Origin of the sequence: Solirubrobacter soli DSM 22325 (genome assembly GCF_000423665.1) — a bacterium.
GTDB lineage: Bacteria > Actinomycetota > Thermoleophilia > Solirubrobacterales > Solirubrobacteraceae > Solirubrobacter > Solirubrobacter soli.
In genome coordinates, this window is sequence record NZ_KE384071.1 from 1 (window position 1) to 57,671 (window position 57,671).

Genomic DNA, 57,671 nt, shown 5'->3' on the forward strand with positions numbered 1-57,671 from the left:
CCGCTGCGGCACATCCGCAGCGCCTCGCGCCACCCACGCTGCTCACGGCCCAGAGGGCCGCATCGCGAGCGCGGCCGGCCCGAGCCACTGGCGGCTGCACCACATCGGTCGGACCGACCATTCGTCAACAGACTCCTAGCCGCCCAGCAGTGAGAGGAGCCCGCCCGCGCTGCGCGGGTCGACGCCGTGCTCGCGCTCGAACTCCTTCGCCCGCTTCTTGTCGAACAGCGCCAGCGCGAACTCCTCCCGGGAGGCGCCGAGTTGGCACGCGCCCTGGTCGAGCAGGCGCAGCGCCTCGGACTGGATCGCGCCCGAGAGGCCGCCGGTGTCGGGGACGTCGCGCTGCTGGCACGGGTCCTGGAGGGCGACCGGCGCGGGCGCGACGCTGTCGTGCTCGACGGCGTAGAAGACGAACGTCGCCGCGGCGAGCGCGGTGGCGAGCGCGATCGCCGGCTTGCGGTAGGCGGAGAGCAGCAGGACGGCGGCGAGCAGCGCGAGCGCGGCGGCGATCAGGTAGGCCGAGCGGAACGCGTCCTGCACCGCGACGACCACGACGTCGTCCAGCCGACCCGCGAGCCGGTCGTAGACCGCGGCGTTGTCCGCGAACTCCGCCCGCTTGGCCTTCACGGAGCGCGTCAGCCCCTCGCGCGGGTTGTCGACGTCGACGTCGGCGAGCAGCGCGGGCGCGAGCTGGAGCTTCTGCAGCGGGTCGATCTGCGCGTCCAGGACGAGCGCCGTGCCCTGCAGGATCGCGTTCTCGGTCGCGCTCGTCAGCTGTGCCGTGGCGACCGGCGCGAGGATCGCGAGCACGAGCACGATCCCCACGTGGCGGGCGACGAGGTTGCGCGCGGCCTCGGCGATGTCGCGCTCGTCGCTGAACGCCGGCAGTGAGAGCCCCATCCCCGCTCCGGCGAGGATCTGCGGGACGATCGTCCACCCGATCGTCGGCGCGGGCAGGAACGCCAGCGCCGCCGCCCCGCCGGCGATCAGCAGCGCACCCGCCAGCGCCTTCGGCCGCGGGTCGCCGGGGATCGCGGCGCCGCCGAGCGCGGCGACCGGCAGCACGGTGACCCCGAGCGCGGCCTCGATCGGCGACATCGCGAACCCGGCCACGAGCTCGATGACGAGGAGGAACAGGACCGCGGTGAACGCCGCGGCGGTGAAGGCGAGGGCGGCGAGCCACACGGGCGACGTGGGCGGGTGAGGCGGGAGGACCTCGCTGTGGAGGGCCGCGGGCAGGTGCGGACCGGCGTGGCCGCCGTGACGAGGCGGCGCGGGCGCGGGCGAGCCGGCGTCGGCGTCGGCGTCGTCGCCGTCGCCGTCGCGCAGCGGCGCGGGCGGGCGCGGCGCGTCGACGTCGTCGCCGTGCGGCGCGGGCGGGCGCGGCGCGTCGGCGTCGTCGCCGTGCGGCGCGGGCGGGAGCGACGCGTCGACGTCGTCGCCGTGCGGCGCGGGCGCGGGCGACGCGGCGATGTCGCCGCGGAGCGGCGCGGGCGGCGCCTCGCCGCGGGCCCACAGGCCGCCGGCCCCCGGTGCGTCCGGCGCCCGCGGGGGCGCCGCCGGGGGCGACCAGGCGGGCGACTCGGGCCCGGGTGCACGCGAAGGCGCACCGTTGCTCGACGTCGCGGCGGCGGCCGACGCCACGCGCGGCTCTCTCCGCACGCACATCACCGCCGCGGCCAGCGCGATCGGCGCCTGGATGATGAAGATCGAGCGCCAGTCGAAGGCCTCCGTGAGGGCGCCGCCGATCGCGGGGCCGGCGGCGGTGCCGATCAGGGCCGCGCCGATCCAGAGGCGGCGGCCGCTCGGGGAGCGTCCCGCGTCCAACACGTCGAAGGCTGAGATCAGCGCGGCCGCGCCGCCGATGGCCTGCAGGGCGCGGAAGATGAGCAGGACCTCGAGCGAGTGCGCGACGCCGCAGCCCAGCGAGGCGAGCGCGAACAACGCGAAGCCCCACGGGCCGGTGCGGATCCGCGAGGCCGGCCAGATCGACACGGCGAGGACCAGGGCATAGACGCCGATGACGGCGGCGACGCCCGTGATCGTCGTGTCCATCTCGGTGAGGATCGGGGGCAGCGCCAGCGCGACGATCGACGCGTCGGCCAGTGCCAGACCCGCCGCCACGGCGACGAGCGCGCGTCGAAGGGCCTCCATAGGCCTTCGAGCTTACGCGCGGCGCTCGAAGAGCAGTACTGAGAGCTCGGCGGCGGCGGTGCCGCCGTTGTCGTCGGCCTCGAGGCTGAGCTCGCGGGCGCGGTCGATCGCCGCGCGCAGCATGCCGGAGATCTCCTCCATACCGGCGGCGTCGAGCCGGAGCGGTGCACGAAGGACGAGGCTCGAAGGATGGTCGAACCCGCCGCTGTCGGCGGCGGTCGTCACATCGGTGAAGATCTGCTGCAGGTTCTGCCCGAGGATCCCGCGGCGGGCGGAGCGCGGGAGCTTCGCCCAGTCGCCCTCGCTGAACCAGACCGTCGTGACCGCGCGGTAGAAGTGCTCGAGCGCGCCGCGCCGCGGTTCCGTGCGAACCAGCTCGATCGCGCCGAGATCGCTCAGCAGGCGGATGTGGTAGCTGACCCGCCCGAGCGGCAGGCCGAGCTCGCGCGCCAGCTGATTGGGTGAAGCGACCCGCCCGTCCAACATCCCGAGCAATCGGTGACGAAGTGGGTGAGAGATGGCTCGGAGGAGCGCCTCGTCCAGTTCGCCAGCGTCTTGCGCCGATTGGGTATCGGGCTCAGCCATGGCGTCGGTCCTTCACGCAATGTACGCCGTTTGTGACCGGATGTCATCCTGCTGTCAATCTAAAGGGACGGTAAGAGCTTGTTGTCGCTATGACGCGTACCGAACTCATTGGTTCGCGAGTTCGAGAATGGCGTCGGCGGACACCGTCTCGACGACCTTCGTGGCGGCTGAGAGGTCGATTCCCGGCACCCGCTGCACGCCCAAGGTGGGCATGCCGGCGGCCCGGCCGGCGGCGACCCCGGGCGGCGAGTCCTCGACCACCACGCACGCCTCCGGCGGCAGCGCGAGCCGCTCGGCGGCGAGCAGGAACATGTCCGGCGCCGGCTTGCCGTGCTCGACCTCGTCGCCCGCGATCGTGACCGCGAACGTCAGCCCGGCGTGCGCCAGCGTGCGGTCCAGACGCTCGCGCACGGACGAGGAGGCAACCGCGATCGGCACCCCGAGCGACCGCAACTCGACGACCGCCTCGAGCGCGTCGGCGAACACCTCGAGCCGCTCGTCGATCAGCGCGAACAGGACTCGGTTGAGCTCCGGCAGCAGCTCCTCCGGCGCGGGCAGCGCCGCGCGGGCCGCGAAGTAGGCGTGCGTGCGCAGGTACGGGAAACCGACGACCGCCTCGAGGTCCGCGTCCGGGATCTCGTAGCCGTACGGCCGCGCGACCTGGCGCCACGTCTCCCCCGACAGCGGCTCGGAGTCGACGAGCGTCCCGTCGCAGTCGAAGATGACGCCCGTCGGTTGCAGGGGCGGCAAGGTATCAGCGCGCCGTCAGAACGCTCTCTTCGGGTATGACCCTCTCCACCGATGACCGTCGCCTGGCGTGGGAATGCGCCCGCGACGACGCCCATCTCGCCTTCCGCGTCTGGTGCGAGGCGCCCGTCGGCGCCAAGCGCGACGCTTATACGGCCTACCGCGCCGCGGCCGATCGCGAGGACGTCGCGATCGCCGCGCTCATGGGCGGTTAGCCGCGAGCCACTCGTACAGCGGCGAGTCGGCGTCCTCGAGGTACGCCGGCTCGATGCGCTCGCCCGCCGCGACGAGCAGCTCGGCCACTCCGATCGACCCCGACCCGTGCACGGCCGCCCACAGGCCGTCCGGCTTCGCGCCCGCGGCGAGCAGGAAGCGCACCCGCTCGACATCGCCCAGCCACGCGGCGATCGAGATCAGTGACGCCAGCGGGGAGCCGCCGATCACGCCTTTGAAGTCCGGGCCGTAGAGCTCGACCACGAGGCCGAGCGTGTCGGCGCGGGCGAGCGCCTCGAGCTGGTCCCAGTCGTGCTCGCGCGGGATCACCGGCGGCCGTTCCCCCCGAGCGATGGCGGCGATCGCGAGGTCGTCGAAGTCGACGTCGGTGCGCGCGCCGAGCGCCTCCAGCGCGGCGGCGACCTCGTCGAACCCGCGCAGGACCGCGTGCTGGTAGGCGGTGCGCAGCCGCTCCGGCCTGCGCCAGATCTCGCCGCCGAGGTGCTCGAGGTCGGCGCCGTGCGCCGCCAGGACGCGGATCGCCTCCGGCCCGCGCCCGCGGCGCACCGCGTGCGGGAGCAACTCGCGGGGATCGGCGCCGGCTTCGAGGAGCAGCCGGACGTGCTCGGGGCGGTCGTCGTCCAGCGCGTGGGCGAGCATGATCGGCTCGGCCGTCGCGCCGTGCTCGAGCAGTGCGCGCAGACAGTCGGCGCTCTCGGCCTCGGTGGCGTGGTAGACCGACTCGCCGTCGTCGGGGTTCGCGCCGGCGTCCAGCAGCAGGCGCGTGAGCTCCGGATCGTGGGCGCGGCCGGCGGCGCCGTACAACGCCGACATCTCGCCGTACTCGTTGGTGAAGGTCGCGTTGGGGTCGGCGCCGCGCGCGAGGAGCTCTCGTGCCGGCGCAACGTTCGCGAACACCGAGTGGGTCACGTAGAGCAGCGGCGCCCACCCCAGTGGCCCGCCCGGCGCGTTCGCGTCGCCCTCGAACCCGTCGCCGTGGACCAGCCGCGCCCACTGGTCGTCCGTCTCGCGCCACAGTGCCTCCGCCCGCGCGCGCCGGCCGTTCGTCGCCGCCCGCACGAAGTCGTCCATCCGCGCCATGCTGCCACGGTTGACGACCGGTGGCTGAGCGGTGTTTGATCTCGATGACATTCGATGATCGCTAAGGAACTCCTGGACGACGCGATGCAACGCGCGCTCAAGGAGCCAGAGCTGGAAGCCGCGCTCAAGTTGCTCAAGGACCGCGAGCGCGTGTTGGAGAACCTCAAGCGCAACGCGCGTAAGCATGCGGACGACATCGAGCGCTCCGCGTTCACCGCGCTCGAGGCGTTGCGCGTGTGCCAGCGCGACTTCACCGCGATGCTCGAGACGATCGCCCGCTCGCGTGCGGCGTCCGGCGACGTCGAGGCGGAGCGTGTGGTGAAGCTGAGCCGCGACTACGCCGCCCTCGTCATCCGGATCACCAAGCTCGAACAGGAGGAGAAGGGGCGCGCGCGCAAGACGCTCGACGATCTCCGCAAGCGTCAGGCGGAGCTCGCCGAGCAGCTCGAGTCCGCACAGGCGGCGGTGTTCGAGGGCCTGCAGTCAGGCGAGGACGCCGACCGCCTGCTCGCCGCCGAGAAGGCACGCGTGGACGCCTCCCGCGAGCTGGCCGTCCGGGCGCTGCTCGAGCAGGGGATCCTGCCGCTGTGGCGGAGCGAGCTCAACACGCTGCTCGAGTCCGAGGACGCGCTCTCGTCGGGCGAGAAGCGGCGCTACCGCACCAGCCTCGAGGGCGCCCGGCCGGACGGGCTGTCGACGCTGCCTGACCGCGAGCGGGAGATCGTCACCGAGGCGAACGGCCGGCTGCAACGCGTGTTCGAGCAACTGCCCGGCGGCAGCATCGGGATCTCGGGGCCGCGCGGCGTCGGCAAGACGACGCTGCTGCGCGCGGTCTGCAAGGCCGACGCGCCGCGTGGCGCCGCGGACCACCTGGCGGTCATGGTGTACGCCCCGGTCAAGTACGCCTCGCTCGATTTCGTGCTGCATCTCCTAGAGACCACGTGCCGCGCGTCGCTTCCCCCGGACAGCTACGTCGATCCGCTCGAGGAGGGCGTCGACGCGCGGCTGCGCCGGGCCGAGCGTTCGGTCAAGCTGGCGACCCGCATCGCGATCGGCGTCGGCGTCCTCGCCGGCGTGATCGGCCTCCTGCTGACGATCAAGGCGCTGCGGGCGGACGGCTCGCCGGAGGCGACGCGGCAGCTGCTGGCGGCCGCCTCCGTCCTGGGCGCCGCGCTCGTCATCCTCGCGATCGCGCAGCAGCGGGGACGGGCCTTCGCGGCGGGCGCGGCCGTCTCCTCGGGAGCCGCGACGGCGGCCGTGGTCGCGACGATCGTCAGCGACTGGACGCCGGTGACCTGGGGGATCGTCGCCGCCGGCGCGCTCGCGGGCTGGCCGCTCCTCGCCATCCTTCCGACGTGGGTCGCCGCCCGGTCGATCCGGCGCCCGTGGCACGCCTCGATCGTGGTGCTCGCGGGCGGTGCCGTCTTCGTCGCGATCGTCGCGGGAACCGGACGCAACCTCGACCCGCCGTCGGGGCTCGGGGCGATGATCGTGCTGGGCGCGGCCTTGATCGGCCCGCTCGCGGCCCGGCTGGTGCGCAAGGCGTTCGTGCTCGACCCGACCGAGCTGACCAGGCGCGCCACGCTGAAGCGGGTCGACGACATCGCGTCGAGCGCCGACCGCCTGGCGAAGGGCCTCGTCGCGACCGGGACGGTCGTCGCGGTCTCGGGGCTCGCGGTGGTCGGTCTCGGGATGCTCAACACGCCGCCGAGCACCGCGCTCAGCGCGGCGTTGACGCTCGCGTTGAGCGGTGGCGCGCTCGCGGCGCTGCTGTCCGACATCTCGCCGCTCGCCAGCTCCGCCCTGGACCAGCGGCCGGTGACGCTCCCGCCGAGCGTCTCGGCGGTCGAGGCCGTGGCCGAGACGGGCTGGACGTCGAAGCTCGAACCCGAGCAGCTGGAGCGCCTCGAGGCGCTCGCGCGGGCCAATCTCCAGCGGATCAAGTACCAGCGCGCGTTCAACGCGGGGTGGTCCACCAAGGTGGGCTTCACGGGCAACACGATCAAGCTCCCCTTCAGCGCGGAGGCCTCCACCACCGGCGGTCGCTCGTCGACGGAGCAGGCGATGACGCTGCCGGAGGTCGTGGGCCTGCTGCGCGAGTTCCTGCAGATCGCCTCGACGACCGCCGGGAGCATGGTCGTCGCCATCGACGAGATGGACAAGATGGGCTCCGACGAGGATGCCGAGCGCTTCCTCAACGACGTCAAGGCGATCTTCGGCATCCCCCGGTGCTACTTCCTGATCTCCGTCTCAGAGGACGCGGTCGCGAGCTTCGAGCGCCGCGGCATGCCGTTCCGCGACGTGTTCGACAGCGCGTTGGACGACGTGCTGCGGGTCGATCACCTCGCGGTGGATGGAACGGAGCTGCTCCTCACCGCCCGCACGATCGACATGTCGGAGCCGTTCAAGGCGCTCTGCCACGCGCTCGCGGGCGGGCTCCCACGGGATGTGATCCGCGTCGCGCGACGGCTCTTCGACCTGCGCGATCAACGGCGCGTGGAAGGCCTGACCGCGCTGACCAGGGCGCTTGCCGCCGAGGAGCTGAAGGCCAAGCGCGACGGGACGGTGACCGCCGCCGCCCGCCTCGGTGCGCGCGCCGACGCGACGGCGATCCTCGGCTGGCTCGGCGACGCCAGCCCGGTGCCCGACGCCAAGGTCCTCGAGGACGCGCTGAAGACGCTGCCCACGTTCAATGCCGACGGCGACGAGGTGGCGCGGGCGCTCGAGCGACTCGTGCGCGAGCTGGCCGCGTACTGGTACCTGTGCGTCACGCTGACCGAGTTCTTCATCGACGAGCGGACGCCGTTCGAGTTCCTGATGGCCGAGTCGGAGGGCGGCCTCGGCTCGATCGCGCAGCTCGCTCGGGCGCGCCAGGCCTTCACGATCGACCCGGGGCTCGCCTGGCAGCGCGTGTCGGCCTTCCGCGAGGACTGGAACCTGCCGACGCTGAGCTTGAACCGCTAGCGCGGCCAGAATGCTGGGATGCGCGCGATCCAGATCACCAGCAAGGGCGGCCCCGAGGTCATGCGGCTCGAGGACGTCCCCGAGCCCGAGGGCGACCTCATCGTCAGCGTCGAGGCGATCGGCGTCAACTTCCGCGACGTGTATGAGCGCGAAGGGCGCGGCGCGATGTACGGGCGTGCGCCGCTGCCGCTGATCGTCGGCGCCGAGGGCGCGGGGACGGTCGTGCAGGGCGCGGGCGAGTTCGCCGAGGGCGACCGCGTCGCGTGGGCGGCGGCGGCCGGCTCCTACGCCGAGCGGGTGGCTGTGCCATTGAAGGAGGCCGTCAAGCTCCCGGACGGCGTGTCCTGCGAGCAGGCGGCCGCGGCGATCCTGCAGGGCATGACGGCGCACTATCTGAGCCAGTCGACGTACCCCGTGAACGCCGGCGACGTGTGCGTGGTGCACGCGGCCGCGGGCGGCGTCGGACTGCTGCTGACGCAGATGATCAAGGCGCGCGGCGGGACGGTGATCGCGACGGCCTCCACCGAGGAGAAGCGTTCGTTGGCGCGGGGCGCGGGCGCGGACGAGGTCATCCCGTACGAGGGCTTCGGCGCGTTCGTGAACGAGCGCGGCGGCGCCCACGTGATCTACGACGCGATCGGCGCGACCACGTTCGAGGAGGGCATGGGCGCGCTGCGCACCCGCGGGATGTTCGTCCTGTACGGGATGGCCAGCGGTCCGGCGCCGGCCGTCGACCCGCAGTCGCTGAACCCGAAGTCGCTGTTCTTGACCCGCCCCGGTCTGCCGGGCTACACGGCCACGCGCGAGGAACTGGTGTGGCGGGCGAGCGAGGTCTTCGGCTGGATCGCGGACGGCTCGCTGGACGTGCGGATCGGCGCCCGCTACCCGTTGGAGGAGGCGGTCCAGGCCCACGTGGACCTCGAGGGACGCACGACCACGGGGAAGTTGCTTCTCGTGCCGTAGTCATGTATCAGCGCGCGTGGTCCGCGCTCATGTGCAATGCATGACGACGTCACACCCACAGTTGGTCTGGGTCTCGCCCGAACGTCTGGTACGTTCGCGCGACATGTCTGAGGTGGCAGAGCTCGTACGGGCCGCCGCAGCGGGGGACCAAGCCGCCTGGAACGGGCTCGTGGACCGCTACAACGGGCTGGTCTGGTCCGTCGCGCGGTCGCACCGCCTGCCCATGGCGGACGCCTCCGATGTGGTGCAGACGACCTGGCTTCGCCTGGTCGAGCACCTGGGTCGCCTGCAGGATCCCGAGCGCGTCGGAGCGTGGCTGGCCACGACCGCGCGCCGAGAGTCCCTGCGCGCGCTCCGCCACTCCGCCCGGCAGGTTCCCACCGAGGAACTGCCGGAGACACCGTCGGACACGCATCTCGGGGCCGCGTTGCTGACGGCGGAACGCGATCAGGCGCTGTGGCAGGCGTTCGGCGGGCTCTCTGAGCGCTGCCAGACGCTGCTGCGCATCCTGGTCGCCGATCCGCCGCCGAGCTACGACGAGATCGCGTCCGCGCTGGACATGCCGATCGGCAGCATCGGCCCGACCCGCGCACGGTGCCTGGAGCGCCTGCGCGGGCTGGCCGAGGGTGAAGGCGTCACCGCCACCGACCGGAGGGAACTCGAATGACCGACAAGGACGCCATCACCGAAGCCGAGCTGCGCGCGATCTTCCAGCAGGTCGACCCCGTGCCGATGTTGCTCGACGACGCCGCCCGGAGCTCGTTCACCTGGCGCACGGTGGACGACGAGCTCGCCGAACTGATGCGCGACAGCGCGGAGGAGGAGGCGGGTGCACTTGTGCGCAGCGCGGGCACGCTCCGGCAGCTGAGTTTCGAGTCGCCGCGGCTGGGGATCGAGCTCGAGGTCGCCCACACCGGGCCGCGCGAGCGAAGGCTCGAGGGGCAGCTGCTGCCTCCTGCCTCGGCGACGGTCACGCTCGAGCGCCCCGGCGCGGACCCGGTGAGCGTCCAGACCGACGAGCTCGGGCGTTTCTCGCTCGACGGTCTGGAGGCGGGTGTGATCCGGCTGCACGTGGTCCTGCGCGGCGTGCAGATCGCGGTTCCCTGGACGACGATCTAGGGCTGGAGTTCGTCCACGAGGACGGCGAGCGGGAACTCCGGCTGCGGCGCGGGCGGTGAGGTCTGCAGCAGGTGCGCCTGCGCGTCGGCCGCGCTGGCGAACCCGTTGCGCGACATCGTCCGCGCGATCATCGCCGCGGTGATCGGGCTCGCGAACGATGTGCCGTCCCAGGCGGCCCAGCCGTCGAAGGTGATCCAGGGGTCGGCGGGGTCGGGCTTGGGCCCGGTCGCCTTCTTGGACTTGCCCTTGGTGAACGTCGACTGCAGGTTCACGCCGCGGGCGGTCGCGTCCACCCACCAGCCGTAGTTGCTGAAGTCGGCCTTCTGCCAGTGGGCGTCCTTCTCCTCGACCGCGCCCACGGCGACGACCTGCTTGAACGCGGCCGGCCAGAACGGGCGCGCCTTGGCCGCGTTGCCCGCGGCGGCGACGACCACGTTGCGCTGCTTGCGCATCATGTTCAGGGCGTTGGCGATCGCGAGCGGGCCGGCGTTGTCCATCGTGTAGCCGCCGAGCGAGAGATTGACGATGTCGACGTCCTGCGGGAGCTGCTCCATCGCGGCGGCGACGGTGGCGTCGTCGCCGACGCCGTGCGAGTCGAGCACCTTGACGATGTAGACCTCGGCGGCGGGCGCGACCTGCAGGATCAGACCGGCGATGAACGTGCCGTGGCCGGACTCGGCGTCGGCGTAGTCGTCGTGGTCGACGTCCCAGACGTCGGCCGAGTTGGGGGCGACCTGGACCGCCTGCAGCCACGGGTGGGTGAACAGGCCGGTGTCGAGCACCGCGATCCGCACGCCCTTGCCGTCACCGGCGCGGGTGGTTCGTTGCGGCAGGGCCTTCGGGGGCTTCGCGACGCGCACGGACGATCCCGGCCCGCCCTGGACGCGCGGCTCGCCGGTGAGCGTGATCGCGGTCTCGCCCACGAGGACGTGGTTGGGCGCGACCCGCACCGGGCCCTGCGGGCGCTTGGCCGTCAGGCGCCGGACGCGGACGATCGCCTCGATGACCTCCTTGGCCGCGGTCTCCGGGCTCTGCGGGGCCTTGGTGAACGTCGTGACGCCGAACGTGCGGCGCTCCTGGGGCTTCCATCCCGTCAGCGCCTTCGCGACGTCGGGCGCGTCGCCGGGGCCGACCAGGATCTGGCCGGGGCGCAGCAGGAACTCGTGCTCTTTGTCGCCGAAGACGGCGACCTGGCGGGGGTCCCAGCGCTCGGGCAGTTCGCTCATATCAACAACCCTCCCCGATCGACGGGGTGGCGGGCAAGGGTGGGTTGCGGGAGGCTTGCTCTTGGTGACGACGCTGCTGCAACACGCCGACGAAGCGATTCGGCTGGCCACCGCCGACGCCCGGGCGGCGCGGCGGCTGGCGTCTGAGGCGGCGGCGTCCGACGATCTGGAGACGCGATCGGTGGCCGAGCGCGCGCTGGGGTTGGCGGCGATCGAGCTGGGCGACGCGGACGCGGCGGTCGCGCACCTGCGGCGCTCGGTGGCGTTCGCGTCCGAAGGCGGGCTGGCGGCTCGGTGTGGCGAGGCGCGGATGTCCCTGTCGTGGGCGCTGACCTTGCAGGGGACGGTCGGCGAGGCGCTGGTCGAGGCCGACCGGGCCGTGCCCGACCTGGAGGGGACCGCGCGGGCGCGGATGCAGTCCCAGCGGGCGCTGATCCTGCAGCGGCTCGGGCGTCTGGATGACGCGTTGGCCGGCTACCGGCGGCCGCTGGCGACGTTCCGGCGGGTGGGCGACCGGCTGTGGGAGGCGCGGCTGCTGTGCAACCGCGGCGTGCTGCAGGTCTACCGGGGTGCGTTGAACGCGGCGGAGAGCGATCTCGTTCGCGCCGAGGAGTTGCACGAGGCCAACGGCCAGGCGCTCGCGGCGACACAGGTGCGGCACAACCTCGGGTGGGTGGCGGCGCGGCGCGGCGACGTGCCCGCCGCGTTGGAGTGGTACGACCGCGTCGAGGCCGAGTACCGCGCCCACGACGTCCCCTTGGCCTTGTTGTTCATGGACCGCTGCGAGGTGCTGCTCTCGGCCCGGCTGGCGACCGAGGCCCGCGCCAACGCGACCGCCGCCGTGGCAGAGCTGTCGGCGGCGGGCATGGGCTCCGATCTCGCCGAGGCCCGCCTGCTCGCCGCCCAGGCCGAGTTGCTCTGCGCGGACGTCGCCGCCGCCCACGCCCACGCCGACCAGGCCGACCACGCCTTCGCCCGCCAGCACCGCCCGGGTTGGGCGGCGTTGGCCCGCTCCGCGGCGGCGCAAGCCGCGTGGCTGGAGGCCGAGACGACGCGCGACGCGCGGGTGGCGCGGCTCGATGGCGCCCTCTCCGCGGCGCGGCGCGCCATCCGCGCCCTCGACGCCGTCGGGTGGGGAGCGGAGGCGCTCGACGCGCGGCTCATCGCCGGGCGCGCGGCGCTCGAGCTCGGGCGGCCGCGGATCGCGCGGGCGCAGCTCGAGCTCGCCGCGGCGCAGCGGGACCGCGGGCCGGTCCAGCAGCGGACGCGGGCGTGGCACGCGGCGGCGCTGCTGCGTCTCTCCCGCGAGGATCGGCGTGGGGCGAGCGCGGCGGTCGCGGCCGGACTGCGGGCGCTCGAGGCGCACCGGATGACGCTCGGCGCGACCGAGTTGCGCGCGCACGCGTCCGGGCACGGGGAGGAGCTCGCGACGCTCGGGCTGCGGCTCGCGGTCCAGTCCGGCGACGCCGCGCGGGTCCTCGCCGCGGCCGAGCGCCGAAAGGCGGCCGGGCTGCTGCGGCGCCCCGCGCGCCCACCGGACGACGAGGCGCTCGCGAAAGACCTCGCGGAGCTGCGCCGTGTGACCGCCGCGCTCGACGAGTCCTTGCGCGACGGTCGCCACGACGCCGCGCTGGCGCGGCGCCAGACCGCGCTCGAGAACTCCGTCCGCCGTCGCGCCCGCCAGGCCAAAGGCGACGAATCGTCAAACTTAAACGGGAGCAGGCCGTCTTTAGATTCGCTCGCGGATCGGGGGCTCGTCGAGTTCTTCGCGCTCGACGGCCGGCTGCACGCGATCACGGTCACGGACGGTCGCGCGCGGCTGCACACGCTCGGCGACGAGGCGGCGATCGGCAAGGAGGTCGCGTCGCTGCGGTTCACCCTGCGCAGCGTCGCCACGGCGCGGCCGGGCTCGCGGGCGGCGGACGCGATGGCCGAGATCCTCGCGACGGTCGCCCAGCGCCTCGACACCCTGCTGATCGCGCCGCTCGCGCTCGATGGAGCGCGGCGCGCTGCGGGCGGCGCCGCCGCCGGACGGGTGCCGGCGCGGCCACTCGTGCTCGTCCCGACGGGCGAGTTGCACGCGGTGCCGTGGGCGCTCCTCCCGAGCCTCGCCAACCGTGCCCTCGCGGTCGCGCCCTCGCTGAGGCTCTGGCAGCGCGCCGCCCAAGAGCCCGCGACGAGCGGGCGGCGGGTGCTCGCGGCCGGGCCGCGGCTCCCCGCCGCGACCCACGAGATCGAGACGCTCGCGCACAGGGACCCGAACGCGCTCGCGTTGATCGGCGCGGACGCGACCGTCGCCGGCGTCACCCACGCGCTCGACGGCGCGGACTCCGCGCACCTCGCCGCGCACGGGCACTTCCGCGACGACAACCCGCTGTTCTGCAGCCTCGAGCTCGCCGACGGCGCGCTCACCGTCTACGACCTCGAGCGGCTCACCAGAGCGCCGCGGCGGCTCGTGCTGTCCAGCTGCGAGTCCGGGCTCTCCACCGTGCACGCCGGCGACGAGCTGATGGGCTTCACCGCCGCGCTGTTCGCGCTCGGCACGGCGACCGTGATCGCCGCCGTCGTGCCCGTCCCGGACGAGGCGACCAAGGGCCTGATGCTCGCTCTCGATGACGCCCTGCGCGACGGCACCGCGCCCGCCGAGGCGCTCGTGCAGGCCCGCGCGAGCAGCGCAGATGAGCGCGCCGGGGCGGCGTTCGTCTGCTTCGGCGCGGGCTGACTACATTTGGTGCGGTGAAGACGAAGTCCGTGCGCTCGACGGTCGAGCTGATCTTGATCGTCGCGGCGGCGCTGTTCTTCGCGCTCACGCTGCAGGCCGTGGCGGTCAAGCCGTACCGGATCCCGAGCGAGTCGATGGTGCCGACGCTCAAGGTCGGCCAGCGGATCATCGTCGACCGCTTCAGCCACCGCCTCGGAAGTGACCCGAAGCTCGGCGACGTGACCGTCTTCTACCCGCCCGTCGGCGCCGACACGAGCGACTGCGGGAACATGGGCGAAGGCCCGTTCTACAGCGGCGGGCCGGAGACGCGGCACGCCTGCTCCAAGCCCACTGCCAAGCACTCCAAGACGACGTTCGTCAAGCGCATCGTCGGGCTCCCCGGCGACCGGATCGCGGTCCTCAACGGCCACGTGATCCGCAACGGCAAGCCGGCCTCCGAGCCGTTTGCGTCCTCCTGCAGCGCGGCCGAGTGCAACCTGAACACGATGACCGTCCCCAAGGGCATGTACTTCCTGATGGGCGACAACCGCGGGGACTCCGACGACAGCCGGTTCTGGGGTCCGGTCCCACGCGACTGGGTGATCGGCAAGGCGGTCGTGACGTACTGGCCGCCGCGCTCCATAGGCGGCGTTTAAGCCTCTTAGGGATCCCCCCGATGCGCTGCGCGCGCACGGCCCCGACCATCGGGGCATGCTGCTCACCGATCTCCCCTCCATCGATGTCGAGACGCTCCGCTCCCGCCTCTACGGCGACGTGTACGGACCCGGTGACACAGGATGGAACGAGGCGCGGCGGGCGTGGAACCTCGCGGTCGACCAGCGCCCCGCCGCGGTCGCCGAGCCGCTGACCGACTCAGACGTCGTCGAGGTCGTCAACTTCGCGCGCGAGGAAGGCCTGCGCGTCGCGCCGCAGGGCACCGGCCACGGCGCGGCCGCGATCGCGAGCCTCGAGAACACGATCCTGCTCTCCACCCGCCGCATGCGCGGCGTCCGCATCGACCCCAAGGCCCGCCGCGCCCGCGTCCGCGCGGGCGCCCTCTGGGAGGACGTCACCGCGCCCGCGAGCGTGTACGGCCTCGCCCCGCTGGCCGGGTCCTCGCCGGACGTCGGCGTCGTCGGCTACACGCTCGGCGGCGGGCTGAGCTGGCTCGGGCGCAAGTACGGGTTCGCGTGCGACAGCGTGCTCTCGATCGAGCTCGTCACCGCCGACGGGTTCCTGCGCAAGGTCAGCACGGACTCCGACCCCGAGCTGTTTCGCGCGCTCTGCGGCGGCGGCGGGAACTTCGGCGTCGTGACCGCGATCGAGTTCAAGCTCTATCCGGTCGAGCAGCTCACGGCGGGCGCGATGGCGTGGCCGTGGGAGCGTGCGATCGAGATCCTCACCGCCTGGCGGGAGTGGACCGCGCTCCTGCCCGACGAGGTCACCTCGCTCTGCCGGCTGCTGCAGGTCCCGAACCTGCCGACCGTCCCCCCGCCGCTGCGCGGCCGCCAGTTCGTGATGATCGAGGCCGCGATCCTCGGCGACGACGCGCTGCTCGCCCCGCTGCGCGCGCTCGAGCCCGAGATCGACCTGTTCGCGACGATGCCGCCGGCGGGCCTGATCGAGCTCCACAACGACCCGAAGGAGCCGGTCCCAGGGCTGACCGACCACCGCCTGCTGGCCGACGTCGACGACGCGACGATCGCCGCGATCGTGGGCGCCGTCGGCCCGGGCTCGGACTCGCCGCTCGTCTCCGTCGAGCTGCGCCACCTCGGCGGCGCGCTGCCGATCCCCGCCGCGTACTCGCTGTTCGCCGTCGGCGTCCCCACCGACGCGGGCACGGCGATGACGATCGACACCGCCCTCGCCCGCCTGATGGCCGCGACGCTCCAGTACGACGCGGGCCGTGCGCTGCTGAACTTCACCGACCGCCCGACCCAGTCGGGCCGCTTCTTCGACGGCTACACGCTGCACCAGTTGCGCGCCGTCCGCAACCGCGTGGACGCCGGCGAACTCATCGCCGCCAACCACGCCATCGACTGACCCCAAACCTGAAGGGTCAGTCCCCTCAACGATTCAAACGGCGCTGTAGAGCCAAAACGAATGTTGAGGGGACAGACCCCTAAGTTACGGGGTGGGGCGGGTCGCAACCTGGATGGACGAAGTGGCGGCGGGTTGGGGAGCCCGCCAGGCCACGACGAGCTGGCCGGTGACCGGGTCGAAGGCGGCGCTCGGGTTCGCGAGGAACGCGCCCGGTCCTGAGACCGTCTCGACCGGGCCGAACGCGGCCGCGCCTCCGGTGAGGGGTGCGGCGAGCACCTGGGTGTTCTGCGCGTCGACCGGTGCGATCATCGTCACCGCGGCGGTGCCGTTCGGCCCCACGACGAGGTTCTCGAGGCCGAGGTTGGAGAGATCGTCCGGCGAGGAGGCGATCGGCGCCAGGTCCTGTGGGGCGCCGCCGCCGATCGCCGCGCGGACCGCGTTGCGCCCGCTCCAGGCGACGATCGAACGCCCGTCCGACGTGTAGGCCGCCTCGATCACCGTGCCGCCGGGGATCGCGACGTCCGGGAACGCCTCGAGCTGCTCGGCCGGCAGGACGAACCCGCGCGACGCGGTGCGCGAGGTCGCCCACACGGTCGCCTTCTGACCGGTGTTGCCCTCGCTGACGAGCTGGTCGACCCACGCGACCGTCGCCCGCCGGTCGGCGCCGAGCGCGACCGCGATGTGCAGCGCGCCGGTGACCTTGGCCAGGTTCTGGATCGGGCCGAAGCGCTTGGAGGAGCCGTACCAGAACCGCGCCTGGATCTCGCCGTGCGCGTCCCAGGCCACGAGCACGTCGCCGGACGCGTTCATCGCGACCGCGACCGACCGGATGCTGACCTTCTTCGAGCCCGAGACGAGCTGGGTCGCCGACGGCGCGTGCGTGCCGAGCTGGCGGACCAGGTAGACGTGGCCGCCGCCGCCCTCGAAGGTGGCGAAGACGCCGGCCGTGCCGGCGTGCGGGACGGCCGCGGCGGCCACGCGCGCGCCGCCGGTGTCGGGCCCGCGCAGCGTCGTCGACCAGGTGGCGGTCGGCCCCGTGGCGATGCCGATCTTCACGCGCCGGCCCGACGGCCCGACGTACATGATCCGGTCGCCCGCCGCCCACGCGCTGAACGACGTGTCGAAGTCCGGCGCGCCCGCCCACGTCGCCACCGGCTGCGGAACGTCGCCGGCCCCGAGCGCGCTGCGCAGGACGGGCGCGCCCGGGATCGACCCCGCGCCGTTGAAGGCGATCGCGCCGCCGCGCGTGCGGGTGAAGAGGACCTGCGGGGAGCCGGCCTGCCCGGTCGAGCCGGGGACAGCCACAGGGTCCGACCACGGGGCGGCGGCGTGGGCGGACGCAACAGGAATCAGCGCCGCGACGAGCGCGGCAGAGGCCAAGAGCTTGGGGAGGAACATGTCCTTCACATTTAGAAGGCCCCGATGAGGCCCAGGGTCACCCAAGGTGGATCTCTCACAACACCTCCGGGCCATCGTGTTGACTTCTCGCGTCTTGTCCCGGGTCGTGCTCGCCATCGTCGTGTTCTTCGGTCTCGCCGCACCCGCGAGCGCCGGCACGATCTCGCCACCTCCGCCTGAACACCGCGCGGACCCGAGCCTGACGACCTACGTCGAGCGGCTCGGCCCGTTCACGATCGGCGCCTACGAGACGCTGCAGAAAGCGGTCCCCGCGCGCCCGCCCGACGTCAAGGGCGCGATCGTCGCGATGGACGCGCGGCTTGTGAACAAGGCCGGCGCCGTCATCCCGCAGCAGATCACGATGCTCCACCACCTCGTCTTCACCAACGGCGGGCCCGACAACCGCCGCGGCGACCCCGCATGCCCGCACAAGTCCACGCGCGAGCGCTTCTGGGGCACGAGCGAGGAGCTGCGCCCGATGACGCTCCCGCCAGGCTACGGCTACCCGACCGCGCCGAAGGACAAGTGGCGGGCGATCCTGATGGTGATGCACCACCGCTCGGGCGAGCAGCGGTTCTACGTCGAGTACCGCGTGACCGTCGACACCCGCCCGACGATCCCGGTCAAGCCGTACTGGCTCAGCATCATCCCCTGCTCGCCCGACCCGCAATGGACAGTGCCGGGAACGGGCGCAAAGACCGCCACCTACGCACGCACCTTCACGATCCCCAGGGCCGGCCGGATCGTCGCCGTCGGCGGGCACCTGCACGGCGGCGCGCAATCACTCAGCGTCAGCCAGCCGCGCTGCGGCGACCGCACCCTCGTGCGCAATCGCCCCGCCTACGCGCCCGCGGACGACCCGCTCTATAAGGTCCGCCCGCTCCTGCACGAGCCGGACCCGAAGAACATCAGCTGGTGGCAGTCCGCGACCGGCTGGCCGATCCGCAAGGGCGAGAAGCTCAAGGTCACCGCGGCCTACGACAACACCCGCCCGCACACGCGGGTGATGGGGATCGAGCACGTCTACGTCGCCCCGCCCGCCAAGGACCAGCCCACCGGCTGCGCCTCCGCGCCCGCCGACGCGGTCGTGCTCGGCGCCGAGTTCCCCAACCCGCGGATGACCCCGCCGAAGGTCACCCTCACGCTCGCCCGCCTCGACAAGAACGGCATCGCCCGCGCGACCACCACCGGCACCGGCACCCGCCGCTACGTCGCGGGCACCGTCGCGTCGGTCTTCGTCCGCGACTTCACCTACGGCCCGCAGCAGCTGACGATCCGCCGCGGCGCGACCGTCCGCTGGCATTTCGCCGACAAGACCAAGCACGACGTGACGCTCGCCGACGGCCCGCTCGGCTTCGCCTCACCCTGGCTGAGCCGAGGCGACCGCTACTACGCCCACACCTTCAAGCAACCCGGCACGTACCTGCTCCAGTGCTCCCTGCACGCGGCGTACATGTCGCAGGTCGTGAAGGTCACGCACGCACGACCGCGCCCCCCCGACGTGGATCCCCGCCGCCGCTGAACGCGCGTGTCGCGTGGTGGCGCTCGACGGCCTGGCAGCCGCCGAAGAAGAGGTTCGGCTCGCGGAACCAGGCGATCGTGCGGCCCTTCAAGGCGGCGTCGTCGATCCCGGGCTCCGCGTAGACGAGGTTGTCCTCGAAGTGCAGGCGGGGGGCGTCGACGGCGGCCTGCGCGTCCATCCCGTGGTCGATCGCGTTGACGATCACCTGGAGGACCGCGCTGCGGATGCGGTTGGACCCGGCGGACCCGAGCACGAGCTCCGGCGACCCGTCGTCGAGCACGACGGTCGGCGCCATCATCGACGGGAGGCGGCGGCCCGGTGGGTGGGTGAAGAAGCCCGCGGGCGAGAGGTCCTGCTCACCCATCATGTTGTTGACGTGGATGCCCGTGCCCGGGACGACGAGCCCTGAGCCCTCGCCGTTGGTCGACGTCACCGAGCACGCCCAGCCGTCGGCGTCCAGGACGCTCACGTGGGTGGTCGAGCCGAGCCGCGACGCCATGAACTCGTCGGCGAAGCCCGGCTGGTCGAGATGGTCGAGGAAGTCGGGTGTGCGTTCGGACTGCGCGGCCTCCATCGCCGCGACGATCGCGGCGGCGTCGGGCTGTCCGGGGGACCGCTCGAGCAGCGCGAGCGCGTAGGCGAGCAGCAGCCCGCCGGCGCTCGGCGGCGGGTTCGTGAGCACCTCGCGCCCGTGGTAGCGGACGCGCACGGGCTCGCGCGGGATCACCGCGTACGCGGCGAGGTCGGCGCGCGAGAGCGTTCCACCGCGCGAGACGACCCAGTCGGACACCGCCGCCCCGACGTCGCCGGTGTAGAACGGATCGGCGCCGTCGCGGGCGAGCCGCTCGATGCCGTCCGCCAGCTCCGGGTCGCGCACCACTTCGCCCTCGACCGGCACCCGCCCGTCGATGCAGTAGCGCCGCCGCGACTCCTCCGTCGCCACGACGATCGGGCTGAGCATGTCGAAGAGCAGCGCCTGCTGGCGGTTGACCTCGACGCCGTCACGGGCATACCCGATCGCCGGCGCGGCGAGGTCGGTCAGCGGAATCGTCCCGAAGCGCGCCGCGGCCTCGGCGACGCCGGCGGGCAGCCCGTAGACCCCGCAGGAGGACGCCCCGATGTGGAAGACCTGGACGGCGTCGCCGAAGTCGATCACGACGGCGTCCAGCGGCGCGCGCTCGCCCTCGCCGGGCGCCGCGACCATGAAGTCCAGCAGCACCGGCTCCCCGCCCGGCGGCGCGACCAGCATGTAGCCGCCCGCCCCGAGCCCCGTCAGCAGGGGCTCGGTCATGAACGACGTCATCAGCGCCGCCAGCGCGGCGTCGACCGCGTTGCCGCCGGCGCGGAGCACGTCCGCGCCGGCCTTGGCGGTCAGAGGGTGTCCGGCCGCGACGACGCCACGCTCGTGCCGCATGCCTAAGGTCGGATGATCGGGGTGGGGTGGAGGGGCTGCGCCTTACTTCAAAATCGTGGCATGAACTCGGGCACGTCCACGTCGGTCGCGCGAGCGCGCGTCCGTTCGGGTTCGCGGGTCCGGGTGACACGCGGCTCGCCGATCGGCTCACGCAGCGAAGAGCGCTCCGTGCGCACCGCCGGCGCGTCGCCGTAGCCGGTCGCGACGACCGTCACCCACACCTCGTCCTCGAGCTTCTCGTCGACCATGGCGCCGAAGATGATGTTGGCGTCCGGATGCGCGGTCTCCTGCACCTGGCGGGCGGCCTCGTTGACCTCCCACAGCGACAGGTCGCGACCGCCGGTGATCGACAGCAGGATCGACTTCGCGCCGTCCAGCGTCGTCTCCAGCAGCGGCGACGAGGTCGCCTGCACGGCCGCCTCGACGGCGCGCTTCTCGCCCGAGCCCATGCCGATCCCGAGCAGCGCGTTGCCGGCCTCGGACATGATCGTCCGCACGTCGGCGAAGTCGAGGTTGATCAGGCCCGGGAGCGTGATCAGGTCCGAGATGCCCTGGACGCCCTGGCGCAGCACGTCGTCGGCGACGCGGAACGCCTCGACCATCGACGTCTGCTTGTCGAGCACCGACAGCAGCTTGTTGTTCGGGACGACGATCAGGGTGTCGACCTCTTCGGCCAGCGCCTTGATGCCGGTCTCGGCCGCCTGCAGGCGACGCGTGCCCTCGAAGCCGAACGGCTTGGTGATGATGCCGACGGTCAGCGCGCCGAGCTCGCGGGCGACCCGCGCGACCACGGGCGCGGCGCCCGTGCCGGTCCCGCCGCCCTCGCCCGCGGTGATGAACACCATGTCCGAGCCCTTGAGCAGCGACTTGATCCGGTCGTAGTCCTCCATCGCCGCCGCGCGCCCGCGCTCGGGATCGGAGCCGGAGCCCAGCCCGCGCGTGATGTCCGCGCCGATCTGGAGCGTCACGTGCGCGTCACTGGCCTGCAACGACTGCGCGTCGGTGTTGAGCGCGATGAACTCGACGCCGCTCACGTCGGCCTCGATCATCCGGTTGACGGCGTTCACGCCGCCGCCGCCGACGCCGACGACCCGCAGCTGCGGCTGGCCGGGCGCGGGCTCGCGCACCGAGCCCCACTGATAGTCGTCCGCGGCGGGCGGTGGCACGTGGCGGACAGGCTCTTCGGGCGGGGCCATCATGTCTCCGGGGATCTCACTCGAGAAGGCGTGACGAAGCCGCTCCTGCGGCGTAGGGGTCGCCCGCTCGGGCACGACCGGATCCGGCGTGGGGGTGGGCTCCTCGGCCCGCGGCTGCGGCGTGGGCTCCTCGAGCCCTTCCGTCTCCGTCTTGCGGAACAGGTTGGCCAACGGGCCTTCCCGCATGCTCGCCCGCTTGCCGCTACCCATTCTGGAGCACCTCCTTCGCCAGCCGGCGATACGAGTCTGCCGCCTGCCCATTGGGGTCGTATTTGAGGACGGACATCCCCTTCACGGGCGCTTCCGCGAAACGGACGGTCTTCTTGATGCGGGCCCCGAACACGCGGTCCCCGAAGTTCTCCTCGAGGATCTCGATCGCTTCCTTGGCGTGCAGCGTCCTCGTATCCACCATCGTGGGGAGGATGCCCATGATGTCCACCGTCGGATTCAGGTTCTCGCGGATCATGGAAAGCGTGTTCTGGAGCTGCAGCAGGCCCCGCATCGACAGATACTCGCACTGCACGGGGACGATCACCTTGTCGGCCGCGGTCAATGCGTTCACCGTCAAGAGTCCCAGAGAGGGCGGCGTATCGATGCAGACGAAGTCGTAGAACTCCTCGACCGGCTTGATCGCCTTGTCCAGCGAGCGCTCGCGGCCGATCTTCACCGACATCGCGATCTCGGCCCCGGCGAGGTCGATCGACGCCACCGCGACGTCCACCTCGCAGTGGCGGATGACCTCCACGATCGGCAGGTCGTGCACGAGGACGTCGAACATCGACTGTTCGAGGACCTCCGGGTCGATGCCCTGCGACATGGTCAGGTTGCCCTGCGGATCCAGGTCGATGCACAACACCCGATGACCCTCTTCCGCGAACGCCGCCGCCAGATTCAGCGTCGTCGTCGTCTTCGCCACGCCACCCTTCTGATTGGCGAAGGCGATCACCTTGGCCACGGCATGCTCCATTCAACTGTCGCAGGGAACCCCATCAGGCTCCCTCGTTCGCCCCGCGCCGGAGGATTCCTCCCGGGCCGACGCGGGCACATGCACCTCGATGCGGTTGATTGCTGTGGGATTGCTCGCCGTTTCGTTCGCCGGGTGCGGTGCCGCGCACGCCACCTCCAGGCCGAAGCCGAGCCCCGCCGCGGCCGAGCGCGAGGTCCGCGACGCGATCCACGAGTACGACGACGCCAACCTCGCCGGAGACGCCACCCGCGTGTGCGCCGTGCTGGCGATGGCGTCGCGGATCGCGATCCGGCGCGTCAACCAGGAGGAGTGCGTCCCCCACATGCGGACCGCTCTGAAGGCGACGCCCGAACCGCTCCGCGCCCGTCGCACGCAGATCATCTGGATCGACGTGCGCGGCAACCGCGCGACGGTCGGACTGAAGCCCGACGATCACGTCAAGGACCCCTCGCCGCGCGTGCAGATGGTCCGCGAACCGACCGGCTGGAAACTCCTCTTCGACCTCTCGCACGTGTATCGGGACACCGCGTACTCGCGCTGCTACGTCAAGACGATCCAGAACGCGACGCGCAACCCGGGTTGGCGCGACCTCGCCGACCAGACGCTCAACGAGTACGCCGACCGCTACTGCGACCGCGTCGCACGCCTGCCCGACGACGCGACCCAGCGCGACTACGACAAGCTCGACTGGGACATCATCACCGAGCTCTACGACGAGGGGAAGCTGTCCTTCCGCGACGCCGAGAACCTGAAGGCGCAGCGTGCGTAGGGCGTTCGTCCTGGCGCTGGTCGTGCTGGCCGGGTGCGGCGGCACCGCCGGCCCGACGCCGCAGATCCGCCAGGCCGTCGGCGCCTACTACGACTCGATCCTGGCCAACGACGACGCGCACACCTGCGGGCTGTTCAGCGCCTACGCGCGGCTGCACGTCGTCAAGGAGCGCGGCGTCAACTGCCCGCAGGCGTTGGGTGAGCGGTTGTTCGCTCAAGGCGTCCCGAAACTCGTCCGCGACCGCTTCGTGCCGAGGATCGTCAGCGTCCGCGTGCACGGGATCTATGCCACGGTCAAGGTCCGGCCGTCCCCGCTGCTGAGCTTCTCCGGCGAGGTCAAGCTCGTGCGCGAGAAGGGGCGCTGGCGGATCGACTCCGACGAGCCGCGGGCGAAGACGTCCGCCGTCGGGGACTGCGTGTGGGGCTACTCGCGCCTGACGCTGGCGGACCCGGAGTGGAAGCCGTGGAGCGATCGCGCGAAGGCCGAGTACACGGAGCGTTTCTGCCGGGAGATCGTCAAGCGCGACCTGATGAAGGTCGACCACGGCATGCGGCTCGCCCGCGTCGAGCAGGCCGTCGTCAACTCGCTCTACGACGACGGCCTGATGACCCGCAACTAAGCGGGGACCACGACCACGGGCACCTTGGCCCGGGCGGCCACGCGGCCTTTGCGCCCGACGACCACGACCTGCGCGCCGATCTCGTCGACCCGGTTCAGGACGGCCTGCACCGCGTCCTCGTGATCGCCGTAGGTGTGCACGACCTCGCCGCCCGCCTGCACGCCCGCCTCCTGCAGCTGCGCGAGCCGCCGCGCGAGAACGGCGGCGGCCATCTCGCGCGACTCGCGGTCGACCGCCTGCTCGGAGAGGACGTCGGTCTCGTGCACGTGCATGACCTGCACGGCGGCGCCGCGCTCGCTCGCGAGCTTGGCCGCGGCGGCGGTCACGGCGATGCCGCGCGGGGAGCCGTCGACGGCGACCAGCACGGGCGCCACGAGCTGTGGCGCGACCGCGGCCTCGACCTCCTCGGTCTCGGCGAAGTACGCGCGGCCGGCGAGGAGCACGAGCAGCGCCGCGACGACCGCGACGGCCCCGACGAAGAACGGCGCGTCCGGCGCCACCCACTCCGCGAGTTTCCCCGCCAGCCACGGCGCGACCGCGCCCCCGGCGAAGCGGACGAACGAGTACGCGGAGGAGGCGATCGGGCGCTCGACGGGCGCGATCCGCATCACGGCCTCGGTCAGCACGGTGTTGACGACGCCGAGCACGGCGCCGGCGACGATCACCATCACCGCGAGCAGTGCCGGGACGCCCTCGCCGAAGCCCATCGTGGCGAGGATCACCGCGAGCGCGCCGTACATCGCGCCCAAAGTGGTCACGACGCCGTAGCGACGCTTCAGCCGCGGCGCGACGAACACCGACGTGAACGCGAGCAGCAGGCCCCAGCCGAAGAAGACCGCGCCGAGGGCGTGCGCGCCCATCTTCAGCGGGAACGGCGTGTAGGCCAGCAGCGTGAAGAAGCCGAAGTTGTAGAAGAGCGCGACGAGGCCGGTGATCAGCAGGCCGCGGTGCCGCAGCGCCTTCAGCGGCTCGGTCAGCCCGACCTTGCGCGCGGGCTTGGGGATCTCGTCGAGCAGGATCAGGATCGCGATGAAGGCGATCGCCATCAGCGCCGCGGTGCCGAAGAACGGGCCGCGCCAGGAGATGCCGCCGAGGAAGCCACCGAGCAGCGGGCCCGAGGCGATGCCGAGGCCGAGCGCGGCCTCGTAGAGGATGATCGCGCCGCCGACGCCGCCTGACGCGCTGCCCATGATCACCGCGAGCGCGGTGGCGATGAACAGCGCGTTGCCCAGGCCCCAGCCGGCGCGGAAGCCGACGATCTCGGGGATCGAGCCCGACGCACCCGCGAGCGCCGCGAACGCGATCACGAGGACGAGGCCGGCGAGCAGCGTCTTGCGCGGCCCGATGCGGCTGGAGACGAACCCGGTGACGAGCATCGAGACGCCCGTGATCGCGAAGTAGCTCGTGAACAGCAGCGACACCTGGCTCGGCGTGGCGTTCAGATCGCGCGCCAGCACCGGCAGGATCGGATCGACCAGGCCGATGCCCATGAACGCGATCACGCACGCGAAGGCGACGGCCCACACGGCCTTGGGTTGGTCCTTGAGGCTCATTCTCCAGTTCCCTCTTCCATCAACTTGTCGAGCACGGGCAGCGCGGCTGCGAGTACCTCTCGTTCGTCGTCGGTCAGCGTGCTCAGGCGCGCCTGCAGCAGTGCCTCGCGGGCGGCGCGCATCGCGTCGAGCCGCTCGAGGCCCTGCGGGGTGAGGTGCACGAGCACCGCCCGCGCGTCTTTGGGGTCCTGACGGCGCTCCACGAACCCGTCGCGCTCGAGCCGGCCGACGAGCGTGGTCACCGTCGGCTGGGCGACGGCCTCGCGCTCGGCGAGCTCGGTGATTCGGCGCGGGCCGGCGTCGCGCAGCGTCGCCAGGACGGACGCGGCGGTGCGGCTCAGTTCACGCTTGCCCCGCCGGCCGAGCGCATGCCAGAGCGCCGTCAGGCGGTGGTCCAACTCGTCCGCGAGGTTTTCCATAGCCACGCAATATAGCGTGGCTATGGAATTACCCGCGGCAGGCGGCGGGGATCTCCACGACGGTGCGGGGATCGGGGATCAGCTGCTCGCCCGGGAACTGCTCGGTGCGGCAGAAGGCGTAGGCGAAGGTCTTGTAGTCGACGACCGCGCGGAACGGGTAGCCGATCGAGCCCGCGACGTTGGTCTTGACCTTCGGGACCTTGCGGACGACCGTGTAGCAGTCGAACACGCCCGTCGAGCCCGATTCGGGCGTGCCGGCCGCGTGCGTGCAGGTCGTCGGGCCCTGGACCTTGGAGATCTCGCCGGTGGCGGCACGCTTCTGGGCGTCGGCGGTGATCGCGCTCTGGAGGCTCGTCACGAGTTGCGCGCGGGCGCTCGCGACCTCCGCCGGCGAGGCGTCACTGGCAGGCTTGAGCGAAGCGAACCTTCCGGTGCGTGGCTGCTGCAATTTGATCACGCGCTCGCGGTTGGCGGCGCGCAGACGGGCCTGCTCGGCGGCGCTCGCGCGGGCGCGCTCGGTCTTCCCGTTGTCGATGCGCGGGATCATCACCGCGAGGGCGATACCGACCACCAAAGCGCCTATGCCGGTCAAAATCGCGACCTTGCGCCATGGGACCGGAGGGACCTCGACGTCACGCGGCGCGGTCCAGATATGCAGCCAGACTCCGAGGATCTCGATGCCCGACGCTCTGCGCTGGTTTCCGGCAGTTCCGTCCATATGTGGCCGAGGATACATACGCCCGAACGGACCGCCCAATCGGCCTTGCGTCCACCGACATCCCGCCCGTATCCTCGGTTGCGTGAGTGATACCGAGCGCATCCACGAACACGAAAAACCGCGGGCGCCGGAGCACAAGCCGGAACCCGCCGAGGATCCCGCCGGCCCACTCAAGGACTTCGTCTCCAACGTCGGCAACCAGGCGTTCGGCGGCGCGATCGCGCGTTCGCAGGGCGCGGGGATCATGGCCAACGGCGAGGTCCACTCGAGCGTGCAGTCCAAGATCGACTCCACGCGCGGCGGCGGAGCCGGGCTCGACACGGGCGTGCAGCAGAAGCTGTCGCCCTCGCTCGGCGACCTCTCCGATGTCCGCGTGCACACCGACTCGACCGCGCACGACCTCAATCACGCGGTCTCCGCTCGCGCGTTCGCGACCGGCACCGACGTCTACTTCGCGCAGAACGAGTACAAGCCCAACACGTCGGACGGCGACAAGCTGATCGCGCACGAGCTCGCGCACGTCGTCCAGCAGCGCGGGGCGCCGACCAGCGGCCCGCTCACCGTCTCGAATCCTGGCGACGCCATGGAGAACGAGGCGGATGCCGTGGCTGAGAAGATCACGTAAGTGGCTGAGATCTCATTCGGTTTCATCGACCGTCGCGTGATGGCGGCGGTCGAGCGCGTCGCCGGCTCGGACCCCGATCCCGGCGACCCGTTCCGCGGGCTGTACATCTCCGACGAGGTCGCGCTGCGGCTGACGCAGGGCGACAGCGTGTCCGACGCCGACGCGCGCCTACAGGAGGTCGTGCAGGCACTCGGCCTGGACCTGCTCGAGGCCGCGGTGCTCGCGGTCTGCGCGGCGACCGAGCTCAACCCGCGCTACGGGCGCCTGTACGCGTACCTGCAGGACGACGTCACGCGCAAGCTCCCGAGCCCGCGGCTCGTCGGCCAGCTGCTGGAGGGCGAAGGCCTCTCCCCCGCGGACGTGATGGGCGCGTTCGACGCGGACGGGCGCCTGCGCCACCGCGGGGCGCTGAAACTGATGGGGGACGCGCAGACGCCGCTGGCCGAGCGTCCGATCAAGGTCGCCGACCGGCTCGCCGCGGTGCTGCTGGGCGGGCGGATGGACGAGTCGCCGGCGCCGACGCGGCTGCGGATGGTCAACCATCCCGCGCACGACCCCGGTCGCAACGAGGCGGTCGAGCTGATGGCGGCGCTGCTCGCTCGCCCGAGCACGCTGCCCGTGGTGCTCGCCGGACCCGACGCGGACACGCTGATCGTCAAGGCGTGCGGCAAGCAGCTCGTCGCCGTGCACGTCAAGGACATCTCCGACCGGGACGTGATGGCCGAGGCCGCGCTGGTCTCGGCGCTCGAGGACCGGCTGGTCGTCTTCGAGGGGCTCGAGGACGTCGAGCCCGCGGACCGCGGACGGCTGCTGCGCTCGATCGAGACGCGCCCCGAGCGCACGATCCTCGCCGCGCCGACGCGCACCGCGGCGCTCGCGCTCGGCGAGCGCACCGTGCTTCTGGTCGAGGCCACGTCGCCCTCGTTCGGCGAGCGCGCGCAGGCATGGGCGGACCTGACGGGCTCGCTGGAGTCCGAGGACGTGGCCGCGAAGTTCCGGCTGTCGATGACGCAGATCGTCGAGGCCTCCGAGGTCGCGCGGCTGTCGGCGACGGCCCGCGGCGTCGATCGCCCGGAGCGCGTGGACCTCGACGCCGGCGCGCGACAGGCGTCGTCTTCGCGCCTCGGCGAGCTCGCGGCGCGGCTCCCGCCCGGCTACAAGTGGGAGGACCTCGTGGTCCCGGAGCGCCAGAAGGAGCTGCTGCAGTCGATCAGCGCCTACCTGCGCCATCGCGACCGGGTCCTGAGCGACTGGGGCTACGAGAAGACCGTCGCGCGCACGCAGGGCCTGAAGGTCCTGTTCGCGGGCGAGTCCGGCACCGGCAAGACGATGGGCGCGCAGGTGATCGCCGCCGAGCTCGGCCTCGAGATCTTCCGCGTCGACCTCGCGACCACGGTGTCCAAGTACATCGGTGAGACCGAGAAGAACCTCGACCGGATCTTCGGGGCCGCCGAAGGCTCGAACGCGATCCTGTTCTTCGACGAGGCCGACGCCCTGTTCGGCAAGCGCTCCGAGGTCGGCGACTCGCACGACCGCTACGCGAACATCGAGGTCGCCTACCTCCTGCAGAAGATGGAGGGCTACCCGGGCGCCGTCATCCTCGCGACCAACTTCCGCCGCAACATCGACGACGCGTTCGTCCGCCGCCTGGACTTCGTGATCGACTTCCCGTTCCCGGAGCCCGAGGACCGGCGCCGGATCTGGGAGCGCGTGCTGCCCGACGAGGCGCCCAAGGCCGACGACATCGACCTCGACTTCCTCAGCGAGAAGTTCAAGCTCTCCGGCGGCGCGATCCGCAACTGCTCGCTCGCCGCCGCCTTCCAGGCCGCCGACGACGACGGCGCGATCTCGATGCGTCACCTCGTGCGCGCCGTCGCGCAGGAGTACGGCAAGCAGGGCCGCCTGACCCTCGAAGCGGACTTCGAGCGCTTCCACGACCTGATCAAGGTCGGCGCGTCCCGTAGATAAAGGGGTCAGGCCCCTTTAGGTTCGGGGGCGTCGCGGGGGCTCGCTCACCGTGGCGCGGGCGAGGGCGGGGCGGCGGGCGCGGCCGGCCAGCGTCCCGCCGGCGGCGATCAGCGCGATCGCGGCGGCTCCGCCGAGGATCTCCCACGGCAGCGGTGACGGCGGGTGGGCGTACGCGACGGCCGCGCTGTCGGCCTCGAAGGCGTGCTCGACCCGCCGCTGCTCCTGCACCTGCGCCGCCTGGAAGAACTGAGCCTGGGTCGCGGGTGCCGACTGGACCGCGAGGCCGGACGGCGGCGCGGGCGGGGCCGGAGGCGCGGGCGGCTTGGTGGCGGCCACGACGGGCGGGATGACGGCGGCGGCCGGCGGCGGGGTCAAGGGCGGAATCGGCGGCGAGGCCGGCGCGGGGGCGGGCGGGACGGGCGCGGGCGGGACCACGGGCGCGGGCGGCTGCGGCGCGTGGTGCACAGGTACGGGGACCGGCGGCTGCACGCTTGGCGGCAGGCCCGGCACCGGGATGAACGGCCGATTCGGCGCGGGCGTCTGCGGGGCCGCTTCCGCGGGCTTGTCGGGCCGGTTGTAGACGATGTCCGGGAAGCCGCACGTGCCGGGCGCGATCGGCGTGATCTTGATGTCGTCCGGAAGCCCGATCAATGACAGCGGCACGATCTGGATCGGCGCCGCGACCCGCTGTCCGGCGGCGGTGACGGTCACGTTGGTGCCGCCGAGCGTCAGCGGGCAGAACACGCCGCGCGGGTCGTCGATCACATGCCCGCTGGAGTCGAGCATGATCTCGGGGCGGCCACGCGATTCCCGCCCGCGCCGGGCGGCGACGAACCGGGCGACCTTCACGTCCGACGACGTGAACGCGATGTCGGTCGGCACGACGCTGCTGCAGGTGTCCGACCACCACACGCACTGGTCCGTGGGCAGCAGGACGCCGGTGTAGGCGCGCGTGGTCACGAGCTCTCCCGACTCCTCGTCGCGCTGGAGGAAGCGCATCTGCGCCGGGTCGGCGGCCGTGACCGAGAGCGGCTGGGCGAAGCCGACCGGATAGCTGCGCAGCGACTGGTCGAGCGCGAGCGACTCGACGAGCGGCTCCGACATCGCCCGCACCGGCGCGACGCCGGTCTGCGGGTCGAACCCGCCGATGACGACGTCGATGAACAGCAGGGCAGCGTTGGTCTGGCGCGTGAACTCCGCCTCGTCGAAGTCGTCCTCGAACTCCACCGAGGAGCGCGACGCGGTGTACCCGAGCGTCGAGGACTGGAAGACCGCGAGCGGCGCCGCGGCGCCCGGCGGCGTGACGTCCGTCCGGCTGAGGACGCCGCCGAAGTGCTGGTCGTGCGGGTCGTCGATGCCGGCGGTCGCGACGTACGCCGACGCGTGGCCGGCGAGCAGCGCGAGCTCGTCGTCGGCGTCCTCCGCGCGTGGCATCCGCTGCGCGCCGTCGAGCGAGGCGCTGCCGACGACGACCACCGGGATGCCGCTGCCCTGTGCGTCGGCCATCACCTCGCGCACCCACTGCGCCTGCGGACCGTCGGCGCCGCCGGCGAGGCGGCCCGCCGCGTTGTCGATCGCCACGACCCGGACGACGCCGGCCGCGGCACGCACGTCGAAGGCGAAGACGCGCCGGCCACCGGGCGCCGCGTCCGGCGGCTGGGTGATGCCGGAGACGTCGATCGTGTCCGGCGCTGGCGCGGTGCCCTGGGGCGCCGCGGCGTCGGCGAACGCGGCGGCGAACCCCGTGGTGCCGTCGCCCGGGCCGGGCAGCACGAACGTCGGCACGCCGGCGCCGCCGGCCAGCTCGCGGTAGCGGCGGGCGCCCGCCTCGTCCAGCGGCTCGCCGCCCCGCGAGGCGCGGCCGCCGCCGATGAGCAGCGCGGCCGGGCCGTTGCCCGCGCCGGCCATCGCCTTCACGCGCGCGACCGCCGTGCCGAGGTGGACGTCCGGCGTCAGCCCCTGGCCCGCGCCGCCCGTGCAGCGGTCCAGGCAGGTGGGGTGACCGCCGACGGCGAGGCGTACGACGTCGCCGGGCACGGTGCCGGTCTCGGCCGCCTCGGGCGCCGGCCCGGCCGGGGGCGCGGGGGCGCCGTGGTCGAGCCGGCGAACGGACGAGAGGCCGACCACGGGATCGGGCTCGCGCGGGTCGGTCACGGTGCCCGAGATGCCGCCCAGCGCGAAGCCCGTGCCGTCGGCGTCGAGCACGAACGCGCGGGTGTTCGGCGTGGTCTCGGGCAGGTCGCGGCCGCCTGACGTCTGGTAGCTGGAGCCGTCGAGGTCGAGCCAGCCGTCGGCGGTCTCGCGCAGCACGACCGCGCCGATGGGCGAGGCGTCGAGCGGCACGAGCACGCGGCTCGGCCCGTCCGGCCCGTCCGGCCCATCCCCGTCGCCGGTGCCGCCGCCGGCCGTCGGCTCCGTGAGCGGCTCGGGCAGCGGCAGCACGGTGTCGTTGGCGGAGACGATCGTGCGCACGTGGTCGCCCTCGCGGAACGCGGCGATCGCGACCGGGTACAGGTCCAGCGGCGCGCTCGTCGCCCGCCACGCGGCCGTGGGCGCGTCGCGCTCGAAGCGCCCGTCGACGACGGTTCCGCCGCCCGGCTCGGTCGCGACGCGGGTGACGGCGACCGGCTGGCCTGCCGACTCGGCCGCCGTGCGGAGGGCTTCGTCGCGCGTCCACGCGCGGTCGGTGCCGCCCTGGTAGAGCCCGTCGGTGGTCGCCACCAGCGGCGTCCGCCCGTCGTAGGCGACGCTCGTGATGTCCGTGTGCTCGGGCGCGCTGCTCGGCAGCTTCTCCACGTGCCAGTCGCGCCCGTCGCCGCGCATGATCAGCCCGTCGCGGCCGACCGCCGTGCATTCGAGCGGGTCGCTGACGGTGCAGGCGATCGCCAGGAACGTGGCCTCGACGGGGGTGCCTTCGTAGGTCACGACCGAGCCGCGCGTGTCCGTTCCCCCGGTCGTGAAGTCGAACGGGACGGGATCGCGCAGCGCCGTGACCAGGGCCCCGGCGCTGCCGATGCCGATGATCAGGTTCGGGCGCGGCCAGACGATCGCGCGCAGCTGGGCGAGGCGACCGTTCGCCACCACGGGCGAGAGGCCGGTGTCCGGGTAGGACCAGCCGCGATCGGGCGCGTACAGGACGGCGGCGCCCTGGCGCGAGATCGCCAGCACGCGGCCGTCGCCGTTCGGCGCCGGGGCGGCGGAGATGAGCGCGTCGCTGAGCGTCGGCGCCGGGGAGTCGACCGCCGGGCGCTGGGCCGAGGTCGCGGCCCCGACGGCCTGCGTGCCGCCCGTGAAGCCGATGCTGCCGTCCGCCGTGAACGCGATCGCCTGCGTCGTCGACGTGCCGTCGTCGCCGATGCCGCCGCGGAACACGAAGCGGTCGCCTACGAGCTGGGCGTAGCCGCCCTGACGGACCGCGTCGCGGGCGCGCGCGTCCGCGGGAACGCCGGCGTCCACCGGCGCGCTGATCTCGCGCACGCCGAACGGCGCGGAGGCGGTCGCCGGGCCGGCGATCGAGCGATAGCCGCGCCCGCCGCGGGCGAACGTGAAGCCGAGCCGGTGGGTGCAGAGCTCGGGGACGTCGCACCAGCGGCCGTCGAGCTTCTCGGCGGGCTCCGGGGTCGCGGTGGGCGTCGCGGTCTCGGTGGCGGTCGCCGTCGCCGTCGCGGTCTCGGTCGCCGTGGCGGTCGCCGTCGCGGTGGCGGTGGCGGTGGCCGTCGGCGTCTCGGCGGGCGCCGGCGGGTCCTTGATCGCGATGTGCTCGGAGACGTCGATCGGCGCCGCCGCCCCGGCGGGCGTGACCCGCAGGTCGATCCAGACGCCGTCGGGCGTCACCGTCAGCGGGTCCGCCGGCGGCGCGTCGACCGTGACCGCCGCGACGCCCTCCGGCAGCGGCTCGCCGGCGAGCAGCGCCTGATGAACGGTGACGGGCGCCCAGTGCCCCGCCTCCGGGTCGCGCTGGAGCAGGACGACGCGGTCGCCCGCGATGCCGAGCAGGAACGCGCGCGTGGGTGAGGCTGCCGCCAGCCCGACCGCGCGGACGGGCGCGTCGGCGTCGATCGGCTCGCGATGCCAGCCCGTCCCGTCCAGCCGCAGCACCGCCGCGGTCATGCCCGCCGCGTCGGTCGGCGCGAGCAGCGTCGCGGGCTCCGCGCCACCGATCACGGCGAGCAGCGCCTGCGCGTCCGGGCGGGTCGGATTGGCGACGAGCCGCTCGCCGGGCGCCAGCTCCGGCGCGGGTGCCGCCACGAAGCTCTCGCCGGGCGCGCGGACGAGCAGCTGCGCGTCCTGATCGGGCTCGGCGAGCAGCAGCGCGCCGTGCCCATCCGCGGCCATCTCCCCGGCATGTTGCGGCGCGGTGCCGCCGACCGGCCGGCCGCCCACGGGCAGCGCCGCCGACGCCCACGCCCCGCTCGGCGCGCGCCGCAGCACGACGGTCCGCCCGCCGGCCTGCCCAACTGCCCACGCCCGCGGCCCGTCGCCCGTCGTCTCGACCCCGAACGGCACGAGCGTCCGCGCCGCCCCGGGCACCTCCGGCTGCGCCCCGGCGGGAAGCGCAGGCGCCGCCGCGGGCGGATCGTCCGCGGCGAACGCCAGCGCCGCGCCCACGGCGGCGAGCGCGAGCGCCAGCCCGACGGCCGCGTGCCGCCACACGGCGCGGCGACGACCGGCGCCGCCGCCCGGCGTCACCACTCCGGCGCGACGCACGCCGGCGTCCTCACCGCCCGACGACACCACTCCGGCGCGACGCACGCCGGCGCCCTCACCGCCCGACGACACCACTCCGGCGCGACGCACGCCGGCGCCCTCACCGCCCGACGACACCACTCCGGCGCGACGCACGCCGGCGCCCTCACCGCCCGACGACACCACTCCGGCGCGACGCACGCCGGCGGCGTCGTCGCCCGGCCCGACAAGCCCGGCGCGGCTCCGGCCGGCGACGCCGGCCCGGGCGCGCGGCGCGCTCATGGCGCGGCGTTCCCGTTGCTCGTCGGCACGGCGCGGACGTCGCCGAGGTGCGTGGTCAGCGCGGCGCCCTCGAGCGTCTCGAAGCGGACGAGCTCGCGGGCGATGGCCGCGACGACGCCCCAGTTCGCCTGCAGCGTCTGCGCCGCGCGCTGCTCGGCCGCCTCGACGATCGTGCGCGTCTCGGCGTCGATGCGCTCGAGCGTGGCGGGGCCGACGCTGCCGAGCTCCTGCAGCGAGGCGCCGAGGAAGACCTCCGCGTTGTGCTCGCCGATCGTCACGGGACCGAGCGAGGACATGCCGAAGGAGGTGACCATCGAGCGCGCGAGCTGGGTCGCGGTGTGCAGGTCCTCGTTGACCGCGGTGGAGACCTCGCCGAAGGCCACCCGCTCGGCGGCCGCGCCCGCCATCGTCACCGTCAGCTGACGCTCGAGGTCGCTGCGCCGAAGCACCGTCCGGTCGCGGTCGAGCAGCAGCGCCGTCGCGCGCCCGAGCCGGCGACCGCGGGCGACGATCGACAGGCCGTGGATCTGCTCGCCGTCGCCGTGCGCGGCGGCCACCACCGCGTGCGCGGCCTCGTGGACGGCGATCGTCTCGAGCTCGTCGTCGCTCAACACGTGCGTCTCGGTGCGCGGCCCGCCGACGACCCGTGCGATCGCCTCGTCGAAGTCGTGCACGGCGATCGCGTGATGCCCGCCCCGCGCGCTCAGCAGCGCCGCCTCGTTGACGACGTTCTCGAGCTCGGCGCCGGTGAACCCCGGGCAGCGGCGGGCGATGTCGGCGGCGACGACGTCCTCGGTCACCGGCCGGCCCGCGAGGTAGAGCTCGAGGATCTCCGTCCGCCCCTCGGCGTCAGGGGCGTCGACGGTGATCTGGCGGTCGAAGCGCCCCGGGCGCAGGAGCGCGGGGTCGAGGATGTCCGGGCGGTTGGTCGCGGCCAGGACGATCAGGCCGCGGCCGGCGTCGAAGCCGTCCATCTCGACCAGCAGCTGGTTGAGCGTCTGCTCGCGCTCGTCGTTGCCCTGACCGACGCCGGCGCCGCGCTTGCGGCCGACGGCGTCGAGCTCGTCGATGAACACGATCGCGGGCGCGGCGGCGCGGGCCTTCGCGAACAGGTCACGGATGCGCGCGGCGCCGACGCCGACCAGCGACTCGACGAACTCCGCGCCGGACACCGAGAAGAACGCGGCGTGCGCCTCGCCCGCGGTCGCCCGCGCGAGCAGCGTCTTGCCGGTACCGGGCGGGCCGACGAGCAGCGCGCCCTTCGGCGGCCGCGCGCCCAGCTCCGCGTAGCGGTCCGGGTACCGCAGCAGGTCGCACAGCTCCTCGAGCTCGGCGACGGCGCTGCCCGCACCCGCGACGTCCTTGAACGACGGCCCGCCCTCGGCGCCCGGACCGAGCGCCGAGCGGCGCCCGCGCCAGCGCGAGAACGCGCCCATCCCACCCGCGTCGGACTGCTGGCTGAGCCGCATGAAGAGCGCGAACAGCGCCGACAGGATCAGGATCGGCAGCAGCACCTGCACGATCAGGCGCCGCGCCTGCTTGCCGCTCTGCGCGTCGATCGTGACCGCGGCGCCCTTCGTCGTCATCTCGTTCAGGAGCTGGTCCTGCAGCGAACCGTTGGCGGGGTAGGTCGCCCACAACCGCTCGCCCGAGCGGTCGGTGACGAGCACGCGATGGTCGTAGTCGAGCTGCACCGCGGTGCGGACCTGCGCCGCGTTTGCGAGCCGCTGCACGCGCGAGTACGGGACCTCCGCGCCGCTCGAGCGCGGCTGCGTGGCCCCGAGGAGCACGATGAAGACGATCAGCAGGACGGCCGCGAGCGCGGCGAAGGCCGCCACGAGCGGCTCGATGGAGAATCGGGGAAGGCGCACGGAATGGTCAAAAAGCGAGAAGCCAATGCAGCACTCTACGTCGGTGTGTCGTGACCGTCTTTCGGAATAGACGGATGTCCAGGCCCGTCTAGCCGTGTGGTGTCACGACTGCAGCAGGAACAGCTTCGCCAATTCGCCCAGGTTGTTGTCAATATCTCTCTCGGTCAGCTCGAGGCCTGTGCGGTCCTTGAGCTCGGCGCGGATCGCGGCGCGATCGCGCGTGCCGTCGAGGAGGGTGATCAGCAGCCGGGCGGCCGGTTCCTCCATGTGGATCGTCGTATAGGCGAGCGACGTCAGCGGCTCGCCCCGTTCGGCCTGCCAGCGGGCCAGCGCGGACGCCATCGGGCGCTCGGACGCCTCGGTCGGCCAGATCAGGGGCGCGGCGTGGGGCAGCAGCCGCTCGCGCCGGAAGCCGTCGAGCAGCGCGACCGCCAGCTCGTGCCGGTCCGCCCCGAGCCGCTCGCGCAGCGCCTCGAAGTCGAGCGTGCGCGACCCGAGCTGCGCGAGCTCCGCGTAGACGTCGGCGAGCAGGCCGACCTCGAGCGGGTCGGCGTTGGCCAGGGCCGCCCAGTGCAGCCGCTCGGTGAGCTCCGGGACCGGCTCGACACCCGCCGGTGCGTGCTCGCCATGACACAGGACGCTCTGCCGGAAGTGCCGGACGGTCAGCAGGTCGCTGTAGTTCTCGAACGCGATCCGGTCGCCCCCGGCGAGTTTCCACAGCTCGGGCTCGACGTCGAGCGGCAGCATCTCGGTGCGCAGGCCGTACAGGTCGGCCTCGCCGACGTAGCCGAGGCCGTGCTCGGCGGCGTGGGCGGCGAAGTCGGCGAACCAGTGGCAGACCCAGTGCTCGCTGAGGTCGTCGTGCACGAGCCGGTAGAGCGGGCCGTCCGCGAGCGGCGGGATCTCGCGCACCAGGACCGAGCCGAACGTGTCGGCGGAGCTCATCCGGTGCTCCTTGAGGAAGCGGAAGAGCTCGCGCGCCTTCTCGGCCTGCGCCGCCTCGTCACCCGGCGGGACGTCACGCGCGTGCCAGAGCCCGGCGTCGCGCAGCATGCGGCGGAAGTAGCCGCCCGGCTCGGCGTTGTAGGAGACGTAGGCGATCCCGTTCGGCACCAGCCGCTCGCGGATCGTCGCCAGCAGCGCGTCGCGGGCGTCGGCCGGCACCCAGCTGTAGAGGCCGTGGGCGACGATGAAGTCGAACTCGCCGATGTCGTCGAGCGCGCGGACGTCGCCGTGGCGCAGCTCGACGTTGCCGAGGCCGATCTCGGCGATCTGCCGCTGACCTTCCGCGATCGGCTCGGCCGCCAGGTCGACCCCGAGCGCGCTGATGCCCGGGGTGGCCGCGGCCATCGCGATCAGATTGCCGCCGGCACCGCAGCCGAGCTCCAGGACGCGAGCTGTGAAAGGGTCCGGGGGGTGGAGCCCGTACAAGACCGCAACTGTCGCGAGCCGGTCCGGATGGGTCTGCCCGTACGGAAAATTGGAGTATCGAACGGCGTCGTATACGTAGTCGGACATCGACCCTGCATTTTTCACACCACGCGTTCCGGTGACAGTAGGGTCGGCCCGTGCTGACCGTCGAAGTGCCGCTCAACACGATGCTCGCGGACCTCGACGAGACCCTCCGCGGGATGCTCAAAAGCGAGCTCGAACGCCACGGATTCGAAGGCGTCGACATCGCGTTCGACGCACCCGCGCGTGAGTGGTCCGGACAGCTCTCCAAGCCGACCGTGAACATGTTCCTCTACGACCTCCGCGAGTCGGAGACGATGCGCACCTCGGAGTGGTCGCGCATCTCCAAGGACGGGCGCACGTTCGAGGGCCGGCCGCCGATGATCATGGAGTGCTCGTACGCCGTCACGGCGTGGACGCAGGCCGTCGAGGACGAGCACCGCCTGCTCTCGCAGGTCCTGGCGATCTTCAATGCCTACCCGGAGCTCCCCCAGGAGGTGCTCAACGGGCGCCTGTCCAACGGCGCGCAGATCCCGATCAAGGCCCGCATCGGCCAGGGCAAGGGCGAGAAATCGGACTTCTGGAGCGCGGTCGGCGGGCAGTACAAGGTCTCGCTGGACTACGTCCTGCGGCTTTCGGTCGAGTCCGGCGCCAAGCTCGAGCGCGGACCCGAAGTCCGCACGCAGACCGTCCGCACGCGGCTCGCCGACGGGCCGCAGCGCGCGATCGTCGAGATGCACCGCTCCGTCGGGCGCGTCTCCGACAAGAAGGGCCAGCCGCTCGGCGACGTCTGGATCACGCTCCCGGACACGGGGATGTGGACGTCCAGCAGCGCCGACGGCCGTTTCCGCTTCGACCGCCTGCCGCCGGGCCGCCATCGGCTGCTCGCGCGCACGGTCGACGGCAAGCAGGCGGATGCACAGCTTGAAGTCCCGGGAGCCGGGGTCGACCTGGTGATGGGATGATCCGCGGGGTTTGCCCGAAAGGCTGCCTCGCGGCCTCTGGCCGTCCGGACGACGGACCGGGAAGGTTGGGGCATGGCTGTTGAGCCCCGTCCCAGCGTCCTGCTCGGAAACCTCGGCCCGATCATGCGTCTCGGCATGAATCGGGTCCTGAGCGAGCAGGGCTGCCAAGTGGTCGGTCAGGAGGACCGGCCCAGCGCCATCATCGGGGCCGCGCATCGGCTGCGCCCCGACATCGTGGTGCTCGATCTCGACAACGGTTCCTCGTACGAGCTCGCCCAACTCGTACGAGGCGCGTCTCCCGAGACCACCGTCGTGCTCTGGGCCAGGGAGGAGGACCTCATGGAGGTCCTCGAGCCGGCTTCGAGCACATCCCGTCTCGTCTCCGCTCCGATCGTGGAGCGGCTCCGAGGCGAACTGAGCGGCCAGCACGTCCACGAGTGAAGGAGTGAAATGCCCACGTACCTGACTCCCGGCGTTTACGTCGAGGAGGTTCCGTCCGCGAACAAGCCGATCGAGGGCGTGAGCACGTCGATCGCTGCGTTCGTGGGCTTGGCGCCGGGCGGCCCGGTCAACACGCCGATGCGGATCTCGAACTGGACCCAGTTCGCGAAGATCTACGGCGACCCGAACGAGCCGGACAACGGGCCGTTCATGGAGGGCGCGTACCTCGCGCACTCCGTCTATGGGTTCTTCCAGAACGGCGGGACCCTGTGTTGGATCGTCCGCGTCGGCGAGGACGGCGGCTCCAACGGCTCCGGTCCCGCGGCGCGCGCCGCGCTGCCGGCGGCGGCGGACTCGTCGGTCGAGACGTACAGCGCGGTCGCACTGGCCGCCGGCGACGTCGAGGTCGAGATCACCGAGGAGCCGTCCGCGGGCGACGGCGCCGACAAGACCTACACGGTCAAGGTCAGCTCGGGCTCCGACAAGGAGGAGTTCACGGGGCTGTCGACCAAGAAGGGCCGGACCAACCTGGCCACGAAGGTCAACGCCCAGTCCAAGCTGATCAAGATCGAGGACACCGGCGCGTCGCTGCCCGAGGCGCAGCGGGCTCCCGCCCTCGGCACGTTCAAGCTGTCGGCCCCGTCGATCGCCCCCACGGCGGTCAAGGGCTCGCACTTCGCCGGCGACGTCGCCCGGCGCAAGGGCCTCGGCGGCCTCGCCGCCGTCGACGAGATCACGATGGTGGTCGCGCCCGACATCGTCAAGCTGATCGGCGAGGACGGCGACGACACGCAGTTCCGTGACCTCCAGGGGAAGCTGATCGCGCACGCCGAGGGCTCGGGCGATCGCATGGCGATCCTCGACACCCCGCCGAACCTGATCCCGCAGGAAGTGCTCGAGTGGCGCATGAACACCGCGGGCTATGACTCCAAGTTCGCGGCGCTCTACTACCCGTGGATCGAGGTTCAGGATCCGCTGACCAACCAGCCGATCATGATCCCGCCGTCCGGCCACGTGGCCGGCCTGTGGTGCCGCACGGACTCGACGCGCGGCGTGCACAAGGCGCCGGCGAACGAGGTCGCGCTCGGCGCCAACGGCCTCGGCTTCCAGGTCACGCAGGCGGAGCAGGGCGGCCTGAACAAGGTCGGCATCAACTGCATCCGCGCGTTCCCGGGCCGCGGCATCCGCGTCTGGGGCGCCCGCACGATGTCGAGCGACCCCGAGTGGCGCTACATCAACGTTCGCCGCCTGTTCAACTTCGTCTCCGAGAGCATCATGGAGGGGACGCAGTGGAGCGTGTTCGAGCCCAACGACGAGAAGCTGTGGATCCAGCTTCGGATCGCGGCGACGAACTTCCTCACGCGTGTGTGGAGCGACGGGGCGCTGTTCGGCTCCACCCCGGCGCAGGCGTTCTACGTCAAGTGCGACTCGGAGACCAACCCGCCCGAAGTGATCGAGGCCGGGCAGGTCATCTGCGAGATCGGCATCGCGCCCGTGAAGCCGGCCGAGTTCGTGATCTTCCGGCTGAGCCAGTTCAGCGGCGGCGAAGGCGCCGAAGTCTCCGAGTAGTCGACTGGGTTCGAGTAGAAAGGAACGACCGGCATGCCGGCTAATGACAAGGAAGCACACGTCCCAATTTGGTTCACCTTGAAGATCGGCGGCGCTGAGGCCGCAGGGTTCTTCAAGGAGGCCACGGGCTTCGACTCCGAGTCCGAGGTCACCGAGATCAAGCGGTCGATGCCGAACGGCAAGACCGACGTGATCAAGGCCATGGGCAACACCAAGTGGGGCGACATCGAGCTCAAGCGCGGCGTCGACCAGGACAAGACGCTCTGGAACTGGCGCAAGATGATCGTCGACGGGCAGCTCAAGGAAGCCCGTAAGGACTGCACGGTCACGATGCTCGACTACATGGGCTCGCCCGTCGTCACGTACTCGATCGTCAACGCCTGGCCGAAGAAGTACACGGGTGTCGGCCTCAAGGCCGACTCGAACGAAGTGGCCGTGGAGGGCATCACGCTCTGCCACGAGGGCTTCGAGATCCAGTAAAGCCGTGAAGTCGGAGTACGCCTTCACCCTGCCGCGTGGGCTCGTCGACAGCGCCGGCAACGTGCACCGCGAGGGCACGATGCGGCTGGCGACGGCCCGCGACGAGATCGAGCCGTTGCGAAGCGTCGAGGTGCGCCAGAACGAGGCGTATCTCTCGGTGCTGCTGCTCGCCCGGACGGTCACGCGGATCGGGGAGTTCACAGAGATCACCCCCGAGTTGGTGGAAGGTCTGTACGCCGCCGATTTCGACCACCTCCAGCGCCTCTACGAGCGGATCAACTCCGACGGAGAGGCGGTGGGGGTGGTGTCGTGCCCAGTGTGTTCGGAGCAGTTCGAAGTGGACTTGACCGAAATAGAGGACGGCCGCCTGGGGGAATGATGCGGCCGTCTCCCGAGGAATTGCTCGGGGAGACGGCCCGCCTTGCCTACCACCTCCACTGGCCGCTCGAGACCATCCTCGATCTCGAGCACGCCGACCGCCGCCGCTTCCTCCGCGAAGCAGAGTCCCTCGCCGTCGCGTCGGGGGACTTCGAGTACGTGACCGAGGAATAGACCTTCATGGCCGACGAGACTCCCCCCGACTCCCCCCGCAAGCCCGTCCGCATGGGCCTCCGCGTGGTCGCCCGCCACAGCGCCGGGCGCTACGGCGGTCGCGCGCTCGCGCGTGAAGTGGCCGAGTCGCACCGGCCCAAGCACCTCGACGCGTCGACGCGCCTCTCGCGCTCCGCGTCGCTCGCCCCGCCCGCCCCTCCCGCTCCGCCCTCGGCGGCCGCGCCGGCTCCCGCTCCCGCTGCTCCCGCCGCCCCTTCGGCTCCTGAGGCGCCGAGCGCCCCGGCCGCCGGGGACACCGGCTACATGCGCCCGGACTGGGTGCCGACGAGCATGAGCGACTTCGCCGCCCAGTGGATGTTCGGCGACCAGCAGGCCGCGAGCTCGGACCTGATCTCCATGGCCCAGGCCGAGAAGATGCCCGAGCCGACCAAGGAGCAGCGCGTCGCGCGCTTCATCGCCCGAGGCGGGTTGGAGCGCTCCCGCGGCGCCCGCATCGTCGAAGGCGCCGGCACCGGTGCACCGGTCAGCGACGAGGAGCTCGGCATCGCGCGCACGGCCGCGTCCGAGGAGGAGCCCGCGGCGCCGCGGCGCCTCTCGTCGCGCCCGCCGGCCGAGGCTCCCGCCTCCGTCGCCCGCGCGGTCGACACGTCGAGCCCCGCCGCCCCCGCGATCCCCTCGCCGAGCACGCCGTCGATCGCGCGCACCCCGGCCGAGGACCTCTCGGCCGACGAGCCGCCGGCCCCGACGGAACGCACCGTCGCGCGTCGCCTCTCGACGCGCCCGATCACTCCGTCCGTCGCCCGCACCCCGGCAGCCGACGCCCCGACGCCCGCGCCGGACGAGGGGACGCCGGCCTCCTCGATCTCCACGTCGGCCCCGTCGATCGCCGACGCCCCGGCCGCCGAATCGCCGACCTCCTCGTCGAGCGCGTCGATCGCCCGCACCCCGGCCGACCCCGCGCCGGACCTGCCCGAAGCGGACGAGCCGCCGTCGCCGTCCGCCCCGTCGATCGCGCGCACGCCCGCGGCCACCTCGGGCCCGGCTATCGCGCGCACGCCCGCGGCCGGCACGCCCGCCGCGCCGACGTCTCTGTCCGGCCCGTCGATCGCGCGCACGCCCGCCGACACGCCCGCCACGCCGACGTCGTCGTCCGGCCCGTCGATCGCGCGCACGCCCGCCGCCGACACGCCCGCCACGCCGACATCGTCGTCCGCCCCGTCGATCGCGCGCACGCCCGCCGACACGCCCGCCACGCCGACGTCGTCGTCCGGCCCGTCGATCGCGCGCACGCCCGCCGCCGACACGCCCGCCACGCCGACATCGTCGTCCGCCCCGTCGATCGCGCGCACGCCCGCCGACACGCCCGCCACGCCGACGTCGTCGTCCGCCCCGTCGATCGCGCGCACGCCCGCCGACACGCCCTCGTCCCCGCCGGCCTCGTCGTCGGGCCCGGCCATCGCGCGCACGCCGGCCGCCGACACGCCCGCCACGCCGACGTCGTCGTCCGGCCCGTCGATCGCGCGCACGCCCGCCGACACGCCCGCCACGCCGACGTCGTCGTCCGGCCCGTCGATCGCGCGCACGCCCGCCGCCGACACCTCCGCCACGCCGACGTCCTCGTCCGGCCCGTCGATCGCGCGCACGCCCGCCGACACGCCCTCGTCCCCGCCGGCCACTCCGACCTCGTCCGGCCCGTCGATCGCGCGCACGCCCGCGTCATCGCCGCCCGCCGCCGACACGCCCTCGTCGCCGCCGGCCGCGCCCGCCTCGTCCGGCCCGGCCATCGCACGCACCCCTTCGCCCGCCGCCGACGACGCGTCCGACTCGCCGACGTCCGGGCCGTCGATCGCGCGCACGCCCGCCGCCGACGCTCCCTCGCCGACGTCCGGCCCGGCCATCGCGCGCACGCCGTCGGTCGCCGAGGACGGCTCCGGCACCCCCCCGTCCCCCTCGGCCACCCCGACCTCGTCGGCCGGTCCCTCGTCGCCGGCCGCCGTCGCGCGGTCGCCGCTCGATGCGCCGCCGCCGGTCGCGTCGGCGGCGGAGCTCGACCTGCCGGCGGTGCCGACCGGTCCGGTGAAGATCTCGCGCAAGGCCGTCGCGGCCGAGCCGCCGCGGCCGGTGGTGCGGCGTGTCGCGCGCAGCGTCGAGCCGCCGATCATCCCCGTCGAGCCGGCTGCGGCCGAACCCGAGCCGGAGCAGGTCGCCGAGACGCTGCCGGTGCCGTACGTCGCCCGGACGGAGGAACCGCGACGCGGGATCTTCCGGCGGATGCTCGACCGCCTGACCGGCGGCGACGACGACACGCCCGACGACGGGGACATGCCCGAGGCGGAGTTGCCCGAGGAACTGCCCGAGGCCGACGCGGACACGTCCGCGCCGACGTTGAGCCGCAGTGCGGCCGCGCCGTCGGCCGGCGCGAGCGGCCCGACGGTGAGCCGCACCGCGGCCGCCGGCGCGACGTCGCCGACCGCCGCCGGACCAACGCTCAGCCGCAGCGCCGCCGAAGGCGCGACGTCGCCGGCCACCACTGGCGGGCCGGCCCGCGCCGCGAGCGGACCGACCCTGAGCCGCAGCGCGGCCGCGGGCGCGACGTCGCCGACCGCCGCCGGACCGACCCCGAGCAGCAGCGGCGCCGCCGGCGCGACGTCGCCGACCGCCGCCGGACCGACCCTGAGCCGCAGCAGCGCCGCCGGCGCGAGCTCGCCGACCGCCGCCGGACCGACCCTGAGCCGCACCAGCGCCGCCGCCGCGAGCTCGCCGACCGGCGCCGGACCGACCCTCAGCCGCAGCGCCGCCGCCGGCCAGACCTCGCCGACCGCCGCCGGGCAGACGTCGCCGCCCTCCGCCGGCCCGACCCTGAGCCGCAGCAGCGCCGCCGGCGCGACGTCGCCGACCTCCGCCGGCACGGCGCGCAGCCGTAGCGGCGCCGCCGGCGCGACGTCGCCGACCGGCGCCGGACCGACCCTGAGCCGCAGCGCCGCCGCCGGCGCGACCTCGCCGCCCGGCGCGGGACCCGACGCCGCCGCCGGCCAGTCGTCGCCCACCGGTGCGGGACCCACCCTCCGCCGCAGCGCCGCCGCCGCGGGACCCATCGGCGCCGCCGGCGCGACCTCGCCGACCGCCGCCGGACCGACCCTCAGCCGCACCGCTGACGTGGGCGACGAGTCGGCCACGGCCGAGCCGAGCCGGAGCCGCAGCGCAGCCGACGCCTCGACGCTGCCGGCCGACGAGGGCGACGGCTCCGCGGCTGCGTCCCCCTACGCGGGCGACGACTTCGAGGGCGACGCGGCCGCGCTGTCCGCCGACGCCTCCGGCGCGACGTTGAGCCGGAGCGCTGCCGGTGACGACGTGCCCGCGGCCCGGCCGACCGTGAGCCGCAGAGCAGGCGACGTGTCCGCCACGGGCCCCGTCCCGGCGGCGCTCAGCCGCAGCGCGGCCGCGCCGAGCGCGAGCTCGGCGGCCGGCCCGGCCCTGAGCCGCAGCACGGCCGCGCCGAGCGCGACCTCCCCGGCCGGGGGCCGCAGCGCGGCGCAGCCGTCCGCGGGCCGCGCGGCGCTGAGCCGCTCGGCCTCCCGCGCGACCGTCAGCCGCACGCCGGCTCCGCGCCCGACGGTCAGCCGCAGCGCCGCCGACGAAGACCTTGCCGGCGACGCCGGCGGCCCCGGGCTGCCCTTCGGCGACGCCGCGGCCCCCGAACTCCCGATCGATGGCGGCACGCCGAGCCTCGCCCGCCAGGCGCTCGAGCACGCGTCCGACGGAGCGACCGCGCTCGCCCCGGCGGCGCGCCCGATGGTCAGCCGCGTCGCGCAGCCCGAGCAGCCGCGCCCGCACCTGCAGCTCGTCCGCACGGACAACACGCCCGCGCAGCCGACGATCTCGCGCGCGGCGGAGCGCCTCGCCGAGGCGACCGGCGGCGCGCTGGAGCAGGGCGAGGGCGGGCTGAGCACGGTGCACTTCCCGCCGCCGGGCAGCCAGGGGCAGCCGATCGACCTCTCCCACCAGCCGTACACGATCTCGCGCGAGCTCTCCGAAGGGGGCGGCGCGCCGGCGCCGAGCGCGCCGGCCGAGCAGCACACGCCGACCGAGCACCCGGAGACCGGCGACAAGAAGGAACAGATGGACCCTGAGACGATGTACGAGTACTTCATCGACCGGTTCAAGCGCGATCTGCTGATCGAACGCGAGCAACTCGGCCACCTGATCATCGACAACCCTTAGCGAGCGCCGTAAATGCCAGGAGATTCGAAGAACTCACTCGCCAGCACGACGGCCGCAGTCCACCATTCGGCCCTCTTCAAGGTCGAGTTCCAGGGCCTGACGGTCCAGGCGGGCTACTTCGCGTCGGTCACCGGCTTCTCGTCGCAGACCGACGTGCTCGAGTACCCGGAGGGCGGCCAGAACCTGTTCGTGCACCGGCTGCCGACGCGCGTCAAGCAAGGGAATATCACCCTCAAGCGGGGCGTTGTACCGGACAGTGTCCTGTTCGACTGGTACCACAAGACCACGGTCCAGGTGGAGCCGGTGACACTGGTGATCACGCTGCTGAACACGGCGATGAAGCCGGTCCGCGTGTGGAACGTGCTCAACGCGTACCCGGTGAAGTGGACGGGCGGTGACCTCAACGCGTCCTCGACGGAGATCCTGACCGAGACGCTGGAGATCGCCCACAGCGGCATGCAGATCCAGGCGGTGGCGGCATGACCTACACCCCCCCGCCCGGCGCCGCGAGCTTCGTCAAGGCCAAGCTGATCATCGACGGCGGCGCGACGCTCGACTGCTACTTCAACCCGACCGAGTACTCGCTCTCGAAGTCCAACGAGTGGAAGTACAAGCCGGTCACCGGCACGAGCTTCACCGAGCCCGAGTTCGGCGGCGGCCAGCCGCGCCAGATGGAGCTGAGCCTCCTCTTCGACCAGAGCTTCCCCCCGTACAAGATGACGGTGCGCGCGGCCACGGCGGCGCTGCTGGACGCGATGGAGGTGCCGAGCGGGAAGTCCGGCGGCACGCCCACCGCGGTCCCGCCGTTCATCACGTTCCAGTGGGGCGCGCTGATCTTCAAGGGCGCGATGACGAGCCTGACGTGCTCGTACAAGCTCTTCCGCCCCGACGGCGAGCCGATCCGCGCCGACGTCAAGCTCACGCTCAAGCAGGCGGCAGAGACCGTCAAGGGCCAGAACCCGACGACCCGCGCGCAGGCCGGCTTCGGCAGCCACCGCGTGCGCGACGGCGACACGCTGCCGTCGATCTCCTACCGCGCGTACGGCGACGCCACCCGCTGGCGGCTGATCGCCGAGGCCAACGGCGTGGACAACCCGCTGCACCTGCGCCGCGGCAGCTCGCTCGCGCTGCCGGCGCTGGAGAACTGATGCCCGCCGCGGCGAACGCAGAGCAGCACGTCGCCGGCATCGACGTCCTCGTCGGAGGCGCGAAGCTGGACCCGAAGTGGCGCGACGCGACCATCGAGGTCAAGGTCGTCGACAGCCTGACGCTGCCCGACGTCGCGCTCGTGCGGCTCAAGGACCCGACCGGCGACGCCGTCGACAACCACCCGATGCAGCTCGGCAAGGACCTCGAGATCAAGACCTCGGGGACCGGCGAGCGTGCAACCACGTCGATCTTCAAGGGCCAGATCGCGGCCGTCGAGCCCGAGTTCGGCCAGCAGGGCGTCGTGATCTCGATCCGCGCCTACGACAAGGCGCACAAGCTCAACCGCCAGCGCAAGACGCGCACGTTCCAGCAGGTCTCGGCCTCGGACATGGTCGAGAAGCTCGCGGGCGAGTCCGGCCTGCAGGCCAAGGTCACGAGCACGAGCACCGTCCACGAGTTCTTCCAGCAGTCCAACGAGACCGACTGGGACTTCGCGTGGCGGCTCGCGCTGATGGAGGACTACGAGGTCGTCGTCAAGGACACGTCGCTCGAGTTCCGCCCGGCCAACAAGGCCGCGGGGTCCCCGGTCGAGCTCAAGTACCAGGACACGCTGCTCTCGTTCCGCCCGCGCATGAGCGGGGTGCAACAGCCGCAGACGGTCAACATCCGCGCCTGGGACCCGAAGAGCAAGAAGCCCATCAGCGGCACCGCCTCCAGCCCGTCGACGTCGTCGAAGCCGGGCGTGCAGCGCTCACAGGTCGCCAACGACCTCGGCGGCGGCACCACGGCGATCGCCGACCGCGTGGCGACCACCAACGGCGAGGCCAACGCGCTCGCCAAATCCACGCTGCAGCGGATGGCCGACGCGTTCTACGAGGCCGACGGCGTCGCGCGCGGCAACCCCAAGATCAAGGCCGGCACCAAGGTCAAGGTCACCGGCGTCGGCCAGAAGTTCGGCGGCGAGTTCACCGTGACCAGCTCGACGCACCATTACCGGGGCGCGACCGGCTACCAGACCATCTTCCAGATCTCCGGCCGCTCGAGCCGGACGATCCTCGAGCTGATCCGCCCGCCGCAGGAACGCGACTGGTCGAGCACGCTCGTGGTCGGACTGGTGACCAACAACAACGATCCGGAGCAGATGGGTCGGGTGCGCGTGAAGTACCCGAGCCTCAGCGACTCCGAGGAGTCGGCGTGGGCCCGCGTCGCGACCCCGAGCACGGGCAAGGAGCGCGGCCTGCTGATGCTGCCGCAGGTCGACGAGGAGGTGATCGTCGGCTTCGAGCACGGCGACACCCGCCGCCCGATCGTCATCGGCTCGGTCTTCAACGGCAAGGACAAGCCGGGCAACGACCTCTACCAGAAGCGCGACGGCTCGTTCGCCCTGCTCTCGAACGAGAAGATCCACCAGCATTCCAAGAAGGACTTCGAGATCAAGTCCGACCAGAACATGGTCGTCGAGATCAAGCAGGACGAGAAGCACACGGTCCAGGGGAAGTACGAGCACAACACGACCGGGACCGGCAAGCTGAAGGCCCAGACCTACACGGTCGAGGCCGGCACGAGCATGACCGTCAAAGGCGTGTCGGTGACCGTCGAGGCCTCGGCCGCATTGACCCTCAAGGGCGCCACGGTGGACATCCAGGGCTCCGGCCCGGTGAACATCAAGGGCGCGATCATCAACATTGGTTAGAGTCGACCCGTGACGGAGATCATCGGATCCGGCCTCGCGTTCCCCCTCCAGGTCGACCGCCGCGGCGGCATCGCCCTGGCGCGCGACGAGCAGGACATCGACCAGGCGATCCAGCTCATCCTCGGCACCGCTCCCGGTGAACGTCCCATGCGCCCCGAGTTCGGGTGCGGCGTGCACGACTTCGTGTTCGACTCGATCGACGCGAACACGGTCGGCCGGATGGAGGACGCCATTCGCACCGCGCTGGAGCGCTGGGAGCCGCGGATCGAGGTCCAGACCGTGGACTTCGACCTCAGCCAGTCCGGCAGCGGCCTGCTGACCATCGACATCGGCTTCAAGGTGCGCGCCACCAACACCGAGCGCAACCTCGTCTACCCGTTCTACGTGATTCCTGCAGAGGAGATGGGCGAATGACTCGCGCTGCGCGCTCGCATTCGCTCGGAGTTCGCCTGGCGGCTCACTCCCGCGCTCTGACGAAAGGTTTGGCTTCGTGAGGCTCCCAGAGATCCAGCTGGACGACCGGCGGTTCCAGGATCTCGTCTCCGAGGCCAGGACCCGCATCTCGCGTGCCTGTCCGGAATGGACCGAGCACAACGTCTCGGATCCAGGCATCACGCTGATCGAGCTGTTCGCGTGGATGACCGAGATGACGATCTACCGGCTCAACCGCGTGCCGGACAAGCTCCACGTCGCGCTGCTGGATCTGCTCGGCATCCGCCTCGACGGCCCCAGCGCCGCCACCACGAGCCTGCGGTTCAAGCTCGCCGACAAGCCGCTCGAGCCGATCCTGATCGCGGGCGGCACGACCGAGGTCGGCACGCCGCGCACGGCCACCGACGAGTCGGTGATCTTCCAGGTCGACGAGGACTTCACGATCCCCGCGATGAGCCCGGCGGCCTACGTGCTGCAGCGCCACGGCCAGGTCAAGGACGTCGGCGTGGCCGACGGCGAGGCGCGCCCGACGGGTTCGGACCAGCTCGCGTTCGGCTCCCCGCCGCAGGTCGGCGACGCGCTGTACCTCGGCTTCGAGGAGCCGCTGGACCGGCTGATCGTGCAGATCGACGTCGAGGCCTCGATGGCCCGCGGCGCGGGCGTGAACCCGGAGGACCCGCCGCTGCGCTGGGAGGTCTCGCAGGCCGACGGCCAGTGGACCCCCGCGACCGTGCTCGAGGACCTCACCGGCGGCTTCAACTATGGCTCCGGGATCGTCGAGCTCGAGCTGCCGCCGCGTTCGGTCGTCGCGCCGCTCGGCGGGCACCGCCTGCACTGGCTGCGCTGCCGGATCGCGGAGACGAGCGTCTCCGGCCGCAGCGGCGCGAGCTACTCGCACGCGCCGGAGGTCTACCGGATCAGCGCCGCCCCGATGGGCGCCCGCCTGCCCTCCACCCACGCCGCCCGCATCGAGCGCGAGATCCTCGGCGTCTCGGACGGCACCCCCGGCCAGAACTTCCCGCTGCGCCACCAGCCGGTGCTCAAGCTGACGACGGGCGAGACGCTCGAGATCCAGGACCCGGAGACGGGCGACTGGTCGCGTTGGGAGAGCCGCCCGGACTTCGTCGGCTCGACGGAGTTCGACCGTCACTTCGTGCTCGACCTGGTCAGCGGCGAGGTCGAGCTCGGCCCGGCGATCCGCGAGACCCACGGCGGCTGGACGCAGTACGGCCAGGTCCCGCCCAAGGGCGCGATCCTGCGCTTCACCAGCTACCGCCACGGCGGCGGCCGCGAAGGCAACGTCACGGCCAACACGCTGAGCGTGCTCAAGAGCACGATCGCCGGCATCGACACCGTGAGCAACCCGGACGCCGCGGTCGGCGGCGTCGACGCCGAGATCATCACGCACGCCCGGCAGCGCGCCTCGATGGAGATCCGCTCGCGCTACCGCGCGGTCACCGCCGAGGACTTCGAGTTCATGGCCGGCGAGGCGAGCCCGCGCGTCGCGCGCGCCGTCTGCATCCCGCCGCGCGACGGCGGCGCGGTGCCGCTGCACCTCGTCCCGCGGATCTATCCGGCCGACCGGCGCCTGGAGTGGGCCGAGCTGATGCCGGAGGAGGACCTGCTGACCGAGGTCGCGGAATACCTCGACGACCGCCGCCTGATCGGCACCACGGTCGAGCTCAAGCCCTGCCGCTACCGCGGGCTGAGCGTCGTGGTCAACCTGCAGGCGCGTCCGCTTGCGGACACCGCGCGCGTCGAAGAGGACGTCGCGCACGCGCTCTACACGTACCTGAACCCGCTCGTGGGCGGGAATCCGACGGGTCCCGGCCAGGGCTGGCCGTTCGGGCGGGCGCTCAACCAGGGCGAGCTTTACGGTGTCGTCCACGCCGTCGACGGCGTCGAGTTCGTCCGCATCCTGCGCCTCTACGAGACCAACTTGGAGACGGGCGAGCAATCCGCGAAGCCCGCCGGCACGCATATCGTCCTGGAGCCGGACGAGCTGATGGCGTCGGGCCTGCACATCGTCAAGGCGACGCACCGCGAGGACTAGTGCCAGAGCAGTACAAGGGATCAAACGGCGAAGGCGGCAACGGCTCGAACGGGCAGCACGACAGCTCCCAGAACGGCCACGCCACCAACGGCACGGGCGAGTTCCGGGGGCCGGGCTTCGGCACGCTGATGATCCAGATGGCCTCCGGGCCGAAGGAGACGCCGCCGGTCGCGTCCACGCGCGCGTATCTGCGCAACGGCCTGCCGGCTCTGTACCAGGATGGCGATTTCGGCATGCGCTTCGTCGGCGCCCTCGAAGAGCTCCTGGATCCGATCGTCGCGGTCCTCGACGGTCTCCCGTTCCATTTCGATCCGAACTTCGCCCCGCCGGACATCCTCGAGCTGCTGGCGGCATGGTTGGGTGTGGATCTCGACGAGACGCAGAACATCAAGCACCAACGCGAGATGGTCCTGCGCTCGGCTGAGCTGGCCCGCAAGCGCGGCACGGTCGGCGGGATGGAGCTCGCGTTGAAGCTGCATTTCCCGGACGTCCCGATGCGAGTCGAAGACAACGGAGGAGTGATCTGGCACGGTCGGCCGGGTCGGGCGGAGAAGCCATCGTCGAGCTTCATCGTCTATTGCGACATCCCGGTCGACGAGACCGTGCAGGCCGCGATCGCGCGGTGCATCGAGCAACACAAGCCGGTGCACAGCACGTACCGCCTGCGCGTGAAGGCAGCGAAGAAGAAGGTTGAGTCATGAGGACGTGTCAGAGCTGCGGCAAGGAGAACCCGCCAGATCGGGATTTCTGCAGCTGCGGCGAGTACCTGCGCTGGGAGCCGACCGGCTTCGTGCAGGCGATCACCCCGGAGATGGCCGCCGAGGCGCAGGCACAGGCCGCGCCGCCCAAGGCGCCCGAACCCGCAGCCCCGACACCGCCTCCAGTCGCGCACGTCACGCCCGCCGCGCCGCCCGCCCCGACCGAGGGCGGCAACGGCAACGGCCATCACGCCGCGCCGCCGGTCCCCCCCACGCCCACGCCCGCGGAGCGCCCCGCCCCGCCGCCGCCCACGGCCGCCTCGCTGCCCGCGATCGTCCCGCCCGTGCAGCCGCCGGCGCCGACGCAGCCGCCGTCGAACAAGACGCTCGTCCGCAACCCCGCGGTCCAGCCCCCGCAGCAGGTCCCCGTCGGGGAGGCCAACGAGTCGGCCTCGATCGTGCTGCGCCTGCCCGAGGGCGAGCCGGCCAAGGGCGAGCTCCTGCACCAGGCCGTCGAGCCGGGCCAGCGCGAGCGCGTGCTGGCGCTGATCCGCAACCAGAGCGGGATCGTCGACAACTACGACATCCGCGTCGAGGGGATGCCGCAGGACTGGTGGTCGGTCTACCCGGGCACCGTCTACCTGGTCCCGTTCGGGTCCGGCGGCACCTACGAGCAGGAGGTCGAGATCCACCTGCACCCGCCGCGCGGCCCTGAGGCCGAGGCGCGGGTGTGGGATCTCAAGATCGTCGCGGACTCCAAGGCGATGCGCACGGTCGCGGCGGTCGCGCCGCTGGCGCTGCACATCCAGCCGTACATCGAGACCATGACGACGCTGCGCCCGCAGCGCAAGAAGGGCCGCCGCCGCGCGACCTTCGACGTCACCGTCTCCAACAAGGCCAACGCGCCCGTGCTGATCGCGCTCGAAGGCGAGGATCCGGACGGCGAGCTGCAGTTCGGCTTCAACCGCCCGCCGTCGGAGATCCCGGCCGGCGCGGCGATCGTCTCGCAGATGCAGGTCCGCCCGCCGAAGCAGATCTGGATCGGCCGCGCCCGCGAGCACCGCCTCGAGGTCAAGACGATCACGGGCGACGAGGCCGCCGAGCGCGCCGCGGACCAGGTCGTCGGCGCCGACGTCCTGCTCCAGGCCGGGCCGCAGCCGAAGAAGAAGTGGTACAAGCGCTCCGCGCCGCGCGTGCCGGGCATGTACCCGCCGCGGGTGTACAAGCCGCAGCTGTACCCGCCGGACGTCAACATGGGCCCGGGCGGGCTGCAGGTGCGGATGCCGCAGCTCAAGGCCCCACAGGTCCAGGGACCGCAGATGGGCTCCGTGAACGCCCAGCAGTTCATGAAGCCCGGCCAGCTCAAGCTTCCGGGCCGCGGCGGCGGCGCCCCGACGGGCCCGCTGATGCCCACGCAGGGCGTCTTCAAGCAGAAGCCGTGGCTGCCGTGGTGGCTGATCCCGCTGCTGCTGTTGCTCCTGCTCCTGCTGTTCTTCCTGCTGCGCACGCTTCCGCAGAACGTGGTCGTGCCCAACGTCGTCAACCAGAAGTCGACGTTCGACGCCGAGAAGAAGCTGACCGAGGCCGACCTCAAGCTCGACCCGAACAAGAAGGAACAGCCCACCGACAAGGCCAAGGCGGGCACGATCCTGCAGCAGACGCCGAAGGCGGGCGAGAAGGTCGAGAAGGGCACGCCGGTCGCGGTGCTCGTCGCCGTCGGCACCGGCAAGCACAGCGTCCCGGACATCACCAAGAAGACCGCGAGCGACGCGGACGCGCTCCTGCGCACCAAAGACCTGACGCTCGGTCAGGCCTCGCCGCAGCCGGTCGACCCGAAGGGCCTGATCGTCAGCCAGATCCCGGCCGCGGGCGAGATCGTCAAGGCCGGTACGCCGGTGAACATCTTCTACGCCGACCCGGCCGACGCCGCCAACAAGAAGAAGCAGAAGGACAAGGGCAAGAACGGCGCCGGTGGCGCCGGCGGTGCCGGCGGCGGCGGTGGTGGCGGCGGCGACAAGGCCGCCGCGGACATCATCATCCCCGCGATCGGCAAGGACGACCTCGACACCTACGCCAAGAAGGTCGCCGACCTGGGCATCGTCCCGAAGGTGCGCAAGGAGTTCAACGACGCGCCGAAGGGCACGCTGTTCGCGACCGACCCGCCCGGCGGCACGAAGGTCGCGCCCAAGTCGACGGTCACGCTGCTCGTCTCCGTGGGCCAGCCGCAGGTCGTCTACACCAACGGCAAGGACATCCTGCGCCTCAACGGGGCCAACGGGCAGAAGCTCGACCCGGTCGCGACGAGCCCGGACGACGAGACGAACCCGACGTGGACCGCCGACGGCGAGCACGTCGCCTACATCTCCGGCGGCCGCGTGATGCTCAAGGACCTGACGAAGAAGAACTCGGCCGCGGTCCCACTGACGCCGGACGGCCGCGAGTTCGCCGACCTCGCGTGGGCGCCGACCGGCGACCGCAACATGCTCGCGATGGACGAGATCAAGCGCGACGACCAGGACAACGTCACCGACACGAACCTCTGCCTGGCGCTGATCACGAAGGAGACCGAGATCAACTGCATCGACGAGCCGGGCTTCTCGGTGATCCGCCACCTGCACTGGGGGACGGACGGTCGGTCGATCCTCGGCGTCGGCGTCAAGAACAACACCGGGCTGGACACCTTCTTCGGCATCGTCCGCTGGAAGGTCAAGGCAGACAAGCCGGCGTTCTCGGTCGATCCCGCCGACTGGACCAAGGGCAAGTTCCTGACCGACACCGACACCTCGGGCAAGGGCGTGCTCGACGCGGAGGTCTCGCCGGACGGCAAGCGGCTCGCGCTCGTGTCGAACCTGGGCTCGTCGTTCTACCGGTTGTGGCTGGCCGACGACAAGGAGGACTTCGCGCTCTCCAGCGCCAAGCCGACCGCGGTGCGCGCGTGCAAGGTCACCTGGCGCGGCGACTCGAAGGAGCTGCTGGTCGTGACGGCCGACGCGGAGTGCCGAGAGGACGTCGCGAGCGTCGAACGCATCCCCGCCAACGATGTCCGCGACAAGAAGGAGCTGACCCCGACGGGCGATGACCCGTCGTATCAGCCTTTGACGATCGGAGGCTAAGAGGCGTGCTGTGCCCCAGCTGCCGGCGCCAGCTCGAGCGTGGAGCGAGCTACTGCGGCAGCTGTGGCACGCCTTTGAACGGCGCCGTGGCGCCGTTGGAGCTGGTGCTGGCGGACGCGACGCGGGTGCCGGTGGTGTCCGAGATGACGATCGGGAGGGCGCCGGGCGCGTCGCTGGTGATCGCCGATCCGTCGGTCTCGCGCGTGCACGCGCGGATCTCGGCTGACGCGCAGATCGAGGACGCGGGCTCCAGCCACGGGACGTACCTGGACGGCGTGCGGGTGACCGATCCGCTGCCGCTGCGCGACGGCGCGAAGATCCGGCTCGGCGACGCCGAGCTGCGGGTGGAGCGCCGCCGCGACGTCGCCGAGGCGGGCCGCACGATCGTCGTCTCCCAGGACGCCGCGCCGCATGTGCTGATGCCGGCGCCGCCGGCCTCGGGCACGCAGTTCGGGATGCGCCCCGCGCTGCGGGCCGGGTATGCGCTCAAGCGCCTGGACGCGTCGGAGGGGCGCAAGCGCTGGGTGCTGCGCGACCTCGAGTCGGGCACGTTCCTGCGGCTGTCGGACAACGACGCGAAGCTGTTCCAGCTGCTCGACGGCTCGCATTCGCTCGTCGACCTGGTGCAGCTCTCCGAGCAGACCTTCGGCGCGACCGGGCCCGCCCGGCTGGCGCGGCTGCTCACCGACCTCGGTGAGCGCGGCTTCCTCGAGGGCGTCGCGGGCGGCAAGCCGCTGATCGAGGCGCCGACGAGCCGCTGGCGCAAGCTGGTCAAGCCGCGCGAGAAGGTCTTCACCGGGGTCGGCCCGAAGATCGAGTCGATCTACCGCGGCGGCGGGTGGGTGCTCTTCACGCGCCCTGCGCTCTGGTTCATCGCGGGGCTGATCGTCACCGGGATCGTGACGTTCGTGGCGCTGATCCTCGGCCGCTACGGGACGCCGTTCGTGGTCGCGAAGAAGTTCGGCTGGGGCGGGCTCGTGTTCCTGCTCGGCCGCTTCGCGGTCGTGTCGGTGCACGAGCTCGCGCACGGCCTGACGATGGCGTCGTTCGGGCGCCGGATCCACCGCGCGGGCCTGAAGGTGATCGCGATCTTCCCGTACGCGTTCGTGGACACGTCGGAGGCGTGGTTCGAGCCGCGCCGGCGGCGGATCGCGGTCTCGGCGGCCGGCCCGGTGTCGGACTTCTCCGTCGGCGCGGTGTTCGCGATCTGCGCGCTGCTGCTGCCCGCGGGCATCGTGCGCGACATCTTCTTCAACCTCGCGTTCGCGGCCTACGTGGGCGGGTTCTTCAACCTCAACCCGTTCATCGAGCGCGACGGCTACCACATGCTCGTGGACTGGCTCAACGAGCCCGGCCTGCGGCGGCGCGCGAAGGAGCAGTTCGAGCGGCGCCTCGGCGGCAAGGGCGAGTCGACCGACTCGCCGGTGCTGCTGCGCTACTCCCTGTGGGGTGTCGGGTGGTCGATCCTGGCGGCGTGCTTCGCGATCGGCATGTCGCTGCGCTACGAGAAGGTGTTCCTGGCGATCACCGACAACAAGGCGGTCGTCTACGGCGTGATGGGGACGCTGTGGGTGGCGTTCTTCCTGCCGGTGTTCTTCGTGCTCGGCAAGCCGATCTGGAAACGGATCCGTGAGTGATGGCGGCGACCGAGTCTGATCTCGCGGCCAAGCTGCTCGAGCGGCTGCTGTCCGACCAGGCATTCCGCGCCCAGTTCCGGCGCGACCCCGCGGGCGCCTGCCGCGAGGCGGGGCTGGACTCGCTCGCCCAGGAGATGTCCGTGGGCGGCGGCAAGGCGATGATGACGCTCGACATCCGCGAGTCGAAGTCCTCGCTGGCGGGCGTGATGATGGCCGCCGCCATGGAGGGCGTCGGGATCTACCAGTTCACCGAGAACATCCTCCCGCACTTGGAGGAGATCCCCGGGCAGGTCGCGGACGTGCTCTCGCGGGTGGACATGCCCGCGATCCCGGACTTCCTCAAGAAGCCGGTCTCCGGCGGGGGCGCGATCGCGACGGCGGCCGAGCCGTCGGGCGGCGGCGACGCGCTCGGCGGTGCGGCCGACGCGGGTGTGCCCGCGGGCGGCGGGGGTGCGGCGGCGGCCGCGGCGGCGCCCCCGGTCGTGCCCGAGGCGCCCGCGGACGGCGGGGCGGCCAAGGAGGCGGCCGCGAAGGCGCTCGAGCAGGCGGGCGGAAACAAGGGCGCGGCGGCCGGCGCCGATGCGGCCGCGGACGGGAAGGGCGCGGCGGCGGGCGACAAGGGCGCGGACGCGGCGGCGGGCGGCAAGGATGCGGGCGCGGACAACAGCGCCGCCGAGGACGCGGCCAAGCAGATCGCCAAGGAGAACTCGCCCGAGACGGCTCAGCAGGCCAAGGAGGACGCCGCGGCGAACGCGCTCGACGAGCAGACGACCGGCGCCCCGGGCTCCTCCGATCTGCCGACGACGGACACGACGCTGCCCACCGACGCGCCGCCGGCGGACACGACCCTGCCGACCGACGCGCCGCCGGCGGGCGCGGCGACGCCGCCGGTCGACCCGGCCGCGAGCGCGCCACCCGCCACACCCGCTCCCCCCGAGACCCCCGCCCCGCCGGCCGACCCGGCCGCGGAGATCCCGTCCGGCAAGCCGGTCGAGGCCGACGCGCCGGTCCCGCCGCCCGAGGCCGGCGGCGAGGTGCCGCCACCCGAGGCGGCCGGCGGCGACGCCGTCGTCCCGCCGCCCGAGGCCGGTGGCAACGGCGCCGTGGCGGAGGCCGCGGCCGGCAAGGGGAAGGCCAAGTCCGGCGTCGCCCGGCTCGCCGACGCGCTGACCGGTCGGCGCGCCCGGCCCGCCCCGACCGCCGTGCAGCCCGCCGTCGCGGCATCGACCGGTGACGCGGCGAGCGTCCCGAAGGGCAGCTCGCTCCCGGTGCCCGCCGACACGACGCTTCCGACCGACGCGCCGGCCGCCGGCGTGGCACCCGCCGATACCACGCTCCCGACCGACGCGCCCGCCGCCGGCGCGGCACCCGCCGACACCACGCTGCCCACCGA

45 protein-coding genes (1 of these 45 running past the window's edge) are annotated in these 57,671 nt (G+C 72.7%); 29 read left to right on the forward strand and 16 right to left on the reverse strand.

Annotation, left to right across the window (positions count from 1 at the left end; all coding sequences use genetic code 11):
• Window positions 1–135 precede the first annotated feature (135 nt).
• The 3 genes from G569_RS59690 to G569_RS54435 all read right to left on the reverse strand — a co-directional run bounded on the left by G569_RS59690 (window position 136) and on the right by G569_RS54435 (window position 3,489).
• Complete coding sequence (locus G569_RS59690; RefSeq protein ID WP_028066990.1) at window positions 136–2,154, reverse strand: MFS transporter; 2,019 nt, start codon at window positions 2,152–2,154, stop codon at window positions 136–138.
• A gap of 12 nt (window positions 2,155–2,166) precedes the next feature.
• Window positions 2,167–2,739 (reverse strand): helix-turn-helix domain-containing protein, encoded by a 573-nt coding sequence (locus G569_RS59695; protein ID WP_084286094.1) that lies wholly within the window; start codon window positions 2,737–2,739, stop codon window positions 2,167–2,169.
• Window positions 2,740–2,844: 105 nt separating this feature from the next.
• Window positions 2,845–3,489, reverse strand: coding sequence for an HAD family hydrolase (locus G569_RS54435; protein WP_053227492.1), 645 nt, complete (start codon window positions 3,487–3,489; stop codon window positions 2,845–2,847).
• 35 nt (window positions 3,490–3,524) lie between these two features.
• On the opposite strand from G569_RS54435, the gene G569_RS63300 reads away from it, so the two are divergent.
• Window positions 3,525–3,701 carry a hypothetical protein gene (locus G569_RS63300; protein ID WP_157592545.1) on the forward strand — a complete coding sequence of 59 codons (177 nt, stop codon included), beginning with the start codon at window positions 3,525–3,527 and terminating at the stop codon, window positions 3,699–3,701.
• Here the strand turns inward: G569_RS63300 and G569_RS59700 are convergent.
• A complete protein-coding gene (locus tag G569_RS59700) occupies window positions 3,688–4,791 on the reverse strand; it encodes an ankyrin repeat domain-containing protein (protein ID WP_157592546.1) in 1,104 nt (367 codons plus the stop codon). The genes G569_RS63300 and G569_RS59700 overlap by 14 nt on opposite strands.
• A 63-nt stretch (window positions 4,792–4,854) precedes the next feature.
• On the opposite strand from G569_RS59700, the gene G569_RS0135910 reads away from it, so the two are divergent.
• From G569_RS0135910 to G569_RS54450, 4 genes are all read left to right on the forward strand, one after another.
• Window positions 4,855–7,764, forward strand: coding sequence for a hypothetical protein (locus tag G569_RS0135910; protein ID WP_028066993.1), 2,910 nt, complete (start codon window positions 4,855–4,857; stop codon window positions 7,762–7,764).
• A gap of 18 nt (window positions 7,765–7,782) precedes the next feature.
• Window positions 7,783–8,727 (forward strand): quinone oxidoreductase family protein, encoded by a 945-nt coding sequence (locus G569_RS0135915; RefSeq protein ID WP_028066994.1) that lies wholly within the window; start codon window positions 7,783–7,785, stop codon window positions 8,725–8,727.
• Window positions 8,728–8,830: 103 nt separating this feature from the next.
• Window positions 8,831–9,394: an RNA polymerase sigma factor gene (locus G569_RS54445; RefSeq protein ID WP_053227493.1), complete on the forward strand. Its 564-nt coding sequence runs from the start codon at window positions 8,831–8,833 to the stop codon at window positions 9,392–9,394.
• The gene (locus tag G569_RS54450) at window positions 9,391–9,846 is read left to right on the forward strand and encodes a carboxypeptidase-like regulatory domain-containing protein (RefSeq protein ID WP_053227494.1); all 456 of its coding nucleotides are present in this window, start codon (window positions 9,391–9,393) and stop codon (window positions 9,844–9,846) included. Before G569_RS54445 ends, G569_RS54450 begins: the two co-directional genes overlap by 4 nt.
• Here the strand turns inward: G569_RS54450 and G569_RS59705 are convergent.
• Complete coding sequence (locus G569_RS59705; RefSeq protein WP_053227495.1) at window positions 9,843–11,072, reverse strand: S8 family peptidase; 1,230 nt, start codon at window positions 11,070–11,072, stop codon at window positions 9,843–9,845. The genes G569_RS54450 and G569_RS59705 overlap by 4 nt on opposite strands.
• Window positions 11,073–11,136: 64 nt before the next feature.
• On the opposite strand from G569_RS59705, the gene G569_RS0135935 reads away from it, so the two are divergent.
• The 3 genes from G569_RS0135935 to G569_RS0135945 are packed head-to-tail and all read left to right on the forward strand — an operon-like array spanning window position 11,137 to window position 15,816.
• Window positions 11,137–13,794, forward strand: coding sequence for a CHAT domain-containing protein (locus tag G569_RS0135935; RefSeq protein ID WP_064750548.1), 2,658 nt, complete (start codon window positions 11,137–11,139; stop codon window positions 13,792–13,794).
• Window positions 13,795–13,808: 14 nt separating this feature from the next.
• Complete coding sequence (gene lepB, locus G569_RS0135940) at window positions 13,809–14,429, forward strand: signal peptidase I (RefSeq protein ID WP_053227497.1); 621 nt, start codon at window positions 13,809–13,811, stop codon at window positions 14,427–14,429.
• A 55-nt stretch (window positions 14,430–14,484) separates the two neighbouring features.
• Window positions 14,485–15,816 (forward strand): FAD-binding oxidoreductase, encoded by a 1,332-nt coding sequence (locus G569_RS0135945; protein ID WP_037501727.1) that lies wholly within the window; start codon window positions 14,485–14,487, stop codon window positions 15,814–15,816.
• 84 nt (window positions 15,817–15,900) lie between these two features.
• Here G569_RS0135945 and G569_RS0135950 read toward each other — a convergent pair whose 3' ends face one another.
• On the reverse strand, window positions 15,901–17,214 hold the full coding sequence (locus G569_RS0135950) for a hypothetical protein (RefSeq protein WP_157592548.1): 1,314 nt from the start codon (window positions 17,212–17,214) through the stop codon (window positions 15,901–15,903).
• A 106-nt stretch (window positions 17,215–17,320) separates the two neighbouring features.
• Between G569_RS0135950 and G569_RS59710 the strand changes: the two genes are divergently transcribed.
• Complete coding sequence (locus tag G569_RS59710) at window positions 17,321–18,736, forward strand: hypothetical protein (protein WP_053227498.1); 1,416 nt, start codon at window positions 17,321–17,323, stop codon at window positions 18,734–18,736.
• Here the strand turns inward: G569_RS59710 and G569_RS0135960 are convergent.
• The 3 genes from G569_RS0135960 to G569_RS0135970 are packed head-to-tail and all read right to left on the reverse strand — an operon-like array spanning window position 18,687 to window position 22,301.
• Window positions 18,687–20,150 carry a gamma-glutamyltransferase family protein gene (locus G569_RS0135960; RefSeq protein ID WP_028066999.1) on the reverse strand — a complete coding sequence of 488 codons (1,464 nt, stop codon included), beginning with the start codon at window positions 20,148–20,150 and terminating at the stop codon, window positions 18,687–18,689. The genes G569_RS59710 and G569_RS0135960 overlap by 50 nt on opposite strands.
• Before the next feature lie 47 nt (window positions 20,151–20,197).
• Entirely contained in the window at window positions 20,198–21,556 is a 1,359-nt protein-coding gene (gene ftsZ / locus G569_RS54465; RefSeq protein WP_064750534.1) for a cell division protein FtsZ, read from the reverse strand.
• Window positions 21,549–22,301 (reverse strand): ParA family protein, encoded by a 753-nt coding sequence (locus tag G569_RS0135970; RefSeq protein WP_028067000.1) that lies wholly within the window; start codon window positions 22,299–22,301, stop codon window positions 21,549–21,551. Before G569_RS0135970 ends, ftsZ begins: the two co-directional genes overlap by 8 nt.
• Before the next feature lie 121 nt (window positions 22,302–22,422).
• On the opposite strand from G569_RS0135970, the gene G569_RS0135975 reads away from it, so the two are divergent.
• Window positions 22,423–23,082: a hypothetical protein gene (locus G569_RS0135975; protein WP_028067001.1), complete on the forward strand. Its 660-nt coding sequence runs from the start codon at window positions 22,423–22,425 to the stop codon at window positions 23,080–23,082.
• A complete protein-coding gene (locus G569_RS63305) occupies window positions 23,075–23,701 on the forward strand; it encodes a nuclear transport factor 2 family protein (RefSeq protein ID WP_028067002.1) in 627 nt (208 codons plus the stop codon). The genes G569_RS0135975 and G569_RS63305 overlap by 8 nt, the downstream gene beginning before the upstream one ends.
• Here G569_RS63305 and G569_RS54470 read toward each other — a convergent pair.
• From G569_RS54470 to G569_RS0135995, 3 genes are read right to left on the reverse strand one after another with little or no spacing between them, the layout of a single operon-like run.
• A complete protein-coding gene (locus G569_RS54470; RefSeq protein ID WP_053227501.1) occupies window positions 23,698–25,254 on the reverse strand; it encodes an MFS transporter in 1,557 nt (518 codons plus the stop codon). The genes G569_RS63305 and G569_RS54470 overlap by 4 nt on opposite strands.
• Window positions 25,251–25,673, reverse strand: a complete 423-nt coding sequence (locus G569_RS0135990) for a MarR family winged helix-turn-helix transcriptional regulator (RefSeq protein WP_028067003.1) — start codon at window positions 25,671–25,673, stop codon at window positions 25,251–25,253. Before G569_RS0135990 ends, G569_RS54470 begins: the two co-directional genes overlap by 4 nt.
• Window positions 25,674–25,701: 28 nt before the next feature.
• Window positions 25,702–26,244, reverse strand: a complete 543-nt coding sequence (locus G569_RS0135995; RefSeq protein ID WP_028067004.1) for a hypothetical protein — start codon at window positions 26,242–26,244, stop codon at window positions 25,702–25,704.
• Between the two features lie 229 nt (window positions 26,245–26,473).
• On the opposite strand from G569_RS0135995, the gene G569_RS59720 reads away from it, so the two are divergent.
• Both G569_RS59720 and G569_RS54480 read left to right on the forward strand, forming a co-directional pair.
• On the forward strand, window positions 26,474–27,016 hold the full coding sequence (locus tag G569_RS59720; RefSeq protein ID WP_053227502.1) for an eCIS core domain-containing protein: 543 nt from the start codon (window positions 26,474–26,476) through the stop codon (window positions 27,014–27,016).
• Window positions 27,017–28,984, forward strand: coding sequence for an ATP-binding protein (locus G569_RS54480; protein ID WP_053227503.1), 1,968 nt, complete (start codon window positions 27,017–27,019; stop codon window positions 28,982–28,984). It begins immediately after the preceding gene.
• A gap of 15 nt (window positions 28,985–28,999) precedes the next feature.
• Here the strand turns inward: G569_RS54480 and G569_RS59725 are convergent, their stop codons facing one another.
• From G569_RS59725 to G569_RS0136025, 3 genes are all read right to left on the reverse strand, one after another.
• The gene (locus G569_RS59725; RefSeq protein ID WP_053227504.1) at window positions 29,000–33,952 is read right to left on the reverse strand and encodes a hypothetical protein; all 4,953 of its coding nucleotides are present in this window, start codon (window positions 33,950–33,952) and stop codon (window positions 29,000–29,002) included.
• Complete coding sequence (ftsH, locus tag G569_RS54490; protein WP_157592549.1) at window positions 33,949–35,823, reverse strand: ATP-dependent zinc metalloprotease FtsH; 1,875 nt, start codon at window positions 35,821–35,823, stop codon at window positions 33,949–33,951. Before ftsH ends, G569_RS59725 begins: the two co-directional genes overlap by 4 nt.
• Before the next feature lie 102 nt (window positions 35,824–35,925).
• Window positions 35,926–37,341, reverse strand: coding sequence for a methyltransferase regulatory domain-containing protein (locus G569_RS0136025; RefSeq protein ID WP_084286101.1), 1,416 nt, complete (start codon window positions 37,339–37,341; stop codon window positions 35,926–35,928).
• A gap of 50 nt (window positions 37,342–37,391) precedes the next feature.
• On the opposite strand from G569_RS0136025, the gene G569_RS59730 reads away from it, so the two are divergent.
• The 6 genes from G569_RS59730 to G569_RS64205 all read left to right on the forward strand — a co-directional run bounded on the left by G569_RS59730 (window position 37,392) and on the right by G569_RS64205 (window position 41,282).
• Window positions 37,392–38,240 carry a Pvc16 family protein gene (locus tag G569_RS59730; RefSeq protein WP_053227506.1) on the forward strand — a complete coding sequence of 283 codons (849 nt, stop codon included), beginning with the start codon at window positions 37,392–37,394 and terminating at the stop codon, window positions 38,238–38,240.
• A gap of 72 nt (window positions 38,241–38,312) precedes the next feature.
• On the forward strand, window positions 38,313–38,681 hold the full coding sequence (locus tag G569_RS0136035) for a response regulator (RefSeq protein ID WP_028067006.1): 369 nt from the start codon (window positions 38,313–38,315) through the stop codon (window positions 38,679–38,681).
• Window positions 38,682–38,690: 9 nt separating this feature from the next.
• A complete protein-coding gene (locus G569_RS0136040; protein ID WP_028067007.1) occupies window positions 38,691–40,250 on the forward strand; it encodes a phage tail sheath family protein in 1,560 nt (519 codons plus the stop codon).
• 33 nt (window positions 40,251–40,283) lie between these two features.
• Window positions 40,284–40,730 (forward strand): phage tail protein, encoded by a 447-nt coding sequence (locus tag G569_RS0136045; RefSeq protein ID WP_028067008.1) that lies wholly within the window; start codon window positions 40,284–40,286, stop codon window positions 40,728–40,730.
• Between the two features lie 4 nt (window positions 40,731–40,734).
• A complete protein-coding gene (locus G569_RS0136050) occupies window positions 40,735–41,109 on the forward strand; it encodes a hypothetical protein (RefSeq protein WP_028067009.1) in 375 nt (124 codons plus the stop codon).
• Window positions 41,106–41,282 (forward strand): hypothetical protein, encoded by a 177-nt coding sequence (locus G569_RS64205; RefSeq protein WP_169542320.1) that lies wholly within the window; start codon window positions 41,106–41,108, stop codon window positions 41,280–41,282. The genes G569_RS0136050 and G569_RS64205 overlap by 4 nt, the downstream gene beginning before the upstream one ends.
• 299 nt (window positions 41,283–41,581) lie before the next feature.
• On the opposite strand, the gene G569_RS0136060 is transcribed toward G569_RS64205, so the two are convergent.
• The gene (locus G569_RS0136060; RefSeq protein WP_157592550.1) at window positions 41,582–44,458 is read right to left on the reverse strand and encodes a hypothetical protein; all 2,877 of its coding nucleotides are present in this window, start codon (window positions 44,456–44,458) and stop codon (window positions 41,582–41,584) included.
• Here G569_RS0136060 and G569_RS0136065 point away from each other — a divergent pair.
• From G569_RS0136065 to G569_RS59750, 10 genes are all read left to right on the forward strand, one after another.
• Window positions 44,439–45,503 (forward strand): hypothetical protein, encoded by a 1,065-nt coding sequence (locus G569_RS0136065; RefSeq protein ID WP_028067011.1) that lies wholly within the window; start codon window positions 44,439–44,441, stop codon window positions 45,501–45,503. The two genes, G569_RS0136060 and G569_RS0136065, sit on opposite strands and share 20 nt — an antisense overlap.
• A 12-nt stretch (window positions 45,504–45,515) precedes the next feature.
• Window positions 45,516–45,986, forward strand: coding sequence for a phage tail protein (locus tag G569_RS54500; RefSeq protein ID WP_053227508.1), 471 nt, complete (start codon window positions 45,516–45,518; stop codon window positions 45,984–45,986).
• The gene (locus tag G569_RS54505; protein ID WP_037501733.1) at window positions 45,983–46,651 is read left to right on the forward strand and encodes a CIS tube protein; all 669 of its coding nucleotides are present in this window, start codon (window positions 45,983–45,985) and stop codon (window positions 46,649–46,651) included. Before G569_RS54500 ends, G569_RS54505 begins: the two co-directional genes overlap by 4 nt.
• The gene (locus tag G569_RS0136080; RefSeq protein WP_028067012.1) at window positions 46,651–48,345 is read left to right on the forward strand and encodes a VgrG-related protein; all 1,695 of its coding nucleotides are present in this window, start codon (window positions 46,651–46,653) and stop codon (window positions 48,343–48,345) included. The genes G569_RS54505 and G569_RS0136080 overlap by 1 nt, the downstream gene beginning before the upstream one ends.
• A gap of 9 nt (window positions 48,346–48,354) precedes the next feature.
• Window positions 48,355–48,759, forward strand: coding sequence for a GPW/gp25 family protein (locus G569_RS0136085; protein WP_028067013.1), 405 nt, complete (start codon window positions 48,355–48,357; stop codon window positions 48,757–48,759).
• A 76-nt stretch (window positions 48,760–48,835) separates the two neighbouring features.
• Window positions 48,836–50,830 carry a putative baseplate assembly protein gene (locus G569_RS0136090; RefSeq protein ID WP_028067014.1) on the forward strand — a complete coding sequence of 665 codons (1,995 nt, stop codon included), beginning with the start codon at window positions 48,836–48,838 and terminating at the stop codon, window positions 50,828–50,830.
• On the forward strand, window positions 50,830–51,531 hold the full coding sequence (locus G569_RS59740; RefSeq protein ID WP_053227509.1) for a phage tail protein: 702 nt from the start codon (window positions 50,830–50,832) through the stop codon (window positions 51,529–51,531). Before G569_RS0136090 ends, G569_RS59740 begins: the two co-directional genes overlap by 1 nt.
• Window positions 51,528–54,641 carry a PASTA domain-containing protein gene (locus G569_RS66185; RefSeq protein WP_028067015.1) on the forward strand — a complete coding sequence of 1,038 codons (3,114 nt, stop codon included), beginning with the start codon at window positions 51,528–51,530 and terminating at the stop codon, window positions 54,639–54,641. The genes G569_RS59740 and G569_RS66185 overlap by 4 nt, the downstream gene beginning before the upstream one ends.
• Before the next feature lie 5 nt (window positions 54,642–54,646).
• The gene (locus G569_RS59745) at window positions 54,647–56,278 is read left to right on the forward strand and encodes an FHA domain-containing protein (protein ID WP_157592551.1); all 1,632 of its coding nucleotides are present in this window, start codon (window positions 54,647–54,649) and stop codon (window positions 56,276–56,278) included.
• Window positions 56,278–57,671, forward strand: the 5' end (the start) of a protein-coding gene (locus G569_RS59750; protein ID WP_028067016.1) for an NlpC/P60 family protein. 4,582 nt of this gene lie beyond the right edge of the window; the window shows 1,394 of its 5,976 coding nt (coding positions 1–1,394); its start codon is at window positions 56,278–56,280; its stop codon lies beyond the right edge, outside the window. The genes G569_RS59745 and G569_RS59750 overlap by 1 nt, the downstream gene beginning before the upstream one ends.

Excerpts from the sequence above, each read along its gene's own strand:
- G569_RS0136025 (WP_084286101.1), bottom strand. The coding sequence starts at position 37,341 with ATGTCCGACTACGTATACGACGCCGTTCGATACTCCAATTTTCCGTAC.
- G569_RS54470 (WP_053227501.1), bottom strand. The coding sequence starts at position 25,254 with ATGAGCCTCAAGGACCAACCCAAGGCCGTGTGGGCCGTCGCCTTCGCG.
- G569_RS54500 (WP_053227508.1), top strand. The coding sequence starts at position 45,516 with ATGCCAGGAGATTCGAAGAACTCACTCGCCAGCACGACGGCCGCAGTC.
- G569_RS0136035 (WP_028067006.1), top strand. The coding sequence starts at position 38,313 with ATGGCTGTTGAGCCCCGTCCCAGCGTCCTGCTCGGAAACCTCGGCCCG.
- G569_RS59705 (WP_053227495.1), bottom strand. The coding sequence starts at position 11,072 with ATGAGCGAACTGCCCGAGCGCTGGGACCCCCGCCAGGTCGCCGTCTTC.
- G569_RS0136045 (WP_028067008.1), top strand. The coding sequence starts at position 40,284 with ATGCCGGCTAATGACAAGGAAGCACACGTCCCAATTTGGTTCACCTTG.
- G569_RS59690 (WP_028066990.1), bottom strand. The coding sequence starts at position 2,154 with ATGGAGGCCCTTCGACGCGCGCTCGTCGCCGTGGCGGCGGGTCTGGCA.
- G569_RS0136080 (WP_028067012.1), top strand. The coding sequence starts at position 46,651 with ATGCCCGCCGCGGCGAACGCAGAGCAGCACGTCGCCGGCATCGACGTC.
- G569_RS0135945 (WP_037501727.1), top strand. The coding sequence starts at position 14,485 with ATGCTGCTCACCGATCTCCCCTCCATCGATGTCGAGACGCTCCGCTCC.
- G569_RS0136040 (WP_028067007.1), top strand. The coding sequence starts at position 38,691 with ATGCCCACGTACCTGACTCCCGGCGTTTACGTCGAGGAGGTTCCGTCC.
- G569_RS0135915 (WP_028066994.1), top strand. The coding sequence starts at position 7,783 with ATGCGCGCGATCCAGATCACCAGCAAGGGCGGCCCCGAGGTCATGCGG.
- G569_RS66185 (WP_028067015.1), top strand. The coding sequence starts at position 51,528 with ATGAGGACGTGTCAGAGCTGCGGCAAGGAGAACCCGCCAGATCGGGAT.
- G569_RS54505 (WP_037501733.1), top strand. The coding sequence starts at position 45,983 with ATGACCTACACCCCCCCGCCCGGCGCCGCGAGCTTCGTCAAGGCCAAG.
- G569_RS64205 (WP_169542320.1), top strand. The coding sequence starts at position 41,106 with ATGATGCGGCCGTCTCCCGAGGAATTGCTCGGGGAGACGGCCCGCCTT.
- G569_RS0135990 (WP_028067003.1), bottom strand. The coding sequence starts at position 25,673 with ATGGAAAACCTCGCGGACGAGTTGGACCACCGCCTGACGGCGCTCTGG.
- G569_RS0135950 (WP_157592548.1), bottom strand. The coding sequence starts at position 17,214 with ATGTTCCTCCCCAAGCTCTTGGCCTCTGCCGCGCTCGTCGCGGCGCTG.
- G569_RS0135910 (WP_028066993.1), top strand. The coding sequence starts at position 4,855 with ATGATCGCTAAGGAACTCCTGGACGACGCGATGCAACGCGCGCTCAAG.
- G569_RS54450 (WP_053227494.1), top strand. The coding sequence starts at position 9,391 with ATGACCGACAAGGACGCCATCACCGAAGCCGAGCTGCGCGCGATCTTC.
- G569_RS54445 (WP_053227493.1), top strand. The coding sequence starts at position 8,831 with ATGTCTGAGGTGGCAGAGCTCGTACGGGCCGCCGCAGCGGGGGACCAA.
- G569_RS59725 (WP_053227504.1), bottom strand. The coding sequence starts at position 33,952 with ATGAGCGCGCCGCGCGCCCGGGCCGGCGTCGCCGGCCGGAGCCGCGCC.
- G569_RS59700 (WP_157592546.1), bottom strand. The coding sequence starts at position 4,791 with ATGGACGACTTCGTGCGGGCGGCGACGAACGGCCGGCGCGCGCGGGCG.
- G569_RS63300 (WP_157592545.1), top strand. The coding sequence starts at position 3,525 with ATGACCCTCTCCACCGATGACCGTCGCCTGGCGTGGGAATGCGCCCGC.
- ftsZ (WP_064750534.1), bottom strand. The coding sequence starts at position 21,556 with ATGGGTAGCGGCAAGCGGGCGAGCATGCGGGAAGGCCCGTTGGCCAAC.
- G569_RS0135960 (WP_028066999.1), bottom strand. The coding sequence starts at position 20,150 with ATGCGGCACGAGCGTGGCGTCGTCGCGGCCGGACACCCTCTGACCGCC.
- G569_RS59695 (WP_084286094.1), bottom strand. The coding sequence starts at position 2,739 with ATGGCTGAGCCCGATACCCAATCGGCGCAAGACGCTGGCGAACTGGAC.